Consider the following 57,671-nt stretch of genomic DNA (forward strand, 5'->3'; position numbering starts at 1 on the left):
GATCTGGCTGTATGTACCCTATGGAGCAAGGCGTTTGACGATTCGTCATGCTCAGCTGGGAGTATTGCGGAATTATGCTTATCCGGAACGTATCGAAAAAGCTTGTGTATATGAATTGGTGCTGACGACAGGGCAGGTAAAGACGGTGGTGGAAGAAGAGCTAGGCGGACAGTGGTTGGTGATCCTGACGGAACCGCAGGATGCAATGGTATATATAGACGAAATTTACGAAGTCGGGGAGGCTGGACGGGTACAAAAGTTTTTGCCTTTGGGGCGTCATACGTATCGGGTGGATTGTGCTTTGTATCATCCGGAAGCGGGGCAGGTGGAACTTTCTTCCGGGCAGAAAGCTGAATTATCGGTTGCATTGCGGCCGGCTTTTGGATATGTGGAAGTGAGTTCAGAACCGGAAACCGGAGCCCGGGTCCTGATCGATGGGGAAGAAGTTGGACAGACTCCTTACCGGAGCGAACGGCTAAAAAGCGGAGAACATCTGGTGGAAGTAGTAAAGCCACGGTACGCCCCGGTACGGCAGAAAATAACCGTAATGGATGGAGAAACCCAGGCGGTTCATCTGAAAATGCCGGCTAATTTTGGAACATTGGCCGTTACGGGCGATAAAGAAGCTGAAATCTGGATCAATGACGAAAAGAAAGGACAGGGAGAGTGGACGGACCGGTTGAATGCCGGGATGTATGTGGTGGAGGCCCGTCGTCCTTCCCATCGGTCTGTCCGTCAGTCGGTAGAAATAAAAACCGGGGAGACACTTTCGTTGAATATCGGTTCTCCTGAACCGATTTATGGTACTTTAAACATAAACAGTAGCCCGGGAGGAGCAGATATTGTGTTGAATGGAAAAGTCTGCGGGACGACTCCCCAAATCATACGGAACGTATTGATGGGTGAGAATAAGGTGCAACTGACAAAGCCTGGGTATGAGCAAATGACGCAGCTTTGTACGATAGAAGAGGGAAAAATATTGTCCCTCAACTGGACATTGTCGCCGGAGAGTACAAAAATTTGGAAAGAAACAGACATCGATTTTTCCGGTCTTCCTTCGTATAAATCCGGAACCAAACCTTTAATCGTAGGGCAACAAGCTTATGTATTATTCGTTGACCGGGAGCGTTCTTCTGGTTATACGAAATCTGTTTTTGCCAAGGATGAAGCTCAGAGCCGTATTTCCGGAAGAACGATAAATAAATATTATCACTTTAAAGCGCATAAGGAGATATTATCTGTAAAGGGATTTTATAAATACGATTTTCCTTCGGGAAAATGGATTTCTGCTGCCCGGCCCCCTTATCCGGTCCGTACGGTAGAGGTATCGGAAAACATAAAATACCCCTTAGATGAAAGTCAGATAAACTGGGGATTAGCGGCTGCCGGAAATTCTGTTTTTACTTTGGAGCAGGATTTTATCTATCTGCCGGAAAAGGATAAATGGGAGGCGGTACCGGTTCGCCTGAGGTGGGCTACGGCTTACCTGTTTCAGGATAAGATTGTTCTTTCATCTGTAAAAAATGATGCCTATACACTGACTGTCTACAATCCGGCGGAGAACCGTTCGGATTTATTGGTAAATGTCCCCTGCAAAAAAGGATATTTTTCCACTTTATCTGTATATGAAGGGAAAATATACTTTGTTGTCGGTCCTGTGAATAAGAAAAAGGTAAAAACAGCCCAGGTGTATTCAATCAATCTCCGAGAGAGGAAAGCGGAGCAGATCCCGGAAGCAGATGTTTCCCTGTACGAAAAATTACTGGAATCTCCTGCCGACCGTTATAAATTAGAGTTTAAAACAAGTAAAATATGAAATTGACTGGCATGAAATTTTTATTATTCGTTGTGTTGTTGATGGGAGTCTCTTTGGCAGAAGCCCAGCAAATTTCGGTTAAATCTTTCCGCAAACTGGAAAATGATTTGTCGGCCCGCACCGAGAAACGTATGGATCAGAATGGGGATGCGTGTGCCATCATTAAAGTGGTAGCACCGGAACAGGGATTTTATTTTGACGGAGACGGCAATGGGATTGTGGCTGTGGAACGGAAGATCGGAGAATATTGGGTATATGTGCCTTATGGTTCCCGTTATCTGACCGTTAAGCACGACAAGTTGGGAATACTCCGGGCCTATGCTTACGATGTACGCATAGATAAAGCTTGCGTGTACGAAATGGTTTTGACGACCGGCAAAATAGTGACAACGGTAGAAAATGCAATAACAGAGCAGTGGCTGGTCATTCATGTGGAACCCAAAGAAGCTATGGTTTATATCGACGATGTGTATGAAGCTGCAACGGAAGGGGTGGTACAAAAATATATGAAGTACGGGCAATATCATTACCGGGTCACCGCTCCCCTGTACCAGACAGAAGCGGGAACAGTTGAAGTGAAGGCGGACAAAAAAGCGGAATTGACGGTACAGTTGAAACCGGCTTTTGGTTATCTGAATATCACCTCTCAACCCGAGGCAGGAGCAAGGGTGTGGATAGATGAAGAAGAAGTAGGAGTAACTCCTTTTAAAAGCGGACGTTTGAAGGAAGGAAAGCACCTGCTGAAGGTCTCCAAAAACTTTTTTCATCCGGTAGAAAAAGAGGTGAATTTAAGTGCCGGGGCAACAGAAAGTATACCTTTTGTGATGCAGGCAGCGTATGGATTTATACAAGTCAATTCACAACCGGAAACGGGAGCGGATGTTTATATTGATGGGGTAAAGGTAGGGAAGACTCCTTTTAAAAGTGAACGTTTGAAAAGCGGGGAGTACCGGGTACAGGTCGTTTGTTCGATGTATCAGCCGGTAGAACAGCTGGTGACAGTAGCCGATAATCAGACGGCAATGGTGGAGGCAGGGCTCTCGGCTAATTTTGCTTCGGTTACCGTTATGACGGATCCCGATGCGGAATTGTGGGTCAATAACGAACTGAAAGGGAAAGGAAAATGGAGCGGACGGCTGAGCGGAGGGGTATGTGTGATGGAGGCCCGCAGGCCTTCTCACCGGACGGTACGGAAATCTCTGGAATTACAAGCCGGTGAGACGAAAACGGTTACCCTGGAAGCTCCTCAGCCGATATACGGCGCTTTGAACATCAGTTCTACTCCGGCCGGAGCGGAAATCCGTATCAATGGGAAAGTGTGCGGGAATACGCCTATGGTACTTCCGAAAGTGTTGGTAGGAGAATGCCGGGTCGAAATAGGGAAGGAGGGATATAATTCTTATGTCGGGAAACTGAATATTACAGAAGGAAAGATGGAAGAAGTGAAAGCGGAGTTGGAAATTTTCCGTTTTACGGCTGCAGAATTGAATGCCAAAGGAGATTCTGCTGTTCTTTTGAAAAAATACAACGAAGCTGCCGATTTTTATCGTCAGGCTTGTGAGAGAGGAGACGGAAGGGGGTATTATAATCTGGCACTAATGTATAAAAACGGTTGGGGGGTCGGAAGAGATACGGCTCAGGCAAAGTTACTTTTTAAGCGGGCTTTGGATGCCGGGGATGAAAATGCATGGCGGGCGAATGGAATATTGTTTCAACGGGGACAATGGGTGAAAAAGGGAGCTCTTCCTTTCTCTGCCGGCTATGGGGGAATCAGCTTTGTCTTCGGGAAAAAAATATATGTAGGAGGCAGGTATGGTACTAGTTTCTGGGAGTATGATACGGAGCAGGATAAGTGGTCTCAAAAAGGGAAATTGCCTCAGGAGATCTATGCTCCGGTATTTTTCGTTATCGGAAACCGGGGATATATGGGAGCAGCATCGGGTTATAAAGGTTCCCGGAAATTCTGGGAATATAATCCGGAAACGGATACCTGGACTGCCAAACGGGATTTTAAGGGAAATATCAGTTATAATACCTATGGATTTGCTTATCAGGGAAAGGGTTATGTGGGAGAAAAGAAAAAAGATAAATGGTGGGAATACGATCCGCAAACCGACCAGTGGACAGAAAAAGGAGAAGAGCCGGGAGGTTATTATGGATTTTCCAATGGAGAAAAAGCTTATATTTTGAATCGGAACTACCTTTATGAGTGCGATCCGGTTGCCATAAAGAATACGGTTTTGCCGGATTATCCGGGAGCTACGACTAATTTATCCGGCTGTGCCACGCCTCTTTATTTGTATCTTTCCGGTTATATTACCGGAAAAAGCAGGTCGTTTTATAGTTTTGACCTGAATACGAAACAATGGCAGGCGCTTCCCCAGGCTGAGTTCCAGAAATCCGCTTGTATTTGTGCCGGAAGCGGGAATAAGTTATATGTTTTTGACGGAGGAAAGGAACAATATACCTGGGAATATGATCCTTCGGAAATTTTGTTGCTGGAAAATACCGGAAGCCGTACGGTAAAAACTTCGACGGACCAGCAGACAACGGGACAAGGCCGGAAGAAGGTAAGTTCCGGCTCTGTCAATACGACAACTGCAACGAGCGGAAACAAAACTTATAAAATAGGAGATATCTATGAAGTAGGAGGTATGAAAGGAATGGTCTATCGGGTAGAGGGTGGAGGACAACATGGATGGGCCATCTCATTGAACCGGGTGTCTGATATTTCCTGGGGCGGGGCAAAACAGTGGTGTGAAGGAAAAGGCTGGCGTTTACCTACTTTGGAGGAAATTAAATTCCTGTATTCAATAAAAAATGCCATCAATACTTTGTTTTCCCATAGAGGAGGTTCCCCTTTAAATAATATATACTGGACTTCTACGGCTTATGGCGGAGGATTGATATACACCTGTAGTTTTTATACCGGAGTATGTAATGGTGGAAATAAAGACAGTAAACGGGCTGTTTTTGCCGTTTATAAATTTTAAAAGAATGTGATGAAATTTATTGTATTGCTTTTGTTCTTTCTTTCTGCAGGGATTGTACAGGCCCAACAGATTTCAGTCCAGTCTTTCCGGAAGCTGGAGACCGACTTATCGGCCCGGGGAAGCGAAGGACGTACGGATCAGAATGGGGACCGCTGTGCAATTATCAAAATTGTCACTACAGAAACCGGATTTGATTTTGACCCGGATGCCTTGGGAAGTATGGGAAGTGTTCAGAAAAAGGGGGAAATCTGGTTGTATGTACCTTATGGAGCAAGACGATTGACGATACGGCACGCCCGCTTGGGGGTTTTGCGGGATTATCTTTATCCGGAACGGATTGAGAAAGCCTGCGTTTATGAGATGGTACTGACAACGGGCATAGTGGAAACAATAGTACATGAAACGGTACAGAGCCAGTATTTAGTGGTAAAGACGGAACCGGAAGAATCTTTGATATATGTAGATGATGTGTACGTGGGAAGCGGACAGGAGGGGATACATAAATTATTATCTTTGGGTAAACACACTTACCGCATAGAATCACCCCTGTACCATCCGGAAGCCGGGACGGTAGAGCTGTCGGCAGAAGGAAAGTCTGAGCTTCACATTAAGCTGCGCCCGGCTTTCGGGTTTATCCGGGTGGTAACGGAACCGGAAAGCGGAGCTCAGGTGATATTGGATGAGGAATTGACAACGGGAATAACGCCTTGTATAACCGAAAAGGTTAAAAGTGGTTCCCATCGGATAAGAGTGATAAAATCCATGTATCAGCCTGTAGAACAAGAAGTAAGGGTTGAGGACGGAAAGACAGTTCTGGTGCAGCTTTCCCTTGTTCCCAATTTTGCCGAACTTTCTTTGATTGGAGAAGCAGGAGCAGATATATGGATAAATGGAGAAAAGAAAGGGACAGGAAGCTGGAAAGGGCGGGTAAATGCCGGATTATGCAGTATCGAACAACGGAAGCCGTCCTGCCGTACCCAGCAGAAAGAGATCGAATTGGAGGCCGGACAGCAGTTGACGCTGAAACTGGATCCCTTAGTCCGGATATACGGTATACTGGATATCAGCAGTAAACCGTCAGGAGCCGGTATTTATATTGACGGAGAATTTTTTGGAACAACTCCCGATAAGATTCAAAAAATAGGGACGGGTGAACATAAAATCCGGCTGGTTCTGGAAAATTATCAGGAGGGAGAAGAGACGGTGGTAATACAGGAAGGGAAAGTTTGCTCTGTTCAGGTGGTTTTGGAGAAAGGTCTTTCACCGGACCGGATAACTGCCCGGGGAGAGGCTTTGTATGAGTCAGGAAAATACCGGGAAGCCTATACTTGGTTTCAGAGGGCTGCAACAGCAGGTGATATGGTCGCTCAGAATTGGATGGGAGTGATGCTGGAAAGGGGTGAAGGCGTCCGTCAAAGTGCGGTACAGGCAGCAAATTGGTACAGAAGGGCAGCTTTTCAGGGAGATGCAAATGCCAGGTATAATTTAGGGCGTTTGTATGAGGAAGGAAAGGGAGTAGAAAAAGATCCGGCTCAGGCAGAACAATGGTATGAAAAGGCAGCCCGGCAGGGACATGAAAAGGCTGTCGCAGCTTTAAAACAAAGAAGAGGAGAAAGGGATTGTTTTGTTTGCGGAACAGTCTTTACAGATCCCCGGGACGGACAGCGGTATGCTACCGTACAGATCGGAAATCAATGCTGGATGGCCCAGAACCTGAATGTCGGACAATGGGTGAAAAGTTTTGACGGACAAACACACCGCAAAGCAGGCATACAGAAATTCGCCTATGACGACCGTCAGTCCAATAATGCGGTTTACGGCGGTTTGTACACTTGGTGGGAAACGATGTTCGGAGAGAATACAGATGGTATTAAATATGTAGAAGACAGTAGAACTATGGTCCAGGGGATTTGTCCGGACGGATGGCATATTCCCGGCGACGCGGAGTGGAGGATGCTGGCGAGCGAAGCTGACCGGTTGGGTACGTTTACAGAAAAGATGCCTGCAGGAGGATACCGCTCCCGGAAAGGAGAATTTTTCCAGGCGGGAATTTTCGGGTATTGGTGGTCGTCTGCTTTGGGGAATAATAATGAGGCTTGCGGAATGCTGCTGGACCTCTCCTCTGAAAAATGGAAGATAGAGAGCTGGGAAAAAGAACGTGCCTTTAGTGTACGTTGTGTCCGGAATTGATTGGCGGGTTTCGGGGGAGGACATTGGAAATAAACTTTTAAAATAGAAATAAAATGAAAAAGACAGTCGTTATTTTACTTTTGGTTTTTCTGCCTTTTTGGGTATGGAGTCAGAGCAAAAGGGAATTGGAAGAATTTGCCCGTAAACAGAAACAGGAGCAGGAACGGTTAAAACAGGAACAGGAGAAAGGACTGGTAGACTTGCTTGCTGAATATGAAAAATATGTGATAGCAGAACAGAAAGCTTACGCTGCTTTTAAGAAGCAGGTGGAAAAAGAGTGGGGAAAAGGGAATGCCGTGGAAAGTACTAATAAGGACTGGGTGGAGTATTCTGACGATCATAAAAGCCGGAGTATCGTGGATTTTGAAAAAGGAGAGGCTAAAGTTGAGATAATTTTGGGAGAAAAGGAAGGGCTGGATACAGAAAAGTTAAGACGGAAGTTGGAAAATGAAGTAATCCGTTTGATAGAGAATAGAGGAACTTCCAAAGATTACGATACGGAATACGAAAAACGGCGGCAACTGGGCGAAGAACCTGTATTGGCCGGGCAGGTGGAAACCCCGGAAGGCGGGAAGATTTCCAAAGAAAATCTTCCGGAAGCAGCGAAGGAAATTGTTGAAAAAGGAGAGCCGGAGATAAAAAAGGTAAAGGGAGAGGACGGGAAAGAACGGGAAGTCGTCGTCTTTTCTCTGCCTTTAGCCCCCGATCATATCCGGGTAAGAGCCAAACGGTATGAAGCTGAAGTGGAAAACTTCTGTACTAAATATGGTTTTGACCCGGCTTTGGTATACGCAGTCATTCATACAGAATCTTATTTTAATCCTAAAGCTAAATCTTATGTACCGGCTTACGGACTGATGCAGATTGTTCCTCATTACGCAGGTAAGGATGCCTATCGGTATGTGTACGGAAAAGACAAACGTCCTACAGCTAATTATTTGTATGAGCCACAGAATAACGTTGAATTGGGAACAGCTTACCTGCACCTTTTGTATACGCGTTCTTTTCAAGAGGTGAAAGATCCCAGAAGCCGGATGCTGTGCGTGATCGCTGCCTATAATACGGGAGCGGGCAATGTCAGCCGGGCTTTTACCGGAAATACCCGTTTGAGCAATGCAATCCCTAAAATTAATAAATATAGTTATGAGGATTTGTATACTTATCTGTCGCGTCGGTTACCGGCTCAGGAAACCCGGGACTATATCCGGAAAGTGACGGAAAGAATGCAGCAATATATGCAGTGGAGAAGTTCTTTAAACTGATCACCCGGGTTTATTGAATGCCTGTTAAAATCGCCTCGCTGAGGAGGAAATCTTCGGTTCTGAACGGAAAGTAGCGGGTCCAGAATAGATAGGTTTCCTTCGGCAGCGAGGCGATAGCACCTTCCCCCGTCCCCGGGGTTATTTTAGCCATTTATCCAGCCAGGCTTTAAATGTCCTTTGCCAGAGGATACCGTCCTGGCAACCCAATACCCAATGACATTCTTCAGGGAAGTATAAATACTGGGCCGGGATGCCGCGCATGCGGGCAGCATTGAAGGCTCCCATTCCCTGTGAAGCATCGATACGGAAATCTTTTTGTCCGTGTATGACTAATATGGGAGTATCCCAGTTGCCGACAAATTTATGAGGGGAATTGGCATAGGTACGCTGGGCAATTTTGTTGTTTTTTTCCCAGGGTGCTCCGCCTAAATCCCATTGTGCAAACCACATCTCTTCGGTATTATAGTATTGCATTTCCAGATCAAAGATACCGCAGTGAGCAATAAATGCCTTAAAGCGTTTGTCGTGGTGGCCTGCCAGATAGTAAACGGAATAACCCCCATAAGAGGCGCCGATACATCCCAGACGGTTTTCATCGATATACGGTTCTTTTTTAGCTGCGTCAATTGCGGAAAGATAATCTTTGATGTTCTGTCCGGAGTAATCTCCGCTGATTTGTTCCAGCCATTCCTGACCGAAACCCGGTAAGCCGCGCCGGTTAGGCGCAACGATAATATAACCGTTGGCAGCCATTTGCTGGAAATTCCAGCGGTAGCTCCAGAATTGGCTGACCGTACTTTGGGGACCTCCTTCGCAATAGAGGATAGCCGGGTATTTTTGATTCGGGTCGAAATGAGGCGGATATATCATCCACACCAGCATGTCTTTGTTGTCGGTGGTTTTTACCCAGCGTTTTTCCACTTTTCCCATCGTCAATTGGTCGAGAATCCGTTTGTTGATAAATGAAAGTTCTTCGTCTTTGCCGGTATTGGGATCGGTCCGGTAAATTTCTTCCGGTTTGCTCATGGACACCTGGGTCGTGATCAGACTACCGTTTACAGGGGCTACAGAAGTGTAGTTGTGAACGCCGTTTGTATGTTTTTTAATTTCTCCGCTATTTGTATTGAGAGAATAAATTTCGTCCGTAGCCTGGTAATCGGAGATAAACCAAATGGTCGTGTTGTCGTCGTCCCAGGCGAGATTACCGACGCTTTGATCAAAATTCCGGGTAAAATCCTTTTTTTCGCCGGTCCGGAGATCCATGACGAAAAGCCGGTTTTTATCGGCTTCATAACCGTCCCTTTCCATGCTCTCCCAGGCCATTTTTTTACCGTCCGGAGAGATTACCGGATTCTTATCATATCCCATCATGCCTTCTGTCAGGTTGACGGTAGTACCGTCTGCCGTATTATACGCATAGAGATCGGTATTGGTAGAGAAGGCATAATCGATACCGTATTTTTTGCGGGAGGTGTAAATGAGTTTTTGACCGTCGCGGGTCCAGGTCAATTGTTCTGTACCTCCCCAGGGACGTACAGGAGATTCCCATTTTTCGTCTTTCATAATATCCTTTCCGGAAGTGATCGGCTGCATAGGGGTATAATCCGTAACGAAAATATGGGTATAGCCGTCCACCCAGTCGTTCCAGTGCCGGTAAAACTGCCCGTTAATGATCCGGGCTTTGGCTTTGGGAAGGTCCGGATACAGATCCTGAACGGTGGGTTCCAGTTTTACGTCTTTGTAATAGGCAATTTTACTCATATCCGGAGCATATAAATACCCGTTGATGCCTCCTTCGATTTGAGTAATTTGTTTTGCTCCGGATCCATCGGGATTTATTTCCCAGAGTTGCCCTTTAGCCAGGTAAGTGATTTTTTGGCCGTCCGGTGTCCAGCCGGCTTCCCCTTCGTTATAATCGGTATCGGTGATTTGGGTAATGGTCCCGTCAGCTAGTTGCATAACATACAGATCGGTATAAGACCGGTCTTCTTCTTTATTGAAATAGGTGACTCCATAAACGGCTTTACTGCCGTCCGGAGAAATGGCGGGAGTGCTGATACGGCCGAAGGACCAGAGGACTTCCGGAGTCATAATGTCGGAACTGAGTTTCTCATCCGGTGTTTTATAGCCTTTCCGGGCTTCTGAATTTTCTTTTTTATTATCGCAAGCCATAAGTGATAATAAGAGGAGTGTAGGATAAATAATACTTTTCATAGGTAAAATGATGATGTGTAAAATTAAGAGTCCGGCAAAAAAGGGAGAAAGTAAATAGGTATCCCACTTATCACTTCCTCCCTTTGTTTGCTTTCTCCGAATTTTCCGCTTTTCGGTGACTTATTTAGTTTTCTGCAATTTCAGCATCAGTTGCATGGTATTCTGAACCGTTCATGGCAGCAACAATTTTTAAACGCAACTCTTCTGCCAGTTCAGGATTGTCCATGATCATTTGTTTGACGGTTTCACGGCCTTGGCCGAGTTTACTGTCTCCGTAAGAAAACCAGCTTCCGCTTTTTTTAATTACATTGTATTCCACACCTAAGTCCACGATTTCCCCGGAAAGAGAAATACCTTCCCCGTACATGATATCGAATTCGGCTTTCCGGAAAGGAGGAGCCACTTTGTTTTTCACCACTTTGACGCGGGTATGGTTTCCGAGTATGTCTTCCCCGTCTTTGATGGGTCCGATTTTCCGGATGTCCAGCCGTACGGATGCGTAAAATTTCAGAGCATTTCCACCGGTTGTCGTTTCAGGGTTTCCAAACATAATACCGATTTTTTCCCGGAGCTGATTGATAAAGACACAACAGGTATTGGTTTTACTGATCGTACCGGTCAGTTTTCTCAGGGCCTGCGACATCAGCCGGGCTTGCAACCCCATGACACTGTCGCCCATGTCTCCTTCGATTTCAGCTTTCGGAGTGAGGGCAGCTACGGAGTCGATCACAATAATATCGATGGCTGCCGAACGGATCAGCTGATCGGCAATTTCCAAAGCTTGTTCCCCATTATCCGGTTGGGAAATAAAAAGGTTTTCCGTATCTACACCCAATTTCTCAGCATACGCCCGGTCGAAAGCATGTTCTGCATCGATAATGGCGGCAATTCCGCCCTGTTTTTGAGCTTCTGCAATGGCATGAATTGCCAGGGTCGTTTTTCCGGAAGATTCCGGACCATAGATTTCAATCACCCGCCCTTTCGGATAACCGCCTACACCTAAGGCTTTATCCAAAGAAATAGAACCGGACGGAATGACCGGAATATTCTCGATTTCGTTTGCTCCCAGCTTCATAATACTCCCTTTCCCGAAATTTTTTTCGATTTTATCGAGTGTAAGTTGTAATGCTTTTAATTTGTCTTGATTGATTTCTTTTGAAGTCATGCTATTTAAATTAATAATGAACAATAAATATTACCGGTAAAGTCTTGTTGCTCTTAACCGATAATCTGCGAAGCATGATCTTTGGTATTCACTTTGGTAATGATTTTTTCGATCATGCCTTTTTCGTCTATCAGAAAGGTGGTACGAAGTACCCCCATATATTTTCGTCCGTACATGGATTTCTCCGCCCAGACCCCGTATTTTTCCAGAATTTGTTTTTCAGTGTCTGCAATTAAATTGAAAGCCAGGTTATATCTGGCTATAAACTTCAGATGAGAGGCCGGAGAATCGGGGCTCACTCCTACGACCTCATATCCTTCCTCTGTGAGGCTTGCATAATGATCGTTCAAATTGCAGGCTTCTGCCGTGCAACCGGAAGTATTGTCTTTCGGGTAAAAATACAAAATTAATTTTTTACCTTTAAAATCATTAAGAGAGAGCTCTTTTCCGTCTTGGTTTATACCTTTGAAGTCCGGAGCTTTGTCTCCTTCTTTGAGTTGGATCATACTGGGCTTTTTCTTTTTGAATTTTACTTTTTTCAACGCTTTTCCCTTCTTTTTCCGGAGGGACCACTTATACAAAAGTACGAATATTTTGTGGAAAACAGATGTTTTTAGCTCTGTTTATTTACGACTTGTGGATTAAAAAATCTTATCTTTGTACATAGAATGTAAAGAAGAAAAAATGGAATTTATAGAAGCACATAATCTGACCGGTTTATTGATCGGGATATGCACTTTTTTGATTATAGGTTTATTTCATCCTCTGGTGATCAAATGTGAATATTATTTTGGAACGCGTTGCTGGTGGATGTTTTTGTTGTGGGGAGCCGGAGGAATTGCCGGAGCCCTGTATGTCAGGGAAATTTTCTGGTCGTCTTTATTGGGTGTTTTTGCCTTTTCATCTTTTTGGACAATTCTGGAAATTTTTGAACAGAGGGGAAGAGTGAAGAAAGGCTGGTTTCCGATGAACCCGAAGCGGAAATCGGAGTATGAAGATAAATAAGCAGATTAGATTAAAATAAGCATGGAAGAATATTTGAAGCTTTTGACTGAAAGTTGCCGGAATACTTTGGTGGAATGGTTAGGAATGGAATTTACGGCCATAGGAGAAGGATGGCTGGAAGTGCGTATGCCTGTCGATCACCGTACCTGCCGTCCGGACGGGGCATTGCACGGAGGGGCGAATATGGCTTTGGCGGAGACGGTGAGCGGTGCTTTGAGCTCCATATCAGTTCCCCGGGAATTGCGTTATAAAGTGTACGGGATTGAGATCAATGGAAATCATATGAAGCGGGCAAGCGGGCATTTTGTAACCGGAAGGGCCTCTTTTCTTCATAAAGGAAAACGTACCCACGTTGTACAGGTGGAAATACGGGACGAGGACAAAACACTGATTACCGTAAACCGGGTGACAAACATGGTGGTAGAAGGCTAGCGGAAGGCTGCTGCTGCCGCTTATCCCAAATGTTTATAACCCCATTGTTTCAAAGCGAAATCCCAGTTTTTTTCCACTAATTCTATTGTGCGGGCTTCGTATTGATAGGCGTTCTTTTTATATCCTTTTTTCTTGTCCAGATAACGGATAATGTCTTCTTTCGCCTTTTCAAAACCGGGTATGGAAAGGGTTTGGTAGATTTTTTCAGTTACAGCTAAAGCATCCTTTTCATAATCTTCGAATTTTATTTCGATCAGATTGCCTGCCGGGATCAGTTGTTTATCCTCTTCATATCTCCGGTATAGGCGTTTGTATACTTCTATGATATTGGCCTCCAGTTCTTCGTTGGAAATATTTTGTAATTTAAGGGGTTGTATCGTGTTCCGGAAGAAACTTCGGGTAGATTCGAATACGGTATAAGGGTTCCTTATCAGATAGATAAACTTGGCATGGGGGAACATTTCCAGGATTTCCCGTATATGTCCCGTATGGGGAGGGTTTTTGGAAAGGAATTGTTCTCCCTTCGTATTCCAAAGCGAGATTTTGATAAGCTTTAAAAAGGTCGTTTTAAAAGCTTGTTTTTCTGCTGCTGTGGCTTGCTCCATCGTGAGGTATTTATCGCAATATTCCAGCATATTTTGAGGCAGAAACCAGAAATTGTAATAACTGTAGGGAAACATATTGGAAAGAGCGAATTCTTCTTCCTGGGGGAGATCGACGTTTAATTCCATGTTATCGGTAGGCCGCTTGTCAGGCATCAGCCAGGACATGGTCTTTTTGAAAAAAGGTTGTCCCCACAGCATCAGGTGCGGAAATACCGTTTGGTAAGTCGTGGTATAGCCGAAATGTTTGTCGTGGGCCAGTACATTGTGTACAAAAGTGGTCCCGCTGCGCCAGTGTCCCAAAATGAAAACGGGCTCATTATTGACAGCTTGGTTTTCCAGTCTTTTCCGGTAACGGCGTTCTTCGATCCCGTTCAACCGGCTTAAAAGCCAGCAAATCGCTTTCGTCAACCGGTATTTGGTCCGGTATCCCTTATCAATGGTCTGTTGCGCTGTAATCTGTTTAAATGTTTTCCAATCGGCCCCTACTAAGGTATTTACCGGTAATTTCTGAAATTCGAGTAGCCCCATGTTTCTTTTTTACAATTTGGTTTTTCTCCGGTTGTTACAATGTTTTCAAAAGGTCTTCTACTGAAGAAGATACTTTATTGGTTTCGGCCCGGCAATTGGTGATTTGTTTCCCGTTTGCCGTATAAGCGATACAAATGACAATTAAACCCTGTTGACAAAGAAGGGCAGCTATTTTTCCGATTTCTGCTGTTTCCCGGCTGTCCAGGACGACTACGGTTTTGCCAATATCGAACAACCGCCGCTCCAGGGTGTAGCCGAATTCTACAGCAGCTTCGCCGGAAATAGCATAGATATGCCCCTGTTGTTCGTATAAATGAGCCCGGGCTTCCGGACTTACAAGCGAATGGCCGGACTGCATATACTGGCGGTCCTCTTCGGTGATGTTGGTCGACAAATCCCGTGCATTGACTTTATCGATAATCATACCGACTGCAGAGGTATTATTTGTAACCGGATCGATCAGTATAAAGGCTCCGGTATTTTTATTTTTCCGGTAGGGGTCAAAAAACAAAGGTTTGTTGGAGGTGAATACCACTCTTCCGATTTCGTTTAATTCGAGGGCGTCGGTCATGGATTGTTCCATGGTATTCACATTCACTTTATAACGGATCTGGTCGATTTTTACCCGGGTGAGATTGGTCGTATGCTTGATAAAAAATTGTTGTTCCGGATCCATTTTCGTTTCGTCCATCCACACCAGCATGGCCTCAAAATTGCGGTCTATACAGGGTAAATTGTCCGGATGTACTAACATTTCTCCCCGGGATACGTCAATTTCGTCTTCCAGTGTCAGGGTAACAGCCTGGGGAGGAAATGCCATATCCAGTTCTCCGTCAGATGTGACAATTGATTTTACTTTGGATCTTTTCAGGGAGGGGAGAGCCATTACTTCATCTCCTTTCCGTATTATTCCCGAAGCTACCGAACTGCTGAATCCCCTGAAGTCCAGGTTAGGACGAAGTACATATTGCACCGGATAACGGAAGTCTGTAAAATTTTTGTCGCTTTCGATTTTTACGGTTTCTAAAAATTCCAACAATGGTTGTCCCTTATACCAATCCATATTTGATGAATATTCCACTACATTATCCCCTTTTAAAGCCGATAAGGGTATGCATTGTATATCCGGAATGCAGAGAGGGGCGGCAAATTTCTGGTAGTCGTTTACAATTTTGTCGAAAACTTCCCGGCTGTAATTTACTAAGTCCATTTTATTGACAGCCAGTACGACATGCTTTATTCCCAGCAGGGATACCAGGTAAGTATGTCGACGGGTTTGTGTAATGACACCTGTACGGGCGTCCACCAGGATGATAGCCAGATTGGCTGTAGAACCCCCCGTAATCATATTCCGGGTATATTGTTCGTGTCCCGGTGTATCGGCAATAATGAATTTCCGGTGATTGGTTGAAAAATACCGGTATGCCACGTCGATTGTAATCCCCTGTTCCCGTTCGGCCTTGAGTCCGTCTAATAATAAAGCGTAGTCAATATTATCTCCGGCATTTCCGTATCTTTTGGTATCCCGTTCCAGGGCATCCAGTTGATCTTCGTACAGTTTTTTACTGTCGAACAACAACCGGCCGATCAGCGTAGACTTTCCGTCATCTACCGATCCCGCCGTCAATAAACGTAATAAATCTTTTTTTTCGTCCCGGTCGAGGAATTCCTTTATATTTAATTTTTCTGCCATCTTGATTGAAATTTGCAATTCCTGCCCGGAATCATTCCCGGGAGGGCTTTCCGTTTTATGTTTAAAAATAACCTTCCCGTTTTTTCTGTTCCATACTGGCATCCTGATCGAAGTCGATCACCCGGGTTGTTCTTTCGGATTTGGTTGTGGTCATCATTTCTTCGACGATTTTTTCTATCGTATCGGCTTCGGATGCAACAGCGCCTGTAAGGGGATAACAACCCAGGGTCCGGAAGCGTACTTTTTTCATTTCAGCCCGTTCGCTGTATTCTCTGGGCATACGGTCGTCGTCGACCATAATCAGATTCCCGTCTATAGTGACAATCGGTCGTTCTTTGGCGAAATAAAGGGGAACGATGGGAATATTTTCCATTCGTATGTATTGCCAGACGTCTAATTCGGTCCAGTTGGACAGGGGAAATACCCGTATAGATTCTCCTTTGTGAACCCGGGCATTGTAAAGGTTCCACAATTCTGGCCGCTGATTTTTAGGATCCCATTGATGAAATTTGTCCCGGAAAGAGTAAATCCGTTCTTTTGCCCGGGATTTTTCTTCATCCCGTCTCGCCCCACCGAAGGCAGCATCGAATTTATATTTATCCAGTGCATTCAATAAAGCCTGGGTCTTCATCAGATCGGTATGAACCTTGCTCCCATGGGTAAAGGGACCTACTCCTTCCCGGAAAGCCTTCATATTGGATTCGACGATCAGGTCCCAACCGTATTCTTTGGCATATTTATCCCGGAATTCAATCATTTCCCGGAATTTCCATTTTGAATCAATATGCATTAACGGGAAAGGGACTTTTCCCGGATAAAAGGCTTTTTCTGCCAGCCGTACCATTACGGAAGAGTCTTTCCCGATGGAATAAAGCATGACCGGATTTTCAAATTCAGCTACCACTTCCCGGATGATATGGATGGATTCCGTTTCCAGTTCTTTTAAATGACTTAATTTATATTCTGACATATTTTTTTATATAATCAATAAAAGGATCTCCCTTCTGTTATTTTCTGCCCCTTTGTGTTTTTGTCAGGAGCAGAGAAGAGACGCCTATATCAGGGCACAAATTTAATTTTCGGTTCAATGACTTCCAATAGTATTTTTACCGATTCTTCCAGAGAATAACGGGAAGTGTCGATTGCTAAAAAGGGATGTAAAGGAGCTTCAAAAGGAGCGGATATTCCTGTGAAATCCCGGATTTCTCCTTTTCTGGCTTTTTTGTAAAGACCTTTTACATCTCTTTTTTCACATTCTTCCAAGGGGGTGCTTACATATATTTCCAGAAAATCGTTTTCCCCGATAATTTCCCGGGCCATTTGCCGGATAGCTCTTGTCGGACTGATAAAAGCCGCGATCGTAACCACTCCGCAATCCACAAACAGTTTGGAAACTTCTGCAATTCTCCGTATATTCTCCGTACGGTCGGTTCCGGAAAAACCCAGGTTATTATTAATTCCGCTGCGGATATTGTCTCCGTCTAATATACGGGTCAGAAATCCTTTTTTATATAACTCCCGTTCCAAAGCAATAGCCAATGTACTTTTACCCGAACCCGATAACCCGGTAAACCAAATCATTGCACTTTTTTGATGCAACAGTTGTTCCCGGTCTGAACGCTGCAGCATTTGGTCGAATATCGGATAAATATTGATGTTTTTTTCCATATTTTGTCACTCTTACTCTATTCATAAAATAACCTTTATCGGAAGGATAAAGGCAGCACCGGAAAGGAGTATTTATTTAAAGTAATTATATTTCATTCTGCTCTCCGGTTTGATATCCCTTTATTATTTTACAATAAACCAGGGATTATGTAAATCTTCTTTATTGTATTGAAGCGGTGTTTTCCCGTCTGTCATAAAGATATTTTTACCTGCAGCTAAAGCTATGGCATGACCTGCCGCCGTGTCCCATTCCATTGTCGGGGCAAAACGCGGATATATATTGGCAGACCCTTCTGCAACCAGACAAATTTTCAGGGAACTTCCGATGGAGGTCAGTTTAACCTGTTTGTGCTCTTTTTTCAATTTTTCGATAAATTCCTGGGTTTCCGGAGTCAGGTGGGAACGGGAAGCTACAATGGTATAAGGATAATTCCCTTTTACCAGCGGAAGCCGGAGGGCACGGGAACGAACTTCCGAAATGGCGGAGACACGCAGCGGTTCTACCGCCAGTGCCTTGTAAGCACCATTTTCTGCCGAGCCGTAATACAATTCTTTTTTTACCGGTACGTAGATCACTCCCAGAACCGGATTCCCTTCAGAGATCAGGGCAATATTGACAGTGAATTCCCCGTTTCGTTTGATAAATTCTTTAGTACCATCCAGCGGATCTACTATCCAGCATGTTTTCCACTGTTGCCGCTTTTCATAATCGGCTGGATTTCCTTCCTCACTCAATACCGGATAAGAAGTATTTTCCAATACATTAATAATCGTTTTGTGGGCTTCTTTATCGGCTTGTGTTAAAGGAGAGTCATCTGCTTTTCGTTCAATATCCAAATGCGAAGCCGGATCATTGTAAATTTTCAGTATTGCTTCTCCGGCTCTTAGAGCGGCTTCTATCGCCAGATTTAATAATTTTTCCATCCTTCTTTCTTTCTGTAGCCGTGCAAAGATAGTATTTATTTTGGAAAATGAATTTATCTGTAGGGCGGGTTTATCGTGGAATATATTTTTCTGCACCAGCAGAAATATTTCCTCTCAGCTGAATATGTATGAACGCTTCGCTGATCCGCAACCCCCGGTATTCCGGAAAAGTCTTTTTATCGGAACCGCAGGTTTATTTATCAGCGAAGCGTCAATCCTCCTCTTCTCGGATCTATTCTTTTAATCCTCTCCGTTCCAGTAGGGGCTCGATAGAAGGATCTTTCCCCCGGAAGGTTTTATACAATTTCATCGCATCCTCACTTCCTCCTTTCGAAAGAACGTATTGGCGGAAAGCCAGGGCCTTTTCAGGATTGAATACATCTCCTGTTTCTTTAAAGGCTTGAAAAGCGTCTGCATCCAGTACTTCAGCCCAGGTATAGGCATAATAACCGGCTGAATAGCCGCTGTCGAAAATATGGGCAAAATAGGTACTTCTGTAACGGACCGTAATTTCCGGAATTAAACCCAATTTGTCCAGCGTTTCTTTTTCAAATTTTTCAACGTCCAGCGGATCTGTGGTCTTTACAGTATGGTAGGCCATATCCAGCAATGCAGCTGCCATAAATTCCGTTGTGGCGAAACCCTGGTTGAAATGACTGCTTTTTTGCAATTTGTCGATGAGCTTTTGAGGAATCGGCTCCCCGGTCTTGTAATGACGTGCATATACTTTCAGTACTTCCGGATCACCGGCCCAATTTTCCATGATTTGAGAGGGCAATTCCACGAAGTCGTGTACGACATTTGTGCCGGCTATACTGGGATAGGTACATTTGGATAATAAGCCGTGCAAGGCATGTCCGAATTCGTGAAAAAGCGTCTGAGCTTCGTCAAACGTCAGCAAAGCCGGCGTGTCTCCGGTAGGTTTGGTAAAATTACATACATTGGTAATAACCGGTGTGGATTCCAGTAAAAAGGACTGGGAACGGAAAGCATCCATCCAGGCTCCCTGACTTTTACTGGGACGGGGAAAATAGTCGGCATAATAAATTCCGATAAAACTTCCGTCAGCATCTTTCACCTCAAAGGCTTTGGCGTCCGGGTGGGGAAGAGGCAAATCGGTGCGGGGTTCAAAAGTGATACCGTATAATTTATTTGCGGTATAAAAAGCTCCTTCCCTGACCTGATCCAGAGGGAAGTACTGCCGGAGCTCGTTTTCGTCCAGACCGTATTGAGCTTGTTTTACTTTTTCGGCATAATACCGCCAGTCCCAGGGTTGCAGTTTGAATTTACCTCCGGTTTTGTCAATCATTTGCTGAAGCGCTTTGGCTTCTTTCTTAGCTACTTTAAGGGCTGCTTCCCAGATTTGATTACAAAGTGTATAAACATTTTCAGGGTTTTTAGCCATGTTTTCGTCCAATACATAACTGGCATAATCCGGAAATCCCAGTAAATTAGCTTTTTCTGTTTTTAAAGCGATGATTTTACGGATTACTTCTTTATTATCGTATTCATTATTGTTATTGCCCCGGTTGGTATAGGCCTTGTAGATTTGTTCCCGTAAATCCCGATTGTCCGCATATTGCAGGAAAGGCATTACACTGGGATTGTGAAGGGTAAATACCCATTTCCCCTCCAGGCCTGCTTCTTTTGCTGTTTCGGCAGCTGAGGCGATCACTCCTGACGGCAGACCGGCCAAATCTTTTTCATTGTCGATCACCAATTGGTAGTTATTGGTTTCCTTCAGGAGATTGTTTCCGAATTTAAGGGCCAATAGCGACAATTCGTTATTGATTTTTTTTAGTTTTTCTTTTTCTTCAGCGGAGAGGTTGGCTCCTCCGCGGACAAATTCTTTATAATACTTATTTAATACTTCCAGCTGTTCCGTATTGAGGTTTTCTTTTTCTTTGTTGTCGTATACGGTTTTTATCCGTTGGAATAATTTTTCGTTCAGGTTCATCCCGTCGGCATGGGCGGAAAGCAGAGGGGCAACCTGTTCTGCAACCATCTGCATGGAATCGTTCGTATTCGCTTCCCTTAAATTCATAAAGACCGACTGTACTCTTTGCAGCAATTGTCCGGATTTTTCCAGGGCAACAATTGTGTTTTCAAAAGTAGGCGCTTCCGGATTATTGAGAATCGCTTCAATCTCCGCTTCCTGTTGTTTTATACCTTCCCGGAAAGCCGGCAGGTAATGACTGTTTTGGATCTGCTGGAAAGGAGGTACTCCGTGAGGCGTATCAAAATCCTTTAAAAAAGGATTATCCTGCTTTATTTCACTGTTGCAGGCTTGTAGCATCAGGCCCGCAAAACAAATTAGATAAGTTAGTTTTTTCATTTTGAGCGTTATTAGAGATCAGGTTAATATAGGTTTTGTAAAAAAAATTTTTTAACGTTTAACACAGATTATCTATTTCAGCAAAAATAATATTTTTTTAACGGAACAGGAGGAAAACCTTCTAATTAATGCATTAATTTTGGAACCCTGAATAAAAAGAGCATTATGAATAATCAAATAAGTGCCTGGATGGCAAAATTACCGGGAATTCTTTCCCTGTTTTTAATTTTGTTTTTGCTCTCCGGGCATTACAAAGAAACAGGGGAAAACCAAAGGGGAGGAGAAGCCGCTGCCGCAGGAATAGAAAAAGTACCGTCGGAAGTTATAACGGAATATTTTCCCGGATATACAGAGATGGTTCAGGAATCGGAGGTTCTTTTCCGGGTAAAAGCAGACGGAAAAATTGTGGGTTCTTTTATTGTCACTACGCCCATAGCCGATGAGGTGACCGGATTTGCAGGAAAAGTTCCGGTCGCATTGGCTCTGGGAACAGACGGAAGAATCAGGGGACTTTACTTATTGGAGAATCAGGAATCTCCGGGTTTTATCAAATTGATTGCACGCAAAGGCTTTTTCGATTCCTGGAAAGGTAAAACCCCGGAAGAAGCTATAAAGTTACAGGTGGAAGCAGTGAGCGGAGCTACGATGTCGAGCAATGCCGTGAAAGAAAATATACAGAAAGCTTTGGCTTATTATTTACAACAGAAAGCCGGAGAAAGTGAAATTCACTGGACCGGCTGGCTCAAAAACGGATTGGGGTATGCGTTGGTGATTTTGGCTCTGTTAAGTATGTTTCCTATAAAAATATTGAAAAAATACCGTTGGGTACTGATGACCGGCTCTGTATTGATTTTAGGGTTTTGGAACGGTTATTTTCTCTCCTTTGCCTTATTATATGGTTGGCTGATGCACGGGATTCCCTGGAGTGGGAAAATTTTATTGCCGCTTGTGGCTCTCCTGGCTTTCTTTATTCCTTTATTTTTCGGGAAATCCTACTATTGTTATTACCTCTGTCCTTTTGGGGCGGCACAGGAATTGGCAGGTAAAATCAGGAAAAAGAAAATGATACCCAAAGGCTATTGGAGAACGGTATTGAAATATACCCGCCGGAGTTATTTTATGGTAGTAATCGGTCTTTTACTGGCGGGAATAACCCTCGATCTGGCCCAGTTTGAACCTTTTGCTGCTTTTATGTTCGGGGCAGCCGGACGTTGGGTGTTAGCTCTGGCACTGACATTTTTAATTCTGTCTGTATTTTTCTCCCGTCCCTGGTGTAATTACTTTTGTCTGACCGGTCAGTTACTGGAAATAATCCGTCACGGAAAAGCGAATAAAAATGCGGGGAGGATCTGGATAGAGTGGATAGGGGTAGTGATATTGGCAGCCCTTGTCCTGTTTGTGGTGTGGTAACGACCGTTGGAGATTCAATTCTGGCCGGGGAAACAGACGGAGTGAACCGGAAGGCATCTATTTTGTCCTTGCTGTATAAATAATTGTAAATTTTTTCTCTGAATATTTGATTATGTGGATAAAAAGCACTTAATTTGCAACCTGTTTGGAAAGCGTTTAAAAAAAATACTGAGAGATGTCAAGAGTTTGTCAAATAACCGGAAAAAAAGCAATGGGTGGAAACAGTGTATCTCACTCTAAAAGAAGAGTAAAGAGAACATTTTCTATCAACCTGTTTAAGAGAAATTTTTATTGGCCGGAAGAAGATAGATGGATTCGTTTGAACGTATCTGCTGCTGGTCTTCGTCTGATCAATAAGAAAGGTCTGAATGCATGTTTAAAAGATGCAACGGCTGAAGGATTAATTAAAAATGTTTAAAATCACTGAAGATGGCAAAGAAAGCTAAAGGAAATAGAGTACAGGTGATTCTTGAGTGTACAGAACATAAAGAATCCGGTATGCCGGGAACTTCACGGTATATTACTACAAAAAACAGGAAGAATACGCCGGAAAGATTGGAACTGAAAAAGTACAATCCGATATTGAAGAGAGTAACTATACACAGAGAAATTAAATAATTTGAACTATGGCAAAGAAGGTTGTAGCAACATTGAAGACCGGAGACGGACGGGGATACGCTAAAGTAATTAAAATGGTGAAATCTCCGAAAACAGGTGCCTATACGTTCAAAGAACAAATGGTAAGCACCGAAGACGTGAAAGCTTGTTTTAAAAAATAAGCCGGATCGTTCGTTTATAAAAAAGGTCTGCCTGAATTTTTCAGGCAGATTTTTTTTGGAATAAACTAAGGCTTTCACTGTGAATGTCGGTTTGAAAACCTTATATTATGGAAGAATATTGAATCAATCCGGTTTGTACGGCTCGTTACGAAGTATTTGTACAAGAGTGCCTGAAGCAGTGGAGTCTGGTACAATTATCGTTTGAGACTTCAGTTTTTGTAACCGCTTAACGGAGCGTCCCCTGACGGATCAGTTCCGGGAGCGAAATTCGTTGGGAGTCGTACCGACGATACGTTTAAACATCCGGCTGAGGTGTTGGGGATACTGGAATCCGAGATTGTAAGCGATTTCACTCATCGTGTAATTCGTAGAAAGTAATTTTTCCTTTGCCACTCCGATCAACTTACCCTGAATATATTCGGATGCTGTTTTCCCGGTCTGTTTGCGTATCATATCCCCGAAATAGTTGGGGGAAAGGAATACTTTGTCGGCAAAATATTTGACAGAGGGGAGTCCTTGTTGCCGGGGCGTATCTCCTTCGAAATAGTCGTTAAGCAGTTGTTCGAAACGGACCATGATATCTTTGTTGACTTCGCTGCGGGTTACGAACTGGCGTTCATAAAAACGCATGCAATAATCGAGTAATAATCCGATGTTGGCACAAATCAGCCGCCGGCTGTGTTTGTCGATAGCATGTTCCAGTTCTTTTTCTATTTTATATAGTCCATCCATAATGATCTGACGCTCTTCTTCAGAAAGGTGAAGGGCTTCGTTGGTTTCGTAAGAAAAGAAACTATAGTTGCGTATTTCCTGTCCCAGGGCAGTTCCGTGTATCAGGTCCGGGTGAAAAAGAATCCCGTGCGCTTGTGGTTGCATGTCTGGTAACATTTCCAGCTCAGTTACCTGTCCCGGGGCAAAACAGACGATTGTCCCGTCCTGATAGTCGTAATACTGCCGGCCGTATTTGATGTTTCCACATTTGATATCTTTCAGGAAAAGAGCATATACTTCATAGTGAAACCGGGCGCGTTCCGGCCATGTGGAGGCTTTCGTCAAATCGACAACGCTTACCAGCGGATGACGGGTTTCAAGCCCGAAGATTTTGTTATAACGTTCAACGCTGTCTATTTTTATCATCTCTTCCATACTGCTTAATCTTTTATGATATGACAAATATAATTTATTCTGTTTGAAAAATACGGACCGGATGCCGGAATCCTTGGATAAAGTGTAATTATCCGTAATTTATGCGCAAAGAAAGCTGATGTAAGGGGTGATTTTACAAGGAAAAAGCCAGATGCAGGTTTGATTAAACAGTTCTTTGGGGGAAAGGACAACCCTAAAATCTGTAATTAAGGTATATTGTACGGTGATTTATCTACAAAGCGTCTGGGAAAGATGTACTATTTTGGTATCAGATAAAAAACAGTTATATGAATAAAAAAGTATTGATATTGTCATCGAGTCCGCGTAAGGGCGGAAACTCAGATACGCTTTGCGGACAGTTTTTGCGCGGAGCGGCAGAAGCCGGAAATGTAACGGAAAAAATATTCCTGCGGGATAAAAAAATTGGTTATTGTACAGGCTGCAGCCTGTGTAGCCGGGATAGAAAACCTTGTCCGCAAAAAGACGATGCTGCGGAAATTATCCAAAAGATGCTCGCAGCCGATGTCATCGTCATGGGGACACCTGTCTATTTTTATACAATGTCTGCCCAGATGAAAACGCTGATTGACCGCTGTTGCGGGCTTTATACAGAGATGAGGAACAAAGAGTTTTATTTTATTATTACGGCTGCGGAGGACAAACAGGAGAAAATGCTCCGTACAGTGGATACTTTTCAGGGATTTCTGGATTGTCTGGAAAATCCTGTTATCAAGGGTGTTGTTTTCGGACGGGGTGTCTGGCATGTCGGGGAAATTGAGAATCACCCGGCTCTGCAACAGGCTTATGAAATGGGAAAAAACGTATAAAAAGCTGAATATAAAAAGTTGTTGTTTGTTTCATTGATATGGCTGGCTTTAATGTCAGTGACAGCAGGCGGGGGGGCGGACAAAGGACCGTTTATTCCGGTTGCTACGGAACAGCCGGAAGAATCTGCTCCCGGGTCGCTGTCTGGTGGTTTACTGTTCGCGTACCGCTAATACGAGGAAACGCTCTTGCTGACGTCGCTTTTACAGATCGGAAACCGCTTATGTGCCCTGGGGCAATGTGGCTGTCTTTTGCAAGAGCTGGCTGCAGAGCCGCGGACTGATTAAAATTACACATTAACCCCCGTCCCCTTGTGCCGGAAAAAATGTCCGTTTTTTCCAAGGCTTTTAAAGTGGGGTGAATTATTTTTGCAGGTATGGAAAAGTTTTGTATCCTGCAGCCTGCAGCCCCGCTTACGCCTTATGTCAGGCACTACTGGCTACTGGAAAGTGATGACATAACGCATGTGCAGAGGGTTATCCCTACGGGACATGTGGAACTGGTGTTTCACCGGGGCAGTCCGCTGTTACGTAACGGACAGATCATTCCGCGGACTTCGGTGGCGGGACAGTCGCATTCCTTTGCCGACCTGCGGCTCACAGGAACAGTCAATATGATTGTAGTCGTCTTTCATTCATTTGGGGCAAAAGCGTTTTTTGACATGCCCCTTCACGAATTGGGAGGGCAGGTGGTTCCGGCGGATGAACTGGATCTGGCCGGGTGGAAGGAACTGGAGGATAAACTTTCCGCTGACGTGGAGGATATCGATTGTATCCGTATGATAGAAGCTTTTTTGATGAGCCGGCTCCGGCCTATTCCGGATTACAATTACAAACGAATGGCAGCGGCAGTTCAATCGGTTAATTTGTCTGCCGGAGCATTATCTGTATCACAATTGGCAGCGGCAGTTTGCTTGAGCAATAAACAGTTTTTGCGCATTTTCAATGAGCATGTCGGTACCTCCCCCAAGGAATTTATGAGGGTAATCCGGTTTCATAAGGCATTGTTTATCCTGCAAAATAATCCCCGTATGAGTTTTACCCGTTTGGCCTGTGAATGCGGATATTACGACCAGGCACACATGATCCGTGACTTCAGGTTGTTTTCGGGCTATACTCCCGGCGAATATGTGGCGGTATGTACCCCTTATTCCGACTATTTTTCATAGCTTTGAAGCATGGAACACATCAAAAAAATCAACAGAGTCATCGATTATATTACTCAGCAGCTGAACGCCCCTCTGTCGGTGGAGCAGTTAGCCGCTGTGGCAGGTTTGTCAAAGTATCATTTTCACAGGGTGTTTAAAGAACAGACGGGCGAGACTGTGGAAAAGTTTATTGTCCGGAAACGGATGGAAAAGGCGGGGCGGGAACTGTCCCGGCCCACAGATACCCCTGTTGCAGAAGTAGCTTACGGAGTAGGATATAGCTCGGTTGCCCTTTTCTGCCGCAAGTTCAAGGCTCATTTTGGTATGACTGCTACGGAATACCGCAGCAGGAACAGAGAAAAACAGAGCAAAAACAGACAATTGCCCCGCACGAATCAGGAATATGTCTCCGTTTTAACCCGCTACCTTTGCGACAATAAATCAATTAAAATTGGAGATAAAATGATGAACTGTACTTTTGAAATCAAACAGATTGAGCCGAAAAAGGTTGTTTACTACCGTCATGTCGGCGCTTTTAATCAGATGGGATCCTCTATCGGCAAATTGATGCAATGGGCCTATCCCCGGGGATTGGTGAAAAATCCTCCTTTGGTGGGAGCGAATTACCTCGACGATCCGGACATTACTCCGGTCGATAAGTTGCAGTCGGATGTTTTTCTGGTGGTCGGTCAGGACGTCAAAGTAGATGGAGAGATCGGTCAGTATACCATCGAAGGAGGACGGTATGCCGTCGGACGTTTTGAAATTGCGATGAATGAATTCGGCGATGCCTGGCATGCGATGTGTCAGCTGATTGCGGAACACGGCTGCCAGTCGGTAGACGGTCCGCACCACGAGCTTTACCTGAATAACCCGGACGAACATCCGGAAAAAAAGCACCTCGTGGATATTTATATTCCCGTAAAACCTCTTTAGAGCAGATTGTCCGTTTTTTCCAAGTTTACCGGTTTGCCCCTTCTTATTTTTGGAGTGTCAATAGGACGCAAGACCATAAAAAAAATGAAGATGAAAAACCGGATTGAATTTGTAGAAATCCCTGCTGCGGATTTCAGGCGTGCCGTAAAATTTTATGAAACTGTTTTCGGAGTGCAACTGACGGTGTGTGACAGTTGTGAATACGAGAAAATGGCTTTCTTCCCGCAAGCTGCGGACGGACCTAATTTGGCTATCTCCTGGGCGGCTGATTTCCGGCCGTCCCGGGATGGAATATTGATCCACCTGAATGTGGAGGATATTGGTATAACTTTGGAATGTATCCGGCAGAATGGCGGCCGGATTGTCCGCCCGAAAACCAAAATCGAAGTGGAAGAACGGGGCTATTTTGCGCTGTTTTCCGACAGCGAAGGGAATACGCTGGGGTTGTATGGCGAACGATAGGGACACGACGGAGGTATTGTACGACACAATATCTCCGTTTTTTTTGTGTTAATGGAAAGAAAACAATAAAAATATTTAGATTTTTCAGAAGAAAAATGAAATATAAATTGTTGTATATCAGTATACTAAAAAATAATTTATTTTTTTTTGAAAAAAAAGAAGGAATAATGTAACCCCGGCCTGTTTTTCCCCGTTAAAGAGAGTGTAAATGATGATTGAAATTTATGATTTTATTTAGCTGTTATTTAGATTAAATTATTTAGCACACACCACGAGGGAGGGGATAGCTTATAAACAAGCTGGTTTTCAAAAGAGTTCTTTAAATGATTGAAGTATGGCCTACAGGACAAATATTACACCACGCACATACACACCACACACAGACGCACGCACACATACATACAACATCTTTTCATAGTCCTACATATTTCAGCTTTAAAGATTCTGCGGGATGCCTCCCTTTTATTTTTACTACGTTCGGTTTCCAGCTGCTTATTGGAAGGGCGAACGTTTTTTTTTATCTGCTTTTTCAGCCTGCGTTTTTATACCGGAAAAAATAGAATGGAAAAATCTGAGGGACGTTTTTCAACGATTCCTTTCCTTTTTTAGGGAAAATTAGGTTTCCTCGTTTTACAAAAGTTTTCTTTTACGGTGTATTTATTGTAAATTTGCAGGTTCTAAAAAATGAAGAAATATGAAGGAATATCAGGAAGAGGAGGGGATTATTGCTATTTATGGAGCTCGTGAACACAATCTGAAAGATATAGATTTGACTATTCCGCGAAACAGTTTGACGGTTATTACAGGATTGAGCGGAAGCGGAAAATCGTCCCTGGCTTTTGATACGATTTATGCGGAAGGGCAACGTCGGTATATGGAGACTTTTTCTGCTTATGCCCGTCAGTTTTTGGGGGGAATGGAGCGTCCGGATGTAGATAAAATAACAGGCTTGAGTCCGGTTATTTCTATAGAACAAAAGACGACTAATAAAAATCCGAGGTCGACTGTAGGTACCACTACTGAGGTTTACGATTTCCTGCGATTGTTATTTGCCCGGGCCGGAGAAGCTTATTCTTACGCCACCGGAAGTAAAATGGTGAAATATACGGATGAGAAAATTATCGATTTAATTCAAAGTGATTTTGCCGGAAAGAAAATCTTACTGCTGGCACCGGTTGTAAAAGGCCGGAAAGGGAATTACAAAGAATTATTCGAAAATTTGAGAAAAAAAGGATTTATATCCGTACGGGTAGATGGAGAAATCCGGGAAATAGCGGTGGGCATGAGTGTGGACCGCTATAAAATGCATGATATTGAGATTGTTGTAGACAAAATGCTGATCGATTGCCCGGATGTAAAGCGTTTGAAGGCTTCTGTCGCTACAGCTATGAAATACGGGGAAGGAGTACTCACTATCAAGGATTATGAAAGTGACGATATTAAATATTATAGCCGGCGGTTAATGTGTCCGGATACGGGGATTTCTTATAAGGAACCTGCTCCTCATTCTTTTTCTTTTAACTCGCCTCATGGGGCTTGCCCGAAGTGCAAAGGCTTAGGGTATGTAACGGCCGTCGATATGGAAAAAATCGTGCCTGATAAATCTTTGTCTATTTATCAGGGAGGAATTTTACCTTTGGGAAAGTACAAGAATAGTATTTTATTTTGGCAAATTGATACTGTTTTAAAAAAGCACGGAGCGAATTTGCATACCCGTATCCAGGATTTACCTGAAGAAGCCCTGACGGATATACTTTACGGATATCCCGGGCAAATCCGTTTGGAAAATAAAGAGCTGGGAGTCCTTTCGAATTCTTTGTATACTTTTGAGGGAATTATTAAATACATTACCTTGCAGGAGGAGAACAGTACTTCTAAAAAAGCGAACAAGTGGGCTGAGCAATTTATCTCGGTTGTGAAATGTGATGCCTGCCAGGGACAGAGGTTAAATCAGGCTTCTCTGCATTTCCGGATTGCCGGAAAAAATATAGCAGAGCTGGCCCAGATGGAACTGACAGATTTATACGACTGGGTTTGTACGACGGAGTCCCGGCTGGAAGAGAAGCAACGACAAATTGCCGGGGAAATATTTAAAGAAATACGTACCCGTCTGAAGTTTTTACTGGATGTAGGGTTGGAATATCTTTCCCTCGACCGTCAGTCGATGACGCTCAGCGGAGGAGAATCTCAGCGGATAAGGCTGGCTACTCAAATCGGTTCGCAACTGGTAAATGTATTGTATATTTTAGATGAGCCCAGTATCGGATTACATCAGAAAGATAACCGGAAGTTAATCCGGTCTTTACAGCAATTGAGGGATGCGGGAAATTCCGTCATTGTCGTGGAGCACGATAAGGAGATGATGGAGAATGCAGATTATATTGTGGATATGGGGCCCAAGGCCGGCCGGAAGGGGGGAGAAGTTATGGCAGCCGGTCCGATTGAGGAAATCCGGAAGAGTAACAGTCTGACAGCCCAATATTTAAACGGACAGAAGGAAATCCGGATTCCTGACGAAAGACGGGAGGGAAATGGGAAATTTTTGACCTTAAAAGGGTGTAGCGGAAATAATCTGAAAGAAGTGGATGTAAACATTCCCTTAGGAATGCTGGTCTGCGTAACCGGCGTGAGCGGAAGTGGAAAATCTTCATTGATTAACGGAACTTTGCATCCGATCCTGAGTGAGAAGTTTTACAGGGCAGTCGTAACTCCTTTGCCCTATAAATCGATAGCGGGTGTGGAACATATTGACAAGGTGGTTGTCGTCGATCAAAGTCCTTTGGGACGTACTCCCCGTTCTAATCCGGCTACTTATACCGGTATTTTTTCCGATATCCGGAAAATTTTTGAAAAGTTACCGGAATCCCAGATCAGAGGATATTCTGCGGGACGCTTTTCTTTCAATATTCCCGGAGGACGTTGTGAGGAGTGTAAGGGGGCAGGTGTGAAGACCATTGAGATGAATTTTTTACCCGATGTCTATGTACATTGTGAAGCCTGTGACGGAAAACGCTATAACAAAGAAACCCTGGAAATACGCTATAAAGGTAAATCTATAGGGGACGTCTTAAATATGACAATTAACCAGGCTGTCGAATTTTTTGAGAATGTTTCCTATCTTCAGCAGAAACTGAAAGTTTTGCAGGATGTGGGACTGGGTTATATTAAATTGGGACAGCAGTGCACTACGCTCAGCGGAGGGGAATCCCAACGGATCAAACTGGCGACTGAACTTTCGAAGAAAGATACCGGAAAAACTTTGTATATCCTGGACGAGCCGACTACCGGATTGCATTTTGAGGATATCCACATATTGCTGGAAGTAATACAGAAATTGGTAAATAAAGGAAATTCGGTAATTATCATTGAGCACAATCTGGATGTGATTAAAGTAGCTGATTATTTGATTGATATGGGACCCGGAGGTGGTAAAGAAGGAGGACGGATTGTAGCGACAGGTACTCCTGAAGAAGTAGCTGAAGTCAAAGAATCGGAGACCGGAAAATTCCTGAAAGAAGAATTGAAAGAAAATGCGGGGGTAAAACCCAAGGGAAAGCCGAAAAATAAACTTTTAAAATAAGGGTCTTATGAAGGGTTCAAATGTTTAAGTGTTCGAAAGTTTAAATAGGCAAGAAAAATTATAGTATTATTTTTATTTTCTTTTCCTGAAGAAATATTTCCTGTATCTGACTGTCCGCTTCCTTATCCGGCTTTTAAACACTTTTACATTTGCACATTTCTACGTTTAAACAGTTAAATGTTTTATTTCAGGATACCCAGAACATTTAAAAGAATCAGTAAAATACACAGGGGGGCTATATAACGAAGGATAAAGACATAGAGTTTGAAAAAATGGATTTTCAAACTGCCGTTATTACTGATTTCACTGTAAAGAATGGCTTTATTGAGATACCAACCGGCAAAGATACAGATTAGAATACCTCCTGCGGGTAAGAGAATATTGGAACAGAGAAAATCGCAGGCTTCGAAAAAAGACATCCCGAAAATTTGAATATCCCGTAAAGGACCGAAAGATAAGGTATTAAAACTCCCTAAAAATGTGATCCCTAAGGTGGCTATTAAAGAGGCTAAAGGGCGCTGTATTTTTTTTTCTTCCACGAGGTAGGCAACCGGAACTTCCAGCAGGGAGATGGCAGAGGTCAGAGCGGCAAACGTCAGGAGAATAAAAAAGAGAATGGCCCATACCTGTCCGGCTGGCAGACTCTGGAAAACTTTCGGAAGGGTTATAAATACCAGGCCCGGGCCTGCCTGCGGGTCGATATTGAAGGAAAAAACTGCAGGTAGAATAGCTATTCCTGCCAATATGGCGACTAAAGTGTCGGTAAAGATTACTTTTAGTGATATTCCGGTCAGATTATCACTTTTGGGAATATAAGAAGCATAAGTGAGGAGTATCCCCATGCCTACGGAAAGGGAAAAGAATGCCTGTCCTAATGCGGATAGAATACCGTCTGCCGTCAATTCAGAAAATTTCGGAAAGAATAAAAATTCCAGTCCTTTGCCGGAACCACTGAGCGTACAGGCACTGATACTCAAAGCTATGATGATGACAAATAATAAAGGCATCATAATTTTAGTGTAACGCTCAATGCCTTTTTGTATACCTGCCATTACAATTGCTCCTGTCAGTAACATAAACCCCGTTTGCCAGAGAACGGCTTTATACGGATGAGAAATAAAATTATTGAAGATCGTATTTATATCTTCGGCGCTTTGTCCTTTAAAAGCATTGCTCAGGGATAGCCATACATATTCCAATGTCCAGCCGGATACTGTCCCATAGAAGGACAGGATTAAAGATGCGGCAAGAATAGATAATATCCCGAACAGAAACCACCTGGTTTTAGGAGCCAAGGTTTGAAATGTACCGAATGCATTCCGCTGGGATCTGCGTCCCAGAGAAAACTCTGCCAGCATGACCGGGAAACCGATAAGCAGCGTAAAGAATACGTATACAATCAGAAATGCCCCTCCTCCGTTACTGCCGGCCTCGTAGGGGAATTTCCATATATTTCCTAAGCCGACGGCAGAACCCGCTAAAGCGGCAATGGCACCGAATTTCGATTTAAAACTGTCTCTTGTGTTGGAATGCATATCTTTATCCGTATTTTGATCTCAAAATTAACATATTCCTGTGTTATAAAAAGCGGGATTGCAAAGTTTAACAATTTGTTTTACAGTATATTGTATAAAATGACCTTTCACTTACAATTTAAAACCATTCCAAGGCATAATTGTAACGAATTTGTACTTTCAACTTTTTACTTTTTCCCTTAAAAAGTTATCTTTGTCTTTTCATACAGAAGAGAGAAATAGAAATGGATATGAGCAATCCGGCCGATATCCTGGAAAATTAAATTATTTGAGAATACAAATCAGCTATTTATAATATCTAAATAAGATGCAGGAAAAAATATTGATATTGGATTTCGGTTCGCAATATACCCAGTTAATTGCGCGCAGAATACGGGAACTGAATGTTTATTGCGAGATTTATCCTTACAATCGTTATCCCGCTTTGGAGGAGTCCGTAAAGGGGGTAATCCTTTCGGGAAGTCCTTTTTCTGTCAGGGATAAAAAGGCACCTCTGCCGGATTTGAATGGTATAAAAGGAAAATTGCCTTTATTGGGAGTATGCTTCGGGGCTCAGTATCTGGCTCATCATTTTGGTGGGGAAGTGAAGGCTTGCAATAAACGGGAATACGGAAGGGCGAATCTGGCTTATATCGATAAAGAGAGCTTATTATTTAACGGAATCAGCGATAATTCTCAGGTATGGATGTCGCATGGGGATACAATTGAAAAATTGCCGGCTGATTGTCAGGTGATTGCCAGTACATCCGACGTCAAAAATGCAGCTTTTAAAATAAAGAATGAGGTGACGTACGGGATACAGTTTCATCCGGAAGTATACCACAGTACGGAAGGAAAGTGGTTGTTGCGGAATTTTGTCGTCAATATATGCGGTTGTTCACAAGACTGGACCTCCGATTCTTTTGTAGAAACGACAGTGAAAGAATTGAGGGAAAAACTGGGCACCGACCGGGTGATTTTAGGATTGTCGGGAGGCGTTGATTCTACAGTGGCAGCCATGTTGCTGCATAGGGCCATTGGGAAAAACCTGACCTGTATTTTTGTGGATAACGGTTTACTGCGGAAAGAGGAATTCAAAAATGTGCTGGAAAATTATAAAGAGCTGGGACTGAATGTCGTTGGGGCTGAAGCCGGAGATTTGTTTTTGGATCGTTTGGCAGGAGTAAAGGAACCGGAAAAGAAACGGAAAATCATCGGAAGCACATTTATCGATGTATTTGACAAAGAAGCCTCTAAAATAAAAGATGCAAAGTGGCTGGGGCAGGGAACTATTTATCCGGATGTCATTGAATCCCTTTCCGTCAACGGACCCTCCCAGACGATAAAATCGCATCACAATGTCGGCGGTTTGCCGGATTATATGAAGTTAAAACTGGTGGAACCTTTGCGTTTGCTTTTTAAAGATGAGGTGAGAAGGGTGGGAAAAAGTTTAGGTTTGGCGGATAAATTTTTGCAAAGGCATCCCTTTCCCGGACCGGGACTCGCTATTCGTATCCTGGGAGAGATTACCCGGGAAAAAGTGAGATTGCTGCAGGAAGCGGATTATATTTTTATCTCCATGCTACAGGAAGAGGGATTGTATAACAAGGTATGGCAAGCCGGAGTGATGTTATTGCCGGTGCAGAGTGTAGGGGTTATGGGAGATGAACGTACCTATGAAAGTGTTGTCGCTTTGCGGGCAGTCGAATCTACAGACGGGATGACAGCCGATTGGTGTCATTTGCCTTATGATTTTCTGGCGAGGGTTTCCAACCGCATCATCAATAATGTCAAAGGAATCAACCGCGTTGTCTATGACATCAGTTCTAAACCCCCCGCCACAATCGAGTGGGAATAAACGGGGTCCCCGACCAACCGGGAAAGTATATCTTAATCTGTTTAAACCGGTCATTTATGTATAAATGGCTGGTTTTCTTTTTTGCTGGTTTTTTCAATATTGACATCTTTTCGTTTATTCCGGGTTTGTATTCCTTTTATAGTTCTAAAGTACCCTTTATGTAAATTAATATTTTACCGGAAATGAAGATCCGGATTTGTCTCTATCGGGAAAATGTAAAGAGAGAGGGCTTAAAATTAATTTTTTTATCATTGAAAGTAATTTAAAAAATGTCTATCTTTGATGCATCAATCCTTTTTATAAATCTTATACACATGTTTCTATATTCTTTGGATAGGAAGGAGATTTTTGTTCTTTCAGAGGGGAACGGATTATTCTGAGGGTGTTAAACTTTTGAAGCTGATTAAAAACCGGGAAAATTCCCTAAAAGGGGAATTATGCCTGAAGGTGTCCTTTGACATATTGTTTTTAAATCAGTGTTTAACATTAAAAATCAGAAAGATGAAAAAAAAAGATTATGCTTTGGTTGCTTTTACTTTTCAGGAAAGGGTTGTGATTTTCGGGAAATCTTTAGAAGAAATTTGTCAAATGTACCGGGATTCCATTGAGAAGACAAGACGTCCGGATTTAAAAGCCATTGAAATGGGACGTTATGCTGTTTTTATATTGGAGCAATCGGGAAATTTCGGAAATTGTGAATATGCAATGAAACAGGGAGCAGTAGATCTTTTGAATTGTGCTGTCACTGCTTTGCTGGATGATCCCCGGAAGACCTATTGGAATTCTCCGGTTTTGGCTACGTTTCAGGAGAAATGGAGAGAGGGGATGGAACTGGTTTGTCTCTGGAAAAAGAAGGGAGTTGCCTGAGCGAAGGAAGCGGAAGGATAATGCCGTTTTTTTGTGGCAGTTTCCTGTGGCCCCGAAAGAAGGTATAGGAGGGAGGATAAAACGAATTGTAGGCGGTTTCCGGTTGTATTTGGGGAAAGGGGATAAAAAGCAAGAAGAGGAGCTTACAGCGGGAACGGGTTTGAAAAAAACTGCGGGGATATAATTCGTCCTAAGTGCTGTTATTACCAGAAAAATTTCAATAAAGTGTTCAAAACGGGAATTTTACCGGAATGAAGAAGAGAGATTAATGTGGAAAAAGCTCCTGGGAAGGAGCTTTTTTATTTCAATCTGGCGAATAGGTAGGGAAGTTTAAAGCTGTGCCAGTGTATGGAAAGAGCGGTAACGGAACGGGGACGGTGGGGAAAGGAGAGCAGTAAATGTTCAACGTGGTTTATTCCGGATATAGAGACAGAGTCTGTTATCCGGAACGGAATGTTGTGCGGGAATGGTTATCTGAATTTGCTTACCGCACACCTGTCTATTGGTGGGTATTTCTGTTAGCGGGAGCCGCCACCGTTTTGATAACGATTTTGACCGTCAGCTATCAAAGTTGGAAAGCAGCTAGTGTTAATCTTATCGGGACCCTGGGAGGTGAATAGCAAAAGGAAGGAGAGGGGAAATACATTTTTTAGTGTTGCGGTTGTCTTTCCCGATGAGTCACCTGACAAATATTCGTTGACTGGAAAACAGAGAAGAATGAAAAATTGTTAGGAAAAATAAATACACCAAACCGGAAGTCAGGTAAATAATTCTATCTTTGCACATTTGATGAATATTGGTTACAGAATGTTATTCCGGTAATATATGGAGCAGATTTATAAGGAAGTAGAACGATTAAAACAACGGTTGTCGGGTCAAAATCTGAAGGCTGTCATTATTCCGCACATATCTCCTGACGGGGATGCGGTGGGGGCTTGTTCAGCTTTTTATACAGCTTTGACAAAAGCGGGAATTACAGCTCATATCCTGACCTGCGATTATTTTCCGGAATACCTGCGTTGGTTGAAGAATATTCCTTCTTCTGTTTCTTTTCAGGATAAACCTCATGTATGTAAACGGTTGCTTGCGGGGGCAGATTTGCTTTTTATGCTGGACCACAATACCATTAAAAGGGAAGGGGATTTAGAACCTTTTGTTTCGGCTTTTCAAGGGGACAGGGTGATTATTGACCATCATCCGGATCCGGAGGAAGCGGAATATGTCATTTCCGACATACGGGTATCTTCGACCTGCGAACTGTTGTATACGGTTATTTCCGGAATATGGGGCAGGAAAATGATAGATCCGGACATTGCGAATGCTTTATATACCGGTATTAATACCGATACCGGCGGATTAAGCCATAATTCATCCCGTCCGCAAACCTACCGGGTCATTGCTGATTTATTGGAATCAGGCTTGGACAAGGAATTGGTACATCATTATTTGTACCAAATGAATAAATTGACGCGTTTACGGCTTATCGGACATGCTTTATTGAATAAGCTGACGGTAAATCCGGATTTTCCCCTGGCTTTAATTCCGATAACCCTGGAAGAACTGGAAAAGTATAATTATAAAGAAGGGGATCTGGAGGGCTTAGTAAATATTCCGCTTTCTGTCGAAAATGTCTGTGTTTCTATTCAGATTACCCAGCGAAAAGAAAGAATAAAATTGTCTTTCCGTTCAAAAGGGGCCATCCCGGTTAATGAATGGGCTAAAGCATTCTTTAACGGAGGCGGGCATTTAAATGCTGCCGGAGGACAAATGAACCTTCCGCTTGAACAGGTCATCCAAAAAATAAATGAAACGACTCCCTGGTTTTTCCAGACTTTTGTCGGATGCTGTGACGAACACGGGGATAAATCCCTCTACGGAGAAAAATAGGAGTTCGTTTTTAATTGGCTACTGCTACCGGATTACTGATCACTTTATTAAAATCCTTCAGGACTTCTTTGGCTTTTTTATAACCTACTTCAAAGATTTCCCGGGTATGGTTTAAATCGAACATTCCGTATTTGATCATATTTTCCGGAGAAATAAAAATATCGGATAATTTTTTATCAATACGGCTGTTGGAGGCCAGTCCCAGATGGAAAGAACGTTCGGCCATATGTATCATATTACTGACCTTTTCCCGGGAATCGATAGAATTGATTTCTACAGCAATGACCTTTTCGCAAATGTCCCGTATCGGCCGGACCGGCAGGTTCATGAATAGTCCTCCGTCCACATAGATAAGGCCGTTGATTTCGACCGGAATAAAGATCACCGGGATTGAACAGGAAGCCATTACACAAGGGATCAGTTCTCCTGCGTTAAAATGTACCGATACAGAATTCGTGATATCACTGGCTGTTACGACTAAGGGGGTGGCTAATTCGTCAAACGTTTGAATTCGCAGAAACTTTTTTAATTTTTCTTCCATACCGCACATCGACATTAGTCCCATCTTCGACATGGTAAAACGGGCAAAATTGAGGACTTTGGTATGATTAAAAAATTCCAGGCATTCTTCCGGAGTTTTTCCCGCTGCAATCATAGCCCCAACCAAAGCACCTGCGCTTGTTCCGGAGATAATGTCGGGTTGAATGCCGTATTCATTCATGGCTTGTATTACCCCTAAATGGGCGAATCCCCTGGCCCCGCCGCCACTTAATGCAAGTCCTAACTTATATTTTGTCTTTGTCCGGAGTGTATTCATATCGTTTTCTGCTTCCATATATTTACGCTTTAGAGAGGTAAGTGTTACGGATAAACCCTCTTTACAAAGATAAAAAAAATTGAAAAGCGAAATAAGGAAAACAGTAAAGGATATATAAAAATAACGGTTTGGTATGTCAAACCGTTATACGGCTATTCTTTCCCTATCCTAAAGAGTCCATTTACTGCTTTTACTTTCCAGCCTGGATTGAGTTTGATTTCATAATCATCTCCTGAAACGGCTTCTGAACTGACAGTGGAGGGGGGAAGAAGATAAAACGCCGACCAATTGTTCTTACGGATAAGGCCGCTTTTAACGGTTAATTGTCCCCAGTCCCCCCTGATAGTCATATTACGCAGCAATACGGCATCGTCCAAGGTAATCACCCTGTCGTTTGGATTATAGGTAAAACTTAGCCGTTGGTTGGGTAAACAAAGTTTGGAGGTTGACGGTTTAAGTAATTCCCTGAATCTTTCCATATCCCCGAAAGAATCAAGTTCTTCTTTTTCTTTTTTCAGGCGGAGGGCATACTCATATTTCGCAAATAATTTATCCAGTTCCTTTTTCTCTATTGCAATTCTGTATTCAGGTTTTTCTTTCTTGATGAGATAAATCAGGCCTTTGGTTAAATCTTTGTCATACCGCCATTGGGGATATATTGTATCCAGGAGAATCGCATAAGCAGATCCGGTAAAATATCCGAAAGCATTCGTATATCCCTTCGTAATATCATAATTCAGCCTGTTTTTTATGTATTCCCCTGCGTCCTTCATGGATAATTTCACTCCGGTATATTCGGCCAGACCCTCGTTCAGTTCATATAAATCCTCGTTATTGTCCGGATATATACTTTGCCTGTAAGTACGTATATACAATGCATCCCGTAAACTGCCGGAATCGCCGCTTAAAGCCTGCTGTAATGCTTTCATTTCCATTTGAAGCAAGGTTCGTCCCTGAACTTCGTCCATGTGGCGGTTGACAGAGGATTGGTTTTCAATACCTAAACTTTTCTGATAGGTATGAAATATCTCATGACATAACAGATTTATCCGCTGCTCACAGGGGGCATTCCTCAATGCTGCATAAATAATCGTGACATATCTTTTACCCGCATAGTCAAAAAAACTGTTTGCCGGGGGAACTTTGTTATTCCATTCTTCTGCTTTAAAGGGAGAGACTTTCCCATTCTCAATAGCAGTAAAATACATTTTATTCTCTGAAGGGTTAATAATGAGGACAGGCGCATTTAATGAGACATTCCATAAACGTCGGGATTCGGGATTATTGAGAATTTCGGCTGCTTTTTGCAGGCTTTCCTGTATTGTTTCTTTGCATGCGGATTCCTGCCCACAAACGGCATAAGTCAGTAATACTAATCCAAAGAATACATTTAATTTCTTCATATCATTTTCCTTTTTAATTCTGCAGACAAAGATAAGGGTTAAAATCTCCCTGTTTTTGGGGGATCCTTATTGAATCATTCCGGAATTATTATTGAATTATTACGGCAGGGAACTTTTGTTCCCTATTTATATGCTATGAGAATGGAATTTCATACCTTCGCTACAAGTAAAAGTAAAAATGGAAAAACGCATTCAGATAATCCGTTGGCTTACAATTGCTGCATTGATTGCCCTGGCGGTCCTGCAGGGATTTTGGCTGACGAACCAATATATATATACCTTGGGATTGCATGAAGAAGAATTGTTTCAAAAAACAGTGGATATATGTATAAAGGATAAAGTTCAAAGAAAAGAATTACAAAATAAGGAATTCTATTCACTGAATCGGTGGGAAATGAAGGTGAAACAGGATCCGCTTCTTTCAGGTTCCGAAATCGATTGGACCCTCTATGTGTATATAATCGACAAAAACAAAGTTAAGTCTGTGAAATCTATTGCTGTAGCAGAAATGGACTCATTGTCCGCGACGGGTAAGGGAGTGGAAGCTTACCGGTTCCATGTGACTACTTCTCAGGGGGAGTTCGGTATATACGATGCCTTGGAAAGATTTCAGATAAACAAATTATCTCCTTTCAGTATCCTGCGGCTTGATTCATTGCTTCAGGAACAAGGAATAAAGGCTTTGTCTGTAAAAACCGAAAAGGCAGATACCATGCTTTGGAGACCGCAGAAATTAATCGGTAACTCTGTCTGGAAGCCTACGTTGGAAATCGTCTATCCATTCGATATTTTGGGAAAGGAACAAGTAAGGGTAACTTATAAATCAGGGATGTATCCCATATTGGAAAGAATGCTCGGATCTTTTTTCGGTTCCGTAATGCTTTCATTTTTGCTCCTGTTTTGTTTGATATACCAAATGAGAACTATTTTCAAGCAACGCAAAATTGAAGAATTGAGAAAAGACTTTATCAAAACAATGATACACGAGCTTAAAAGGCCGGTTGCTACGCTTAAATTGTGTATTTCTTTTATGAAGAACGACAGAATGATGCTGGATAAACAGATGAAAGAGGATATTCTCCGCAGTTCACAAAATGAACTGGACAATCTTTCTTCCTATTTCTCCAAACTAAGGGATTTAACCTATGGGAACAGGGAAGAAATTCCCTTGAATTTATCTGTGTTTCAGCTCAAAGAACTTATAGCTGAATGTATGGATAAACAAAACCTGCCGGCAGATCGGAAAATAAATGTGAGCACTTCTTTTAATGACAGTAATACTGAAATTATGGCGGATAAAATGCACCTGTTCAATATTATATGCAATTTACTCGAAAATGCTGTCAAATATTCGGAAGGCGAAACTTTCATTCATATCAGTTGTGAATCGGCCGGAGATCACTATAGAATAACGGTTGAAGATAACGGCACCGGAATTCCTTCGGCAGAATGCGGTTATGTTTTTGACAAATATTTCCGGAGTTCGTGTATTACGGATAAAAATATTCCGGGAATGGGCTTGGGATTGTGTTATGTCAAATTATTGGTTACGGCTCATAAGGGGAAAATATCCGTGAAAAGTAAGTGGGGCGAAGGAAGTCAGTTTATTATTGAAATACCCAAAAAGCAATGAACGGGAAAAAAATTTTACTGGTAGATGATGATCTGCAGAATTCTATGTTTTTAAAACGGTTTTTGGAAGAAGAATCCTATCAGGTAATATACGCTCACAATGGGAAAGTAGCCTGGGAATTATTTCCTTCCGTAAAACCGGATTTGGTTTTACTGGATATTAATATGCCCGAAATGGACGGGTTCGAACTGGCACGGAAGATTCGCGAAAGCGATAAACGGGTGCTTATATTTTTTCTGACAGACAGAACCGAAAAATCGGACCGCCTGAAAGGTTTTCGTCTGAAAGGGAACGATTATATTCCTAAACCTTTTTATCCCGAGGAATTGACAGCCAAAATCAAAGAAAGATTCGAAGGATTAACGGATCAGGAGGAAACAATTTACCAACTGGGAAAGACTGTTTTCAATCCTTCTCTCTGCAGCATAAATTTTAACGGAAAATCTCAAACGATATCCGTCAGGCAGTCGGATATACTGAAAATATTGGCTGAGCGGCTCAATTCCGTTGCAGAGCGGGAGTATATACTCGATAAGGTTTGGGGGCACAGCAGTTATTCCAATTCCCTCTCTCTTAATGTCCAGATAACCTACCTGCGTCAAGTATTGAAACCGGATAATTTAATATCGATCCTCTCCCTGAAAAAGAAGGGCTATATCCTTAAAGCCTGAAATACGGGAAGGTTTGTTTAAATGCAAAAATATCTTCGGAGTAAGTCCCGGAGACATTTAGCGGGATTATAACGTGAAACAGATAATTAAAATTTACCGGTTTGGGCTTTCCAGAAAGAAAAACCAGACGAGGAAGTTTGTCTGCACCTTATCGGTTGCCTGACCCCGTCTGGCTTTACTAACGCTTTATCTTTTAAAAACAGATTTTTCGGACAATTTTACAGATACAAAAGATTAACGGATTTCTGCCCCTAAGAGGTGTTTATAAGCCCCGATCAGCTTGTTCATAATCTTGTCTATCTGTTTGTCAGTCAATGTTTTTTCTTCGTCTTGCAGGGTAAAACTAATCGCGTAGGATTTTTTATCCTTACCTAGTTTTTCTCCCTCGTACACATCGAACAGATTTACATTTTTCAATAAGCTTTTTTCTGTACGCCATGCAATTTCTTTTACTTCCTTAAAGGTTACTTTTTTATCCAGTAACAATGCCAGGTCCCGCTTTACAGAAGGGAACTTAGGCATAGGAGTAAAATGAATGGTATGGTTTTTCAAGGCTTTCACTATATTTTCCCAAGCAAATTCAGCATAATACACCTCCTGACCGATATCCATAGCCTTTACTATTTTATGACTGATCCTTCCTATGCTCATTAAAAGCTGGCCGTTTTGTGTATAATTTAAACCTTCTTTAAAAATATCCCAGGTATTTTCTTCCGTATTCAGGTGATCCATCGGGAATCCCAGACGTTTCAGGATTGTTTCTCCGTAAGCCTTTAGGGTGTAAAAATCACTTCTGCTTTCCTGGGTATTCCAGGAAAGGGGATTTTTGCTACCGGTTACGAATAAAGCCAGTTTGTTTTCTTCCCGGTATTGTTTAAGCGGATTTTCTCCCTCTTTTTTATGAAAAGTATAAACTTTTCCGAATTCAAATAATTTGAGATTTTCATTTTTCCGGTTGATGTTGTATGCGACGGTTTCCAATCCGCCGAACAGCAGGCTCTGTCGCATGGCATTCAGGTCCGAACTCAACGGATTGAAGAGGAGGACTGTATTTTCCGGTTGGTAAGTATTTAACTTTTCAAAATAGGAAGCTTTTGTCAGGGAATTATTCATGATCTCGTTGAAGCCGTTAGCGGCTAACAGGTCCCCGATGATATTTTTCAGGCGGTAATCATCCGGCTTTTGTGTGTAACTTAGGGTAGAGTTTACTTTTGCCGGTACTTCAATATTATTGAAACCGTAGATCCGGAGGATGTCTTCAATTACATCGGCTTCCCGCCGGACATCTACCCGATAGGGTGGTATATGCAATAGTAAGCCTTCTTCTGTTTCCTGTACAATTTTTATTTCCAGGGCCTTCAGTATTTTACAGATATTTTCTTTCCCGATTTTTTTCCCGATCAGCCGGTCGACATGTGCATATTTTATCTCCACTTCAAAATCTTTAACCGGTTGGGGATATATGTCAATGATTTCGGAAGTTATCCGGCCTCCTGCCAATTCTTTGATCAAGAGGGCTGCTCTTTTCAGGGCATAAACGACGATGTTGGGATCTGTTCCTCTCTCAAAGCGGAAAGAGGCGTCTGTGTTCAGGCCGTGCCGCCGGGCTGTTTTCCGTACAAATACGGGATCGAAACAGGCACTTTCCAGAAATACATTTTGGGTTTGGGAAGTAATACCGCTTTCCAAACCACCGAATACCCCTGCAATACACATAGGCTCTTCAGCATTGCAAACCATAAGGTCGTCTTGGTGCAATTCCCTTTCTGTCCCGTCCAGTGTGACAAATTTTGTACCTGTGGGAAAACTGCGGACGACCACTTTATTTCCTTTTATTTTATCTTTGTCAAAAGAATGAAGGGGCTGACCCAGTTCGAAGAGAATAAAATTGGTAATGTCCACAATATTATTGATCGGGTTCAGTCCGATTGCTTTTAAACGGGTTCTTAGCCATTCCGGAGATTCTTTTACTTCAACTCCTTCAATACATATACCCGCATACCGTATACAGGCTTCCGGACGTTGTACTTCGATAGTGAGGCCTGCCGTATTACTGTCGGCAGCAAAATTATCCACAGCAGGAAGGGTATAGGATATAGATTGTTTTTGTTGCAGATAAGCTGCCAGATCACGGGCTACTCCTAAATGCGAAGCTCCGTCCGCCCGGTTGGGGGTAATGTCGATTTCAATCACATAGTCTGCTGTGATACCATAATATTCGGCAGCCGGGGTCCCCACTTTTGCTTCGGGCGGTAATACAATAATACCGGCATGATCGTTCCCGATTCCGATTTCATCTTCGGCACAAATCATTCCTTCCGATTCCTGACCCCGTATTTTCGATTTTTTAATGATAAATTCTTTGTCTCCGTCATAGAGAGTGGTACCAATGGTTGCAACTACAACTTTTTGTCCGGCAGCTACATTGGGTGCCCCGCAGACAATCGGCCTTAGCCGCCCGTCCCCCAAATCGACGGTTGTGATATGTAAATGGTCGGAGTCAGGATGAGGTTCACAAGTTTTTACTTCTCCGATGACTAATCCTTTTAATCCTCCTTTAATGGATTCGATTTTTTCATATCCGGCAACTTCCAGACCGATACTGGTCAGAATATTACAAATTTCTTTTACATCCAGATCCGTTTTCAGATAGTCTTTCAGCCAGTTTAATGAGATATTCATATGATTAATTTAATTGATTTTCAACATTCTTTCTATCGGAAGTTTGGCTTTTTCCCGGATATCTTCGGGAACTTTTACTTCATATTGTTCTTTCTCCAATGCTTCCAACACGTTTGCCAGAGTTACTTTTTTCATTTGCCCGCATATCGTTTGGGGATGAATCGGAATAAACTCTTTGGCAGGATTGTCTTTTTTCAGTTTATGTATGGTTTCGATTTCCGTTGCGATGATAAACTGTTTTTTGGAAGAATTTAAAGCATGCTTAATCATTCCGGCTGTGGAATACATATAAGCCTGCGGTAAATTCAGGATTACGTCCTCGTGTGAACATTGTGATTCCGGATGAATCAGAATGTCAGCTTCCGGATATTCCCGGCTTTTCAGGAGGATCATTTCCGAAGTTATCCGTTCGTGTACACAACAGTCTCCCTGCCATAGTTCCAGTTGACGGCCCGTTTTTTTCTGTATCCAGGCCCCCAGATTTTTGTCCGGAACAAAGAGAATTTTCCGGTTTTCCGGCAAACTTTCTACAACTTTCAATGCATTGGCGGAAGTACAACAGATGTCTGTCCAGGCTTTCACTTCGGCTGTAGTGTTGACATAACTGACAACAATTCCGTCGGGATTGGCTTTTTTCCACTCCTTTAATTCATATCCGCTCAGGCTTTCGGCCAGCGAACAACCGGCATGCCGGGCCGGGATAAGTACTTTTTTATCAGGAGATATGATAGAAGCTGTTTCAGCCATGAAATGTACTCCGCAAAATACAATGATATCCGCTTCCGTTTTTCCCGCTTCTTGCGATAAACCCAGGGAATCACCCAGATAATCAGCAATATCCTGAACTTCCGGCCGGGTATAATAATGGGCTAAAATAACGGCATTTTTTTCTTTTTTCAGTTGTTTGATCCTGTCAGTTATCTCCGTATGAGTCATAGCTTTTTGATTTTCGGCTTCAAAGATAACAAAGATAAAAGAAAAGAAAAAGTTTGAATGTTCAAATGTTTAAGTGTTGAAAAAGTTTAAACACTTCCGGGTTCAAAGTTTAAAGTTGGATACTTCTTTTAATAGGGGATTGATGTTTTGCCGGATGACGAAATTGGTAGGACTGTTTGCCGTTTTTGAACAGTATAAATGCCCGCACATCAACAGGGTTGACAGGCAGGCATTTTCCAGTATATTTTCTGTTATTCAAATGAAATTAGGGTCTTATTTATGCTTTGATATTCATGCTGATATCGAGAGCTTTCACAGAGTGGGTCAGTGCTCCGACACTGATAAAATCGACTCCGGTTGCAGCTACTTCTTTCAGGCGGGAAATATTCATATTTCCGGAAGCTTCTGTTTTAGCCCGCCCGCCGATGAATTTTACGGCTTCAGCCATAGCGGCATTGTCCATATTATCCAGCATGATAATGTCTGCTTTGGCTTCCAGGGCTTCTTTTACTTCATCCGGATGAGTCGTTTCCACCTCAATTTTGATGCCACCGGGAATATGGGCTTTTACGGCTTCAACAGCACGGGTGATGCTGCCGGCTACTTTGATGTGATTGTCTTTGATCATCACCATGTCGTACAATCCCATGCGATGATTTGTTCCTCCCCCGTCTTTTACAGCCATTTTGTCCAGTACCCGTAAGCCCGGTGCCGTTTTACGCGTATCCAATAACTGGGTAGGCGTCCCGGCCAGTTCCCTGACATATTTAGCTGTTTCTGTAGCAATGCCACTCATACGCTGTAAAATGTTCAGGGAAAGTCTTTCCCCTAAAAGGAGACAACGGTAACTGGCCTCAATGCGTAGGATAATATCACCTTTCCGGACAGTCTCCCCGTCTTTTACGAGCGGAGTCCAGACGATATCTTTTTCGAAACGTTCGTATACCCGGCGGATGACCTTCAGACCGGAAATAACACCATCCGCTTTCATTTTCATTTCGGCAATAGCCCGGGAATGAGCCGGAATGATAGAGTTTGTCGTTATATCACCACCGGCAATATCTTCTTCTATAGCGAGGTCGATCAGTTGATCTATTAATTTATCGTTTTCCATAGGACCTTACAGTTGATTTGTAAAAATTATATTCTGTCTTATCGTATTGTCTTTTCGGACATATTTTTTAGAGGTTTGGCAACACTTCCCCTGCTGACTTTTCGGATGTATTCTTTAAAAATTTAATAATACCTTTCGTTCTGGCTTTTCAAATGGATTATTTCAGTTTATTGTTTACCGGAATTTTTTGAATTGCTTTTCCTTTTTGCTGTACGATGTGATACAGATAAGCTTCGTCACTCTTGGGGAAATCTTCCCGGTAATGTCCGCCTCTGCTTTCTTTCCGGTAAATAGCGGACCGAATGATCAGTTCCGCCACTAAGATCAGATTCCGGCTGATGAGGGAATAGTATTCCTTGTCTTCCTGAGGCAATTTTGCTGCTAAAGCTTCCAGTTTACAAAGGCCCTGATATAAAAGTTCTTCCTGCCGGATAATCCCCGCATGTTCTGTCATGATGGCAGAGATTTCTCTTTTTAATTGTATATAACCTTCAGCCCGGTTGTCGTTGGAATAATAAATCGGTTTAAAATCAGGTATAGTAGTATCTTCAACGTTCTTTCTGGCTGTTTCAACGGCCCGCTTTCCGAACACTAAACATTCGATCAGGGAATTGGAGGCCAAGCGGTTGGCTCCCATAATACCGGAGGAAGCAAGTTCCCCGCATACAAAAAGATGACCGATATTTGTTTGCCCGTTGGTATCCGTCCGGACACCACCCACCGTGTAATGAGCAGCCGGAGCAACCGGAATCCGGTCGCACATATCTATACCGAGTTCTTTACATTTTTCGTATATATTGGGAAAACGGTGTTTTACCAGTTCCGGGTTCAAATGTTTTAAAGAAAGCCAAACGAAATCCTGCTGATATTTTTGCATTTGCCGATAAATGGATTGTGCTACGATATCCCGGGGAGCCAGTTCGGCCAGTTCGTGTATGGCAGGCATAAAACGTTCTCCGTTCTGGTTGATAAGATGGGCCCCTTCGCCCCGTACGGCTTCGCTGATAAGGAAAGCTTCTTCCGAATGTGTAAAAATAGCGGAGGGATGAAACTGTATAAATTCCATGTCTGCGATTTCACAGCCGGCATTATAAGCAAGGGCCAGTCCGTCTCCGATAGTCGTATGGGGATTCGTGGTCCGCTTATAGATGGCAGATGTTCCTCCCAAAGTGAGGAAAGTGTTGGTTCCCAGAAAGAGTTCTTCTTTTTCCGTTGTCAGGTTCCAGGACCGTACTCCGTAACAGCGTTTTTCGTTTTTCAATAATCCGATAACCGAATGGTTTTCGAAAATATCGATACTGGAATTATTGATGACTTTTCCGATCATAAAGCTGGTAACCATTCTGCCTGTGGCATCTCCTCCGGCATGTAAAATCCGTTTTTTATGGTGTCCGCCTTCCAGACCAAGAGCCAGGCTTCCGTCTTCCATATCGAAGTGCATACCGGCATTGATTAAATCCTGAATCCGTCTGGGACCTTCATTAACCAGAATGTTTACAGAAGGGTAGTCGCATAGACCGCGCCCTGCAATAATGGTATCCTCGAAATGTAAAGCCGGCGCATCGTCTTCATCCGTAACGGCAGCAATACCTCCCTGTGCAAAATAGGAATTACTTTCTGTAATTCCACATTTAGTTAGTAATGCAACTTTCCCATAAGCTGCTGCCAGGTATGCGGTGTAGAGGCCAGCTAATCCGCTTCCGGCAATAATATAATCGTAATGACGCATTTTCAGAAATATGTAAATTAGTGCGAAAGTATCATTTTTTTGTAAAATGAAGATGAATTCAGAAGATTTTTTTGAATGAAAAGCTGATTTTAGAAAAGTAGGGGAAACTTAATTTTCAGTTTTAATTCTCCGTTTTCCATTATTTTATCGTACTTTTGTCTGGAATTAATTAAAAATTGGAAGAATGATTACAAAGAATAAAGTAGTATCGTTAAGCTATGAATTGAGAACAGAACCGGATGGAAGCGTTATAGAAACTGCAGATGCCGGTCGTCCGCTCGAATTTATTTGCGGACAGGGACAAACCTTGGAGTATTTTGAAATGAATCTGCTCAATAAAAAAGTGGGGGACAAATTCGATTTTAAAATACCTGCAGCTCAGGCTTACGGAGAAAGGAACGAAGATATGATAGTAGATCTTCCCAAAGATATATTTAAAGAAGTTGATCCCAAGGACATGTACGTAGGAAACATGCTGCCCATGATGGACAGTATCGGCAGGCATTTGGAGGGGAAAATTGTCGAAATCGGAGAGGAAGATGTCCGGATCGATTTTAATCATCAGTTAGCCGGTAAAGATCTTTATTTTAAAGGAGAAGTATTGGCTGTGCGGGATGCTACGGATGAGGAACTGGAAGCCCTTAAATCGCATAAATGCGGCGGATGCAGCGGTTGCGGTTCTGAGGGAGGATGTGATTCTAAGGAAGACAGCTGCGGTTGCGGCGGATGCCACTGATAAGGGATCGGTAAGGAGAAAAGCAGTTTATCCATAGAAATGTCTGAAAAGTTTTTTTGTGATCAAACTGATTAGTATTTCCAAAGGGAAATTGATTGGAAATTTGTCCGGGAAGAGCACTTTGGTTTCAGCTTGTTTTTTAATCTGAAAGGGAAGTTTATACCGGCAGGTGCCGGACGGGCTACAATCAGGTGAGTGATACCATTAATCGGACAGAAGGACTTTCCGGACATTTTTATATCGGGCGTAGACAATCGGAATTAATTATAATTTCAGGGTGCTGTTTGTCTTTATTAAAAGAGATTCCGAAAATAGTAAAGAAGTCGGTGGACCTATAAGGTAAAAGTTTTTATTTTTAAACTTTATTTCAATAGAATGGCAGGAAATTTATTTGGCAAACTCTATCGGTTGAGTTCGTTTGGAGAGTCGCACGGAACAGCAGTAGGAGGCGTGATTGACGGATGTCCGGCAGGGGTTGGGTTGTCGGTATCTGATATACAACGGGAACTAAACAGGCGAAGGCCCGGACAGTCGGATGTATCTACTCCCCGTTTTGAAGAGGATAAGGTGGAGATATTTTCGGGTATTTTTGAGGGGAAGACTACGGGAATGCCTATCGGTTTTGCGGTTTGGAACCAGAACCAGAACAGTAAAGATTACAGTAATCTGAAAGAGCTTTACCGTCCTTCACATGCCGATTATTCCTGGCAGCAGAAATACGGGATAAGGGATTACAGGGGAGGTGGGCGTTCCTCGGCCAGGGAACATATAGCCCGGGTGGTCGGAGGTGCTGTGGCAAAACAAGTGTTAGCGGGATATGGCATAAGCGTTTACGCTTATACGTCTCAGGTCGGAGGAGTCTGTTTACCTTACGCTTACCGGGAGATAGATACGGGAAAGATTGAGACCAATATAGTGCGTTGTCCGGATGAGCAGACAGCTGAACAAATGATCCGGCTGATTCGGGAGGTGAAAGATGCTGGGGATAGTGTAGGGGGAGTGGTAAGCTGTATGATCCGGGGAGTTATGCCTGGCCTGGGGGAACCGGTGTTCGACCGTTTTCAGGCACGCTTGGCTCAGGCGGTGATGAGTATTAATGCAACGAAGGGATTTGAGTATGGAACGGGTTTTGCAGCTGCTGGAATGCGGGGGAGTGAACATAACGACCCCTTTGTCATGCGGGAAGGGCAGGTAAGAACGGAAACAAACCGCTCCGGAGGTATACAGGGAGGAGTGACAAACGGAGAAGACATTTATTTCCGGGTTGCTTTTAAACCTGTGGCTACGATTATGCGGGAGCAGGAGACCGTGAACCGGCAGGGGAAGGAGGTTACTTTTGAAGCACACGGCAGGCATGACCCGTGTGTAGTCCCAAGGGCTGTCCCGGTCGTAGAAGCCATGGCAGCCATGGTCGTACTGGATATGTTGTTGGAAGCTAAAACAGTAAGATAGTTTATGTGGAAACGAATCCCTCTTTATGTAAAAATTCTGGCAGGAATGGGCATCGGCCTCCTATTGGGTTTTACAGCCTGTGCCTTGCATTTTGAAGGATTCGTTTCGGATTGGATTAGGCCTTGGGGAACCATTTTCATCCGTTTACTGAAACTTGTTGCCGTTCCTTTGGTTTTTATTTCGCTGATCAAAGGGGTGGGCGGACTGAAGGATATCAGCCGCCTTTCCCGTATGGGACTGAAAACAATTGCCATTTATATCGGTACGACTGTAATCGCTATTTCGGTCGGTTTGCTGATGGTCAGTATGATCGATCCCGGGAAGGTCTTTCCGCGGGAAAAAGCGGAAGAATACCGCGGACGTTATGAGCGTACTGTAGACGAGAAAAAGAAAGCAGCCGAAGAGATTCAGGATGCAGGGCCACTGGCTTTTCTGGTAGATATGGTTCCTGAAAATCTGATACAGGCAGGATCGGATAATACAAGAATGTTGCAGATTATATTTGTTGCCTTGTTATCCGGAATGGCTATGGTAGCGGTAGGAGGTGAAAAAATGAAAACGCTGATGCATGCCCTGGATGCAGCAGATGCAGTTATTTTGAAAATCATCGATTATATTATGCAATTTGCTCCCTGGGGAGTATTGGGGGTGATGGCTTCTTTGGTCGTCGATTTTGCAGGCAACGGAGAAATTTTTGCAGCTTTGGGGATGTATGCTTTCACTGTGATTTTGAGTTTGTTATTGATGATTTTCCTTTTTTATCCCTCGTTGATCCGTTTATTCTCGTCTGTCAAAATCAAACAATTTTTTCGGGCCATGTCACCTGTGCAACTGTTAGCATTTTCTACCAGTTCGAGTGCGGCTACCCTGCCCTTGACGCTGGAACGGACAGAACAGGAACTGAAAATTTCCAATGAGGTTGTCTCTTTTGTTTTGCCTGTGGGAGTAACGATTAACATGGACGGGACAAGTTGTTATCAGGCGGTGGCCACTGTTTTTATTGCACAGGTAATGGGATTGGATCTGACATTTTCCCAGATGCTTGTGATTGTTTTCATGACTACTTTATCCTCTATCGGTACGCCGGGAATTCCGGGAGGGAGCATTGTCATGTTCGTTATGGTCCTTTCTTCAGTAGGAATTCCGGTAGAAGGACTGGCTTTGATTTTGGGATTGGACCGGCCTTTGGATATGTTACGTACAGTCGTAAATGTGACGGGAGATGCAACAGTGGCTTGTATTGTGGAAGAAGGGGAAAAGAAGTTTAGGAATGGCGGATAAAGAGATATTTTTATTTTTTGCAGTTTATTTGATTTTATAAAAAAGTTTGTAATCATTATTCCGTTCAAAGCGAATGAGAAGAGAAATTTATTACAGAGAAATAATGTACTGGAAGTCTCTTTATTCGCTGTCTCAGTCAAGCGTTTCCGGTAGAAGAGGCGGTAGACGAATGGTTTAAACAACTGAATATATAAAAATAATAAATCCGGGCTTATCTCTGGGATTTTCTGTTTTGATAAAACGGAAAATCGATCCTTAGATAAGCCCGGTATTTATTTTTGAATTCGGTTAGTTAATTCTTTTCATACGGTAGTATATGCTGGCTGATGCAATTTGATCAACAACAGCTTTGAAGGTAGCATCTTGTGCTGCTAAAGCTTGTAAAAGTTTCATATAAGAATCTCCTGCAAAAGTTATTTTCAGAACATTATCCGTCAAATCGGTATCACCGAGTAAATCGGGAACTCCGCTCATCGGAGAAGAGATAGACATGATCCCGTCATTCAATACATACTGTAAGGTTTGGGATTGAGTTGCACCTCCGTTTACGGATAAGGGGAAAGTGATGGATTTGTTGGTAATCACAATCCGTGAATTTACAGCAATCAAGAGATAATTGGCAATTTGAGCCTCTAATTGTGCTTCGGTTTCAGTTGCCGTTGCCACAGGAGTTACATCCGCTTTCGATTCTACCAGATTCCAGGTCCCGATAATTGTCGTTTGGTCATTTTTGTCATCATCGCTACAGGCTGCTGTAAGAAATACCGCGGTGAAAACGATCCCCGCCACAATCAAAATTCTTCTTATTGTTTTCATAATAGGTATTAGTTTAATTGGTTTATTCGTAGGATTAAACGTTGTAACTTATACTAAGTTTGCGGAATCAGTGATTTTTAACTTTAATCTGTTTTTCTTATTGAATGAAAGCGGATAGGAGGGCAGAAAGGTTTGTTTTTAAAGGTTTGTTCGCATAAATTTAAAGTAAGTAAGAGGAAAAAGTGGAGGATGGGTCGCTGTCTTACAAATATTATACCGGTATTTTTGCCGGAAGACGGTATTAATATTCCGCTGGTAAAGGAAACTATAATTTTTGAGTTAGGAATGTTTCTCTCTCAGCGAAGTGTGTGTTCATTCCTTACAGAATACCCGGATTCTGTAAGGAATGATGAAAGAGTCTGTTTATTCCGTTTTGTCTTCTTTCAGGTGTTTATTAAAGAATTTTTCCATGGCCCGGTAGAATTCGAAACGGTTTTCTTCGTTGTGGAATCCATGACCTTCATTTTCTTTTACCATATAATCGACCTCTACTCCCTTTTGTTTTAAGGCTGCCACCATTTGATCGGATTCTGCTTTATTCACCCGGGGATCGTTGGCACCTTGCACGACAAATAAAGGAGCTTTTATTTTATCAGCATGGAAAACAGGAGAAGCATTTGCCAGCATGAGGCTGTCTTGTACCGGATGACCTACCATTTCATACATCATATCCAGCATCGGTTTCCAGTAAGGGGGAATCGTATTCAAAAATGTGAAAAGATTGGATACGCCCACATAATCGACGGCACAAGCATATAAATCCGGAGTAAAAGCAACACCGGCTAAAGTCGCATACCCTCCGTAGCTGCCTCCGTAAATAGCAACTTTAGAAGGATCGGCAATACCGTTTTCAATCAACCATTGAACGCCGTCTGTAATATCGTTTTGCATCGTTTGTCCCCATTGTTTATAAGACAATTCTGTGAATTTACGTCCATAACCGGTAGAACCGCGGAAATTCATTTGCAATACGGCATAACCGCGGTTTGCCAGAAACTGTACTTCCGGATTATAGCCCCAGGCATCCCTGGCCCATGGCCCCCCATGCGGATTTACGATTACCGGTAAATTACGGGCATTTTTTAATGTATAGCCGACCGGAAGGGTTAGGTATCCTTCTATTTCCAAGCCATCGCGGCTGGTATATTGAATAGGAATCATAGAAGCCATTTCATCCGGATTAATCCAGGGAGCCAGGTCTGCAATTTTTGTCAGTTGATCTTTATTTACGTCATAAAAATAATAGCTCCCCCGCGTTTTGTCATTTGCGGCATAGATAATTTTCATATCTTCGGCTTTATTACTGGCAGCTGTTCCAATTTCGTAATCCGGCAACTGGGCTTTTATCCTGTTATATTGGGTTTCTGCATCTTTGTCGAAAAAATGCCGTACAACTCCTTTATGTGCTAAATAGCCGCTATTGGTAATTTTCTTTTTTGCCTTGGAATAGCTTATGCCCCCGATATCATAGCGATCGTTGGCATACAGTTCTTCTATTTCCTCGCAAGTAGACGGATCTACTATTACCAGGGCTGCTTTATCGCGTCCCAGATTAGATACTGCATATACCTGTTTATTGTCCGGTGTGAATATCTGAAAATCCAGTTGTTCTTTAAAAGATGTCGTCAAAACGGGACGGAAAGGCTCAGCCTCTGTTTCTCTGTACAGGATCTGGGTGTTGACTCCGTCTACGATGGCATAAGCTACCCGTAATTTCCCGTCGTGGTCTGTCATCCATCCCTGAATATTTCCGGGATTTTCAGCCAGTAATGTCATTTCTCCGGTTTCCAGATTTAACCGGTATGGATCGAAAACTTGCGGATTCCTTTGGTTTGTACCGATGATAATCAAAGTATCGATCTCTTCCAGGGGATCAATAATGGTCGTCCGTACCCCCGGTATTGCAGTATAGGCTTTGGCACCGCTTCCGTCTAAGTTAATACCGAAAAGTTGGTAGTTTTCATCTCCTCCCGTATCTTTTAAATAGAGAATACGATTATTATTTCCCCAAAAATATCCGGCAATGTCCCGCTCCGTTTCATGGGTAATCCGTTTTGCCGTATCGCTCCCTACTTCCTGAACATAAATGTTTAAACGACTCTGATAGGGAGCCATATATGAAAAATACTTTCCGTCCGGAGAAATAGAATAAGAGGTTTTTTCAGAATTTTTAAAAAAATCCTCTATTGGGATTTGACGTACTTCTTTGGGAGAACAGGCATAGAGAAAAACCATAGTAAATGCCCATATCCCTAGGTGTAACTGATTTTTTTTCATAGGATTTAATTTTAAGATTATATTTTTATAAAAAAGAAAAAATGCTAATATACTGCATTCTGTTTCCTGTAGTGAGAAAGTTAACTGAACAAAAATAAATAAATAATTAATTGTGTCAAAATAGTAGAAATAAAAAACGGATTCTAAAGGAATAGGCTGAGTTTATAATTGTATAACGGAAGGGAAGAAATCAACCTTCGTAATTTATTAAAAGGAAAATTTGTATCCCACAAATGCTTTTTATACTTTTGAGAAAATTTAAACGAAATGCGCTATGGCAAGTATTAGAAGATTAAAGAAAGATGTAGATTATCTGACATTTTCGGTAATAGGTGACTGTTTTAATTATAGTATCGTAAGTGGTAAAAGTAATCCTCAGGTCAGTGAAATTGTTAAAAATATTATTGCTACCCGGAATGATTTGAGAGGCAGGATTAATGCAGGCAAAAAAAATCAGGAAAAGAAGGAGATTAAAAACTATTATAATGCTATTTTTAATGATTTATTAAAGAGTGTGGACCAGGCTTTTACCGAACTGAGTGAAACAGTGAAAAAAGCCGAATAAACCCTCTTTATGATCCGAGAGTTCGGTTTTTATTTCCGAATGTTGATTTTTTAATGCAGATATCTAAAGGAAGCCGGAAAATTAGTTTACGGCTTCTTTTATTTTGGAGGGGGACTAAGTATGGAATATATTGAAATAGAGGGTATTGGTAAAATAAAGGTGAGAAGGGGTGCCCATATCCGTTTTTTTACGGTTCGGGTAGCTCCGGGAAAGGATGTCTGGGTAAATGTACCTTCCGGGGTCAGTAAACGGCAGTTAAAGAATTTTCTTGTGGAAAAGAGAGAATGGATTCTGCAAAACAGGGAACGGATGAAATTGTATGAACAGGAGACAGGTTTAGGTTTGAAAATAGGGGCTGAAATAAAAACGAAATTGCATGTTTTGAACGTTGCTGAATCCGATACATTAAAACCAACCTATAAAATAGAAGGAAATTATATAACTTTATGGATTCCCCGGGGGACAGAATACGCGGGCATAAAAAAGTTTGTTGAAAATTTTTTACTGGAGATATACAGAATGGAATGCCGGCGGCTTTTGCCGGAGCGCGTTCGTCTGTTAGCCGGAAAATATGGATTTAAGTACAATCGTTTGTCGTTTCGGAATAATGTTTCCAATTGGGGAAGTTGTTCTCATGATGATCATATCAGCTTGAATATTAAACTAATGAAGCTTCCGGATAAATTGATCGATTATGTCATCTTACATGAATTATGTCATACCTTGGAAAAAAACCATTCTGCCGCTTTTTGGGCATTGGTGAAAAAAGTATGTCCGGATTATGGAGATTGCAGGCGGGCACTGCGTACATATAATACCCGCCTTTAATTTTGACGTTGCATGAAATAACTCACATTTGCAGACAGAATCCGATCGTAAAAAGAAGGATGTAAAACCTGCAGAATCGACATATAGGATTCTGTCGTAAGGGTAAATTGCATCACCGGGTTTTGAAGCTCGACCGTTCCCTCCAGAAGTAAAGGCAGTTGACTGGGCGGGGTAATTTTCAGGTAATTTTTGTGATAGGAATAAGGCAGGACGGCAGGGCGTTGCCATTCCATATAATCAATTACCAGATGTATACTGTCTTCCCGGAAGGTAATAACGGAACCTTCATTGAAAAAAGTATAATCTAACAGGGAATCCCGTAGCGCTGCTTCATCTTCTCCGACCCTGGGCCATACGTTGATCGTTTTGTTTTGAACGATCCAACTCCCTTCCAGCAGTTCATTTTTAGTATCCTTGGGATCGTCCCCGCAGGCAATAAATATTAACAGGCTTATCAGGCAAATTAGAAAGTGAAATGTATGGCGGGTATTCATTATTATTCGGTTTTTTATTAAAAATAGACTACAAAGGAGTAATACGGTTAAAAAAACAAGAGGTTATATAAATCCTTTTTTTTAACGGAAATAACTATGTAAAAAATTGTATCTTTGTTTTTTGAAGAGAATGGAAAAGAACAGAATATTTTTCAAAGATAAAGCGGAATAAATTTTAAAGATATGTTACAAAACCAATTGAAGCAGATACGTGATATATTATCAGAAGTGAAGTATCCCGGTACTTCTAAAGATATTGTATCCCTGGATATGGTACAGGGAATTAAAATAGAAGGGAATAAAGTTGTATTTCGTTTGGTATTTCAGAAGGCGAATGATCCTTTTGTGCCGACGATAAAAAAGAAATGCGAGTCTGTCCTTCAGGAAAAAACGGAATTTAAGCTGGTGGAAATAGAGGTTGTTTTTCAGCAGGATTTGGAAAGGCCTTTGTCTCTGGAAAAGGTTTCCCATATTATAGCTGTATCTTCCGGAAAAGGGGGAGTAGGGAAATCCACTGTGGCGGCTAACCTGGCAGTTGCCTTGGCTTTACAGGGATATAAAGTGGGATTGGTAGATGCCGATATTTTCGGACCTTCCATTCCCAAAATGTTCGGTTGTGAAGAGGCTCAGCCTTATATGACAGAAGCAGACGGAAAAGAATATATTGTCCCTGTAGAAAAGTATGGGGTGAAATTATTATCGATCGGATTTTTCGTTGAACCGGATTCAGCAACGGTATGGAGAGGACCTATGGCTTCCAATGCCTTAAAGCAAATGGTAGAGCAGGGATTTTGGGAGGAATTGGATTATATGCTGATTGATTTACCTCCTGGTACCAGTGATATTCATTTAACATTGGTACAGACGGTCGCATTGACAGGGGCTATCGTGGTTACAACTCCCCAGCAAGTGGCGTTGGCAGATGCAATTAAAGGAATTAATATGTTTGAATCACCCGGTATTCAGGTACCTGTGTTAGGGTTGGTAGAAAATATG

Annotated in this window: 47 protein-coding genes (1 of these 47 running past the window's edge); 27 read left to right on the plus strand and 20 right to left on the minus strand. The window is 42.7% G+C overall.

All coding sequences use genetic code 11. The features are described 5' to 3' along the window. From Q0465_RS05845 to Q0465_RS05860, 4 genes are all read left to right on the plus strand, one after another. Nucleotides 1–1,816, plus strand: a 1,816-nt coding sequence (locus tag Q0465_RS05845; protein WP_298614013.1) for a PEGA domain-containing protein, incomplete at its 5' end; no start/stop codon positions are given. An 11-nt stretch (nucleotides 1,817–1,827) separates the two neighbouring features. Then, nucleotides 1,828–4,809 (plus strand): PEGA domain-containing protein, encoded by a 2,982-nt coding sequence (locus Q0465_RS05850; protein ID WP_298614015.1) that lies wholly within the window; start codon nucleotides 1,828–1,830, stop codon nucleotides 4,807–4,809. Nucleotides 4,810–4,818: 9 nt separating this feature from the next. Continuing rightward, nucleotides 4,819–6,999, plus strand: coding sequence for a PEGA domain-containing protein (locus Q0465_RS05855; RefSeq protein WP_298614017.1), 2,181 nt, complete (start codon nucleotides 4,819–4,821; stop codon nucleotides 6,997–6,999). Nucleotides 7,000–7,052: 53 nt separating this feature from the next. Next, entirely contained in the window at nucleotides 7,053–8,261 is a 1,209-nt protein-coding gene (locus Q0465_RS05860) for a murein transglycosylase domain-containing protein (protein WP_298614019.1), read from the plus strand. Between the two features lie 138 nt (nucleotides 8,262–8,399). On the opposite strand, the gene Q0465_RS05865 is transcribed toward Q0465_RS05860, so the two are convergent. The 3 genes from Q0465_RS05865 to bcp all read right to left on the minus strand — a co-directional run bounded on the left by Q0465_RS05865 (nucleotide 8,400) and on the right by bcp (nucleotide 12,146). After that, nucleotides 8,400–10,475, minus strand: a complete 2,076-nt coding sequence (locus tag Q0465_RS05865) for a S9 family peptidase (protein WP_298614021.1) — start codon at nucleotides 10,473–10,475, stop codon at nucleotides 8,400–8,402. 124 nt (nucleotides 10,476–10,599) lie between these two features. Then, nucleotides 10,600–11,640, minus strand: a complete 1,041-nt coding sequence (gene recA / locus Q0465_RS05870; RefSeq protein ID WP_298614023.1) for a recombinase RecA — start codon at nucleotides 11,638–11,640, stop codon at nucleotides 10,600–10,602. A gap of 53 nt (nucleotides 11,641–11,693) precedes the next feature. Next, nucleotides 11,694–12,146, minus strand: coding sequence for a thioredoxin-dependent thiol peroxidase (bcp, locus tag Q0465_RS05875; protein WP_298614025.1), 453 nt, complete (start codon nucleotides 12,144–12,146; stop codon nucleotides 11,694–11,696). Nucleotides 12,147–12,324: 178 nt separating this feature from the next. Between bcp and Q0465_RS05880 the strand changes: the two genes are divergently transcribed. Next, nucleotides 12,325–12,645, plus strand: a complete 321-nt coding sequence (locus Q0465_RS05880) for a DUF4491 family protein (protein ID WP_298614027.1) — start codon at nucleotides 12,325–12,327, stop codon at nucleotides 12,643–12,645. A 21-nt stretch (nucleotides 12,646–12,666) separates the two neighbouring features. After that, entirely contained in the window at nucleotides 12,667–13,077 is a 411-nt protein-coding gene (locus tag Q0465_RS05885; RefSeq protein ID WP_298614029.1) for a PaaI family thioesterase, read from the plus strand. Nucleotides 13,078–13,097: 20 nt separating this feature from the next. Here Q0465_RS05885 and Q0465_RS05890 read toward each other — a convergent pair whose 3' ends face one another. The 6 genes from Q0465_RS05890 to Q0465_RS05915 all read right to left on the minus strand — a co-directional run bounded on the left by Q0465_RS05890 (nucleotide 13,098) and on the right by Q0465_RS05915 (nucleotide 20,830). Beyond that, on the minus strand, nucleotides 13,098–14,210 hold the full coding sequence (locus tag Q0465_RS05890; RefSeq protein WP_298614031.1) for a sulfotransferase: 1,113 nt from the start codon (nucleotides 14,208–14,210) through the stop codon (nucleotides 13,098–13,100). 34 nt (nucleotides 14,211–14,244) lie between these two features. Beyond that, nucleotides 14,245–15,903, minus strand: a complete 1,659-nt coding sequence (gene cysN / locus Q0465_RS05895; RefSeq protein WP_298614032.1) for a sulfate adenylyltransferase subunit CysN — start codon at nucleotides 15,901–15,903, stop codon at nucleotides 14,245–14,247. 61 nt (nucleotides 15,904–15,964) lie between these two features. Continuing rightward, on the minus strand, nucleotides 15,965–16,873 hold the full coding sequence (gene cysD / locus Q0465_RS05900; protein ID WP_298614033.1) for a sulfate adenylyltransferase subunit CysD: 909 nt from the start codon (nucleotides 16,871–16,873) through the stop codon (nucleotides 15,965–15,967). A gap of 89 nt (nucleotides 16,874–16,962) precedes the next feature. Next, nucleotides 16,963–17,571: an adenylyl-sulfate kinase gene (cysC, locus tag Q0465_RS05905; RefSeq protein ID WP_298614034.1), complete on the minus strand. Its 609-nt coding sequence runs from the start codon at nucleotides 17,569–17,571 to the stop codon at nucleotides 16,963–16,965. Nucleotides 17,572–17,694: 123 nt separating this feature from the next. Continuing rightward, complete coding sequence (gene cysQ / locus Q0465_RS05910; RefSeq protein WP_298614038.1) at nucleotides 17,695–18,495, minus strand: 3'(2'),5'-bisphosphate nucleotidase CysQ; 801 nt, start codon at nucleotides 18,493–18,495, stop codon at nucleotides 17,695–17,697. Between the two features lie 232 nt (nucleotides 18,496–18,727). After that, complete coding sequence (locus Q0465_RS05915) at nucleotides 18,728–20,830, minus strand: M3 family metallopeptidase (RefSeq protein ID WP_298614040.1); 2,103 nt, start codon at nucleotides 20,828–20,830, stop codon at nucleotides 18,728–18,730. A gap of 165 nt (nucleotides 20,831–20,995) precedes the next feature. On the opposite strand from Q0465_RS05915, the gene Q0465_RS05920 reads away from it, so the two are divergent. The 4 genes from Q0465_RS05920 to Q0465_RS05935 all read left to right on the plus strand — a co-directional run bounded on the left by Q0465_RS05920 (nucleotide 20,996) and on the right by Q0465_RS05935 (nucleotide 23,019). Then, nucleotides 20,996–22,240 (plus strand): FMN-binding protein, encoded by a 1,245-nt coding sequence (locus Q0465_RS05920; RefSeq protein ID WP_298614042.1) that lies wholly within the window; start codon nucleotides 20,996–20,998, stop codon nucleotides 22,238–22,240. Nucleotides 22,241–22,415: 175 nt separating this feature from the next. Beyond that, complete coding sequence (gene rpmB / locus Q0465_RS05925) at nucleotides 22,416–22,658, plus strand: 50S ribosomal protein L28 (RefSeq protein ID WP_298614045.1); 243 nt, start codon at nucleotides 22,416–22,418, stop codon at nucleotides 22,656–22,658. A gap of 11 nt (nucleotides 22,659–22,669) precedes the next feature. Then, complete coding sequence (gene rpmG, locus Q0465_RS05930; RefSeq protein ID WP_298614047.1) at nucleotides 22,670–22,858, plus strand: 50S ribosomal protein L33; 189 nt, start codon at nucleotides 22,670–22,672, stop codon at nucleotides 22,856–22,858. Nucleotides 22,859–22,866: 8 nt separating this feature from the next. Beyond that, entirely contained in the window at nucleotides 22,867–23,019 is a 153-nt protein-coding gene (locus Q0465_RS05935) for a DUF4295 domain-containing protein (RefSeq protein ID WP_298614049.1), read from the plus strand. 249 nt (nucleotides 23,020–23,268) lie between these two features. Here the strand turns inward: Q0465_RS05935 and Q0465_RS05940 are convergent, their stop codons facing one another. Continuing rightward, complete coding sequence (locus tag Q0465_RS05940; RefSeq protein WP_298614051.1) at nucleotides 23,269–24,165, minus strand: AraC family transcriptional regulator; 897 nt, start codon at nucleotides 24,163–24,165, stop codon at nucleotides 23,269–23,271. Between the two features lie 287 nt (nucleotides 24,166–24,452). On the opposite strand from Q0465_RS05940, the gene Q0465_RS05945 reads away from it, so the two are divergent. The 5 genes from Q0465_RS05945 (at nucleotide 24,453) to uvrA (ending at nucleotide 31,115) form a co-directional block, all read left to right on the plus strand. After that, nucleotides 24,453–24,992 carry a flavodoxin family protein gene (locus Q0465_RS05945; RefSeq protein ID WP_298614053.1) on the plus strand — a complete coding sequence of 180 codons (540 nt, stop codon included), beginning with the start codon at nucleotides 24,453–24,455 and terminating at the stop codon, nucleotides 24,990–24,992. A gap of 374 nt (nucleotides 24,993–25,366) precedes the next feature. Next, nucleotides 25,367–26,158 (plus strand): helix-turn-helix domain-containing protein, encoded by a 792-nt coding sequence (locus Q0465_RS05950; RefSeq protein WP_298614055.1) that lies wholly within the window; start codon nucleotides 25,367–25,369, stop codon nucleotides 26,156–26,158. Between the two features lie 9 nt (nucleotides 26,159–26,167). Further along, nucleotides 26,168–27,073, plus strand: a complete 906-nt coding sequence (locus Q0465_RS05955) for a GyrI-like domain-containing protein (protein ID WP_298614057.1) — start codon at nucleotides 26,168–26,170, stop codon at nucleotides 27,071–27,073. A 90-nt stretch (nucleotides 27,074–27,163) separates the two neighbouring features. After that, the gene (locus tag Q0465_RS05960) at nucleotides 27,164–27,535 is read left to right on the plus strand and encodes a VOC family protein (protein WP_298614059.1); all 372 of its coding nucleotides are present in this window, start codon (nucleotides 27,164–27,166) and stop codon (nucleotides 27,533–27,535) included. Between the two features lie 694 nt (nucleotides 27,536–28,229). After that, nucleotides 28,230–31,115: an excinuclease ABC subunit UvrA gene (gene uvrA, locus Q0465_RS05965; protein ID WP_298614061.1), complete on the plus strand. Its 2,886-nt coding sequence runs from the start codon at nucleotides 28,230–28,232 to the stop codon at nucleotides 31,113–31,115. A 182-nt stretch (nucleotides 31,116–31,297) separates the two neighbouring features. Here uvrA and Q0465_RS05970 read toward each other — a convergent pair whose 3' ends face one another. Beyond that, nucleotides 31,298–32,650, minus strand: a complete 1,353-nt coding sequence (locus tag Q0465_RS05970) for a sodium-dependent transporter (protein WP_298614063.1) — start codon at nucleotides 32,648–32,650, stop codon at nucleotides 31,298–31,300. Nucleotides 32,651–32,957: 307 nt separating this feature from the next. Here Q0465_RS05970 and guaA point away from each other — a divergent pair, with 307 nt between their 5' ends. The 4 genes from guaA to Q0465_RS05990 all read left to right on the plus strand — a co-directional run bounded on the left by guaA (nucleotide 32,958) and on the right by Q0465_RS05990 (nucleotide 37,241). Continuing rightward, entirely contained in the window at nucleotides 32,958–34,487 is a 1,530-nt protein-coding gene (gene guaA, locus Q0465_RS05975; RefSeq protein ID WP_298614065.1) for a glutamine-hydrolyzing GMP synthase, read from the plus strand. Nucleotides 34,488–34,988: 501 nt separating this feature from the next. Continuing rightward, nucleotides 34,989–35,354: a hypothetical protein gene (locus Q0465_RS05980; RefSeq protein ID WP_298614066.1), complete on the plus strand. Its 366-nt coding sequence runs from the start codon at nucleotides 34,989–34,991 to the stop codon at nucleotides 35,352–35,354. A gap of 398 nt (nucleotides 35,355–35,752) precedes the next feature. Beyond that, nucleotides 35,753–35,974, plus strand: coding sequence for a hypothetical protein (locus tag Q0465_RS05985; RefSeq protein ID WP_298614068.1), 222 nt, complete (start codon nucleotides 35,753–35,755; stop codon nucleotides 35,972–35,974). A gap of 205 nt (nucleotides 35,975–36,179) precedes the next feature. Continuing rightward, complete coding sequence (locus tag Q0465_RS05990; RefSeq protein WP_298614069.1) at nucleotides 36,180–37,241, plus strand: DHH family phosphoesterase; 1,062 nt, start codon at nucleotides 36,180–36,182, stop codon at nucleotides 37,239–37,241. A gap of 10 nt (nucleotides 37,242–37,251) precedes the next feature. Here the strand turns inward: Q0465_RS05990 and Q0465_RS05995 are convergent, their stop codons facing one another. Both Q0465_RS05995 and Q0465_RS06000 read right to left on the minus strand, forming a co-directional pair. Then, a complete protein-coding gene (locus Q0465_RS05995) occupies nucleotides 37,252–38,076 on the minus strand; it encodes a patatin-like phospholipase family protein (RefSeq protein WP_298614071.1) in 825 nt (274 codons plus the stop codon). A gap of 134 nt (nucleotides 38,077–38,210) precedes the next feature. After that, the gene (locus tag Q0465_RS06000) at nucleotides 38,211–39,461 is read right to left on the minus strand and encodes a hypothetical protein (protein WP_298614073.1); all 1,251 of its coding nucleotides are present in this window, start codon (nucleotides 39,459–39,461) and stop codon (nucleotides 38,211–38,213) included. A 178-nt stretch (nucleotides 39,462–39,639) separates the two neighbouring features. On the opposite strand from Q0465_RS06000, the gene Q0465_RS06005 reads away from it, so the two are divergent. Next, nucleotides 39,640–41,094 (plus strand): sensor histidine kinase KdpD, encoded by a 1,455-nt coding sequence (locus Q0465_RS06005; protein ID WP_298614075.1) that lies wholly within the window; start codon nucleotides 39,640–39,642, stop codon nucleotides 41,092–41,094. Next, nucleotides 41,091–41,765 (plus strand): response regulator transcription factor, encoded by a 675-nt coding sequence (locus Q0465_RS06010; RefSeq protein WP_298614077.1) that lies wholly within the window; start codon nucleotides 41,091–41,093, stop codon nucleotides 41,763–41,765. Before Q0465_RS06005 ends, Q0465_RS06010 begins: the two co-directional genes overlap by 4 nt. Nucleotides 41,766–41,999: 234 nt before the next feature. Here Q0465_RS06010 and pheT read toward each other — a convergent pair whose 3' ends face one another. From pheT to nadB, 4 genes are all read right to left on the minus strand, one after another. After that, on the minus strand, nucleotides 42,000–44,447 hold the full coding sequence (gene pheT / locus Q0465_RS06015; RefSeq protein ID WP_298614079.1) for a phenylalanine--tRNA ligase subunit beta: 2,448 nt from the start codon (nucleotides 44,445–44,447) through the stop codon (nucleotides 42,000–42,002). Nucleotides 44,448–44,456: 9 nt separating this feature from the next. Further along, on the minus strand, nucleotides 44,457–45,383 hold the full coding sequence (gene nadA / locus Q0465_RS06020) for a quinolinate synthase NadA (RefSeq protein ID WP_298614081.1): 927 nt from the start codon (nucleotides 45,381–45,383) through the stop codon (nucleotides 44,457–44,459). 277 nt (nucleotides 45,384–45,660) lie between these two features. Next, entirely contained in the window at nucleotides 45,661–46,497 is an 837-nt protein-coding gene (gene nadC / locus Q0465_RS06025) for a carboxylating nicotinate-nucleotide diphosphorylase (protein WP_298614083.1), read from the minus strand. Between the two features lie 157 nt (nucleotides 46,498–46,654). Continuing rightward, nucleotides 46,655–48,226: an L-aspartate oxidase gene (gene nadB, locus Q0465_RS06030; protein ID WP_298614084.1), complete on the minus strand. Its 1,572-nt coding sequence runs from the start codon at nucleotides 48,224–48,226 to the stop codon at nucleotides 46,655–46,657. 184 nt (nucleotides 48,227–48,410) lie between these two features. On the opposite strand from nadB, the gene Q0465_RS06035 reads away from it, so the two are divergent. The 3 genes from Q0465_RS06035 to Q0465_RS06045 all read left to right on the plus strand — a co-directional run bounded on the left by Q0465_RS06035 (nucleotide 48,411) and on the right by Q0465_RS06045 (nucleotide 51,695). Further along, the gene (locus Q0465_RS06035) at nucleotides 48,411–48,962 is read left to right on the plus strand and encodes a peptidylprolyl isomerase (RefSeq protein WP_298614086.1); all 552 of its coding nucleotides are present in this window, start codon (nucleotides 48,411–48,413) and stop codon (nucleotides 48,960–48,962) included. A gap of 375 nt (nucleotides 48,963–49,337) precedes the next feature. Beyond that, nucleotides 49,338–50,414: a chorismate synthase gene (gene aroC / locus Q0465_RS06040; protein WP_298614088.1), complete on the plus strand. Its 1,077-nt coding sequence runs from the start codon at nucleotides 49,338–49,340 to the stop codon at nucleotides 50,412–50,414. A 3-nt stretch (nucleotides 50,415–50,417) separates the two neighbouring features. After that, nucleotides 50,418–51,695 carry a dicarboxylate/amino acid:cation symporter gene (locus Q0465_RS06045; protein ID WP_298614090.1) on the plus strand — a complete coding sequence of 426 codons (1,278 nt, stop codon included), beginning with the start codon at nucleotides 50,418–50,420 and terminating at the stop codon, nucleotides 51,693–51,695. A 288-nt stretch (nucleotides 51,696–51,983) separates the two neighbouring features. On the opposite strand, the gene Q0465_RS06050 is transcribed toward Q0465_RS06045, so the two are convergent. Both Q0465_RS06050 and Q0465_RS06055 read right to left on the minus strand, forming a co-directional pair. Further along, entirely contained in the window at nucleotides 51,984–52,511 is a 528-nt protein-coding gene (locus Q0465_RS06050; protein WP_298614092.1) for a hypothetical protein, read from the minus strand. A gap of 363 nt (nucleotides 52,512–52,874) precedes the next feature. Then, nucleotides 52,875–54,746, minus strand: coding sequence for a S9 family peptidase (locus tag Q0465_RS06055; protein WP_298614171.1), 1,872 nt, complete (start codon nucleotides 54,744–54,746; stop codon nucleotides 52,875–52,877). Nucleotides 54,747–55,062: 316 nt separating this feature from the next. Here Q0465_RS06055 and Q0465_RS06060 point away from each other — a divergent pair, with 316 nt between their 5' ends. After that, complete coding sequence (locus tag Q0465_RS06060) at nucleotides 55,063–55,353, plus strand: hypothetical protein (RefSeq protein ID WP_298614095.1); 291 nt, start codon at nucleotides 55,063–55,065, stop codon at nucleotides 55,351–55,353. Nucleotides 55,354–55,473: 120 nt separating this feature from the next. Continuing rightward, nucleotides 55,474–56,181: a M48 family metallopeptidase gene (locus Q0465_RS06065; protein WP_298614097.1), complete on the plus strand. Its 708-nt coding sequence runs from the start codon at nucleotides 55,474–55,476 to the stop codon at nucleotides 56,179–56,181. Here Q0465_RS06065 and Q0465_RS06070 read toward each other — a convergent pair. Beyond that, entirely contained in the window at nucleotides 56,178–56,675 is a 498-nt protein-coding gene (locus Q0465_RS06070; protein WP_298614099.1) for a hypothetical protein, read from the minus strand. The genes Q0465_RS06065 and Q0465_RS06070 overlap by 4 nt on opposite strands. Before the next feature lie 183 nt (nucleotides 56,676–56,858). On the opposite strand from Q0465_RS06070, the gene Q0465_RS06075 reads away from it, so the two are divergent. Further along, nucleotides 56,859–57,671: the 5' portion of an Mrp/NBP35 family ATP-binding protein gene (locus Q0465_RS06075; protein ID WP_298614101.1), read on the plus strand. The gene runs 273 nt beyond the window's last position; 813 of the gene's 1,086 nt are visible here — the first part of the coding sequence; its start codon is at nucleotides 56,859–56,861; the stop codon falls past the right edge of the window.

The sequence above is a fragment of the uncultured Odoribacter sp. genome, from assembly GCF_937966165.1.
Taxonomy (GTDB): Bacteria; Bacteroidota; Bacteroidia; order Bacteroidales; family Marinifilaceae; genus Culturomica.

Excerpts from the sequence above, each read along its gene's own strand:
- Q0465_RS05990 (WP_298614069.1), top strand. The coding sequence starts at position 36,180 with ATGGAGCAGATTTATAAGGAAGTAGAACGATTAAAACAACGGTTGTCG.
- Q0465_RS05995 (WP_298614071.1), bottom strand. The coding sequence starts at position 38,076 with ATGGAAGCAGAAAACGATATGAATACACTCCGGACAAAGACAAAATAT.
- Q0465_RS05885 (WP_298614029.1), top strand. The coding sequence starts at position 12,667 with ATGGAAGAATATTTGAAGCTTTTGACTGAAAGTTGCCGGAATACTTTG.
- rpmG (WP_298614047.1), top strand. The coding sequence starts at position 22,670 with ATGGCAAAGAAAGCTAAAGGAAATAGAGTACAGGTGATTCTTGAGTGT.
- Q0465_RS05960 (WP_298614059.1), top strand. The coding sequence starts at position 27,164 with ATGAAAAACCGGATTGAATTTGTAGAAATCCCTGCTGCGGATTTCAGG.
- pheT (WP_298614079.1), bottom strand. The coding sequence starts at position 44,447 with ATGAATATCTCATTAAACTGGCTGAAAGACTATCTGAAAACGGATCTG.
- cysD (WP_298614033.1), bottom strand. The coding sequence starts at position 16,873 with ATGTCAGAATATAAATTAAGTCATTTAAAAGAACTGGAAACGGAATCC.
- cysC (WP_298614034.1), bottom strand. The coding sequence starts at position 17,571 with ATGGAAAAAAACATCAATATTTATCCGATATTCGACCAAATGCTGCAG.
- rpmB (WP_298614045.1), top strand. The coding sequence starts at position 22,416 with ATGTCAAGAGTTTGTCAAATAACCGGAAAAAAAGCAATGGGTGGAAAC.
- Q0465_RS05970 (WP_298614063.1), bottom strand. The coding sequence starts at position 32,650 with ATGCATTCCAACACAAGAGACAGTTTTAAATCGAAATTCGGTGCCATT.
- cysQ (WP_298614038.1), bottom strand. The coding sequence starts at position 18,495 with ATGGAAAAATTATTAAATCTGGCGATAGAAGCCGCTCTAAGAGCCGGA.
- Q0465_RS06005 (WP_298614075.1), top strand. The coding sequence starts at position 39,640 with ATGGAAAAACGCATTCAGATAATCCGTTGGCTTACAATTGCTGCATTG.
- Q0465_RS05850 (WP_298614015.1), top strand. The coding sequence starts at position 1,828 with ATGAAATTTTTATTATTCGTTGTGTTGTTGATGGGAGTCTCTTTGGCA.
- recA (WP_298614023.1), bottom strand. The coding sequence starts at position 11,640 with ATGACTTCAAAAGAAATCAATCAAGACAAATTAAAAGCATTACAACTT.
- Q0465_RS05945 (WP_298614053.1), top strand. The coding sequence starts at position 24,453 with ATGAATAAAAAAGTATTGATATTGTCATCGAGTCCGCGTAAGGGCGGA.
- Q0465_RS05955 (WP_298614057.1), top strand. The coding sequence starts at position 26,168 with ATGGAACACATCAAAAAAATCAACAGAGTCATCGATTATATTACTCAG.
- cysN (WP_298614032.1), bottom strand. The coding sequence starts at position 15,903 with ATGGCAGAAAAATTAAATATAAAGGAATTCCTCGACCGGGACGAAAAA.
- Q0465_RS05860 (WP_298614019.1), top strand. The coding sequence starts at position 7,053 with ATGAAAAAGACAGTCGTTATTTTACTTTTGGTTTTTCTGCCTTTTTGG.
- Q0465_RS05890 (WP_298614031.1), bottom strand. The coding sequence starts at position 14,210 with ATGGGGCTACTCGAATTTCAGAAATTACCGGTAAATACCTTAGTAGGG.
- Q0465_RS06035 (WP_298614086.1), top strand. The coding sequence starts at position 48,411 with ATGATTACAAAGAATAAAGTAGTATCGTTAAGCTATGAATTGAGAACA.
- Q0465_RS06010 (WP_298614077.1), top strand. The coding sequence starts at position 41,091 with ATGAACGGGAAAAAAATTTTACTGGTAGATGATGATCTGCAGAATTCT.
- Q0465_RS05915 (WP_298614040.1), bottom strand. The coding sequence starts at position 20,830 with ATGAAAAAACTAACTTATCTAATTTGTTTTGCGGGCCTGATGCTACAA.
- Q0465_RS06070 (WP_298614099.1), bottom strand. The coding sequence starts at position 56,675 with ATGAATACCCGCCATACATTTCACTTTCTAATTTGCCTGATAAGCCTG.
- Q0465_RS05940 (WP_298614051.1), bottom strand. The coding sequence starts at position 24,165 with ATGGAAGAGATGATAAAAATAGACAGCGTTGAACGTTATAACAAAATC.
- Q0465_RS05985 (WP_298614068.1), top strand. The coding sequence starts at position 35,753 with ATGTTCAACGTGGTTTATTCCGGATATAGAGACAGAGTCTGTTATCCG.
- Q0465_RS05980 (WP_298614066.1), top strand. The coding sequence starts at position 34,989 with ATGAAAAAAAAAGATTATGCTTTGGTTGCTTTTACTTTTCAGGAAAGG.
- guaA (WP_298614065.1), top strand. The coding sequence starts at position 32,958 with ATGCAGGAAAAAATATTGATATTGGATTTCGGTTCGCAATATACCCAG.
- Q0465_RS05950 (WP_298614055.1), top strand. The coding sequence starts at position 25,367 with ATGGAAAAGTTTTGTATCCTGCAGCCTGCAGCCCCGCTTACGCCTTAT.
- Q0465_RS05880 (WP_298614027.1), top strand. The coding sequence starts at position 12,325 with ATGGAATTTATAGAAGCACATAATCTGACCGGTTTATTGATCGGGATA.
- nadA (WP_298614081.1), bottom strand. The coding sequence starts at position 45,383 with ATGACTCATACGGAGATAACTGACAGGATCAAACAACTGAAAAAAGAA.
- Q0465_RS06000 (WP_298614073.1), bottom strand. The coding sequence starts at position 39,461 with ATGAAGAAATTAAATGTATTCTTTGGATTAGTATTACTGACTTATGCC.
- Q0465_RS06060 (WP_298614095.1), top strand. The coding sequence starts at position 55,063 with ATGGCAAGTATTAGAAGATTAAAGAAAGATGTAGATTATCTGACATTT.
- Q0465_RS06045 (WP_298614090.1), top strand. The coding sequence starts at position 50,418 with ATGTGGAAACGAATCCCTCTTTATGTAAAAATTCTGGCAGGAATGGGC.
- bcp (WP_298614025.1), bottom strand. The coding sequence starts at position 12,146 with ATGATCCAACTCAAAGAAGGAGACAAAGCTCCGGACTTCAAAGGTATA.
- Q0465_RS06065 (WP_298614097.1), top strand. The coding sequence starts at position 55,474 with ATGGAATATATTGAAATAGAGGGTATTGGTAAAATAAAGGTGAGAAGG.
- aroC (WP_298614088.1), top strand. The coding sequence starts at position 49,338 with ATGGCAGGAAATTTATTTGGCAAACTCTATCGGTTGAGTTCGTTTGGA.
- nadB (WP_298614084.1), bottom strand. The coding sequence starts at position 48,226 with ATGCGTCATTACGATTATATTATTGCCGGAAGCGGATTAGCTGGCCTC.
- Q0465_RS05920 (WP_298614042.1), top strand. The coding sequence starts at position 20,996 with ATGAATAATCAAATAAGTGCCTGGATGGCAAAATTACCGGGAATTCTT.
- Q0465_RS05855 (WP_298614017.1), top strand. The coding sequence starts at position 4,819 with ATGAAATTTATTGTATTGCTTTTGTTCTTTCTTTCTGCAGGGATTGTA.
- Q0465_RS05865 (WP_298614021.1), bottom strand. The coding sequence starts at position 10,475 with ATGAAAAGTATTATTTATCCTACACTCCTCTTATTATCACTTATGGCT.
- Q0465_RS06050 (WP_298614092.1), bottom strand. The coding sequence starts at position 52,511 with ATGAAAACAATAAGAAGAATTTTGATTGTGGCGGGGATCGTTTTCACC.
- Q0465_RS06055 (WP_298614171.1), bottom strand. The coding sequence starts at position 54,746 with ATGGTTTTTCTCTATGCCTGTTCTCCCAAAGAAGTACGTCAAATCCCA.
- nadC (WP_298614083.1), bottom strand. The coding sequence starts at position 46,497 with ATGGAAAACGATAAATTAATAGATCAACTGATCGACCTCGCTATAGAA.
- uvrA (WP_298614061.1), top strand. The coding sequence starts at position 28,230 with ATGAAGGAATATCAGGAAGAGGAGGGGATTATTGCTATTTATGGAGCT.
- Q0465_RS05935 (WP_298614049.1), top strand. The coding sequence starts at position 22,867 with ATGGCAAAGAAGGTTGTAGCAACATTGAAGACCGGAGACGGACGGGGA.